The sequence below is a fragment of the Streptomyces rugosispiralis genome, from assembly GCF_024505145.1.
In the GTDB taxonomy this organism is placed as follows: domain Bacteria; phylum Actinomycetota; class Actinomycetes; order Streptomycetales; family Streptomycetaceae; genus Streptomyces; species Streptomyces rugosispiralis.
The window spans coordinates 57,672-114,305 of sequence record NZ_JANIAA010000020.1 but is presented as its reverse complement, the minus strand read 5'-3'; the positions used below and the strand labels follow the sequence as shown (position 1 = coordinate 114,305).

Annotated in this window: 52 protein-coding genes and 2 pseudogenes; 30 read left to right on the top strand and 24 right to left on the bottom strand. The window is 72.0% G+C overall.

The window, feature by feature from the left end; genetic code table 11:
* Positions 1-57: 57 nt before the first annotated feature.
* Positions 58-603 (bottom strand): TetR/AcrR family transcriptional regulator, encoded by a 546-nt coding sequence (locus NP777_RS26820; protein WP_256652749.1) that lies wholly within the window; start codon positions 601-603, stop codon positions 58-60.
* A gap of 123 nt (positions 604-726) precedes the next feature.
* Between NP777_RS26820 and NP777_RS26815 the strand changes: the two genes are divergently transcribed.
* On the top strand, positions 727-1,740 hold the full coding sequence (locus NP777_RS26815; RefSeq protein ID WP_256652748.1) for an NADP-dependent oxidoreductase: 1,014 nt from the start codon (positions 727-729) through the stop codon (positions 1,738-1,740).
* 143 nt (positions 1,741-1,883) lie between these two features.
* Here NP777_RS26815 and NP777_RS26810 read toward each other — a convergent pair whose 3' ends face one another.
* Positions 1,884-3,203, bottom strand: coding sequence for a cytochrome P450 (locus tag NP777_RS26810; RefSeq protein WP_256652747.1), 1,320 nt, complete (start codon positions 3,201-3,203; stop codon positions 1,884-1,886).
* A gap of 78 nt (positions 3,204-3,281) precedes the next feature.
* Positions 3,282-3,410 (bottom strand): cittilin family RiPP precursor, encoded by a 129-nt coding sequence (locus NP777_RS26805; protein ID WP_256652746.1) that lies wholly within the window; start codon positions 3,408-3,410, stop codon positions 3,282-3,284.
* 166 nt (positions 3,411-3,576) lie between these two features.
* Between NP777_RS26805 and NP777_RS26800 the strand changes: the two genes are divergently transcribed.
* Positions 3,577-4,359: a GNAT family N-acetyltransferase gene (locus NP777_RS26800; RefSeq protein WP_256652745.1), complete on the top strand. Its 783-nt coding sequence runs from the start codon at positions 3,577-3,579 to the stop codon at positions 4,357-4,359.
* 80 nt (positions 4,360-4,439) lie between these two features.
* Here the strand turns inward: NP777_RS26800 and NP777_RS26795 are convergent, their stop codons facing one another.
* The 5 genes from NP777_RS26795 to NP777_RS26775 form a co-directional block, all read right to left on the bottom strand.
* Complete coding sequence (locus tag NP777_RS26795) at positions 4,440-5,570, bottom strand: ABC transporter ATP-binding protein (RefSeq protein WP_256652744.1); 1,131 nt, start codon at positions 5,568-5,570, stop codon at positions 4,440-4,442.
* Positions 5,571-5,596: 26 nt separating this feature from the next.
* A complete protein-coding gene (locus NP777_RS26790) occupies positions 5,597-6,667 on the bottom strand; it encodes an ABC transporter ATP-binding protein (protein ID WP_256652743.1) in 1,071 nt (356 codons plus the stop codon).
* Positions 6,668-6,687: 20 nt separating this feature from the next.
* Positions 6,688-7,665 (bottom strand): ABC transporter permease, encoded by a 978-nt coding sequence (locus tag NP777_RS26785; protein WP_256652742.1) that lies wholly within the window; start codon positions 7,663-7,665, stop codon positions 6,688-6,690.
* Between the two features lie 108 nt (positions 7,666-7,773).
* Positions 7,774-9,576 (bottom strand): ABC transporter substrate-binding protein, encoded by a 1,803-nt coding sequence (locus tag NP777_RS26780; protein ID WP_256652741.1) that lies wholly within the window; start codon positions 9,574-9,576, stop codon positions 7,774-7,776.
* 70 nt (positions 9,577-9,646) lie between these two features.
* Positions 9,647-10,654, bottom strand: a complete 1,008-nt coding sequence (locus tag NP777_RS26775) for an ABC transporter permease (protein ID WP_256652740.1) — start codon at positions 10,652-10,654, stop codon at positions 9,647-9,649.
* Between the two features lie 523 nt (positions 10,655-11,177).
* Here NP777_RS26775 and NP777_RS26770 point away from each other — a divergent pair.
* A complete protein-coding gene (locus NP777_RS26770; protein WP_256652739.1) occupies positions 11,178-12,449 on the top strand; it encodes a hypothetical protein in 1,272 nt (423 codons plus the stop codon).
* Positions 12,450-12,590: 141 nt separating this feature from the next.
* Here the strand turns inward: NP777_RS26770 and NP777_RS26765 are convergent, their stop codons facing one another.
* Positions 12,591-14,753, bottom strand: coding sequence for a S9 family peptidase (locus tag NP777_RS26765; protein WP_256652738.1), 2,163 nt, complete (start codon positions 14,751-14,753; stop codon positions 12,591-12,593).
* Between the two features lie 319 nt (positions 14,754-15,072).
* Here NP777_RS26765 and NP777_RS26760 point away from each other — a divergent pair, with 319 nt between their 5' ends.
* The 8 genes from NP777_RS26760 (at position 15,073) to NP777_RS26725 (ending at position 22,987) form a co-directional block, all read left to right on the top strand.
* The gene (locus NP777_RS26760) at positions 15,073-15,267 is read left to right on the top strand and encodes a hypothetical protein (RefSeq protein WP_069864354.1); all 195 of its coding nucleotides are present in this window, start codon (positions 15,073-15,075) and stop codon (positions 15,265-15,267) included.
* 62 nt (positions 15,268-15,329) lie between these two features.
* Positions 15,330-16,214: an N-acetyl-1-D-myo-inositol-2-amino-2-deoxy-alpha-D-glucopyranoside deacetylase gene (gene mshB, locus NP777_RS26755; protein ID WP_256652737.1), complete on the top strand. Its 885-nt coding sequence runs from the start codon at positions 15,330-15,332 to the stop codon at positions 16,212-16,214.
* The gene (locus NP777_RS26750; RefSeq protein ID WP_164429900.1) at positions 16,211-16,579 is read left to right on the top strand and encodes a DUF6113 family protein; all 369 of its coding nucleotides are present in this window, start codon (positions 16,211-16,213) and stop codon (positions 16,577-16,579) included. The genes mshB and NP777_RS26750 overlap by 4 nt, the downstream gene beginning before the upstream one ends.
* 196 nt (positions 16,580-16,775) lie before the next feature.
* Positions 16,776-19,007 carry a hypothetical protein gene (locus NP777_RS26745; protein WP_256652736.1) on the top strand — a complete coding sequence of 744 codons (2,232 nt, stop codon included), beginning with the start codon at positions 16,776-16,778 and terminating at the stop codon, positions 19,005-19,007.
* A 178-nt stretch (positions 19,008-19,185) separates the two neighbouring features.
* Positions 19,186-20,151, top strand: a complete 966-nt coding sequence (locus NP777_RS26740) for an ABC transporter ATP-binding protein (RefSeq protein WP_256652735.1) — start codon at positions 19,186-19,188, stop codon at positions 20,149-20,151.
* The gene (locus NP777_RS26735) at positions 20,148-20,891 is read left to right on the top strand and encodes an ABC transporter permease (RefSeq protein ID WP_256652734.1); all 744 of its coding nucleotides are present in this window, start codon (positions 20,148-20,150) and stop codon (positions 20,889-20,891) included. The genes NP777_RS26740 and NP777_RS26735 overlap by 4 nt, the downstream gene beginning before the upstream one ends.
* A 150-nt stretch (positions 20,892-21,041) precedes the next feature.
* Positions 21,042-22,313, top strand: coding sequence for a sensor histidine kinase (locus NP777_RS26730; RefSeq protein ID WP_256652733.1), 1,272 nt, complete (start codon positions 21,042-21,044; stop codon positions 22,311-22,313).
* A 101-nt stretch (positions 22,314-22,414) separates the two neighbouring features.
* The gene (locus NP777_RS26725; protein ID WP_391858585.1) at positions 22,415-22,987 is read left to right on the top strand and encodes a response regulator; all 573 of its coding nucleotides are present in this window, start codon (positions 22,415-22,417) and stop codon (positions 22,985-22,987) included.
* A gap of 46 nt (positions 22,988-23,033) precedes the next feature.
* Here the strand turns inward: NP777_RS26725 and NP777_RS26720 are convergent, their stop codons facing one another.
* A complete protein-coding gene (locus tag NP777_RS26720) occupies positions 23,034-23,870 on the bottom strand; it encodes a transglutaminase-like domain-containing protein (protein ID WP_256652732.1) in 837 nt (278 codons plus the stop codon).
* 19 nt (positions 23,871-23,889) lie between these two features.
* The gene (locus NP777_RS26715) at positions 23,890-24,906 is read right to left on the bottom strand and encodes a GNAT family N-acetyltransferase (RefSeq protein WP_256652731.1); all 1,017 of its coding nucleotides are present in this window, start codon (positions 24,904-24,906) and stop codon (positions 23,890-23,892) included.
* A 114-nt stretch (positions 24,907-25,020) separates the two neighbouring features.
* Between NP777_RS26715 and fdxA the strand changes: the two genes are divergently transcribed.
* Both fdxA and dapC read left to right on the top strand, forming a co-directional pair.
* Entirely contained in the window at positions 25,021-25,347 is a 327-nt protein-coding gene (fdxA, locus tag NP777_RS26710) for a ferredoxin (RefSeq protein WP_014054705.1), read from the top strand.
* Between the two features lie 173 nt (positions 25,348-25,520).
* On the top strand, positions 25,521-26,618 hold the full coding sequence (gene dapC / locus NP777_RS26705; RefSeq protein ID WP_256652730.1) for a succinyldiaminopimelate transaminase: 1,098 nt from the start codon (positions 25,521-25,523) through the stop codon (positions 26,616-26,618).
* Positions 26,619-26,974: 356 nt separating this feature from the next.
* On the opposite strand, the gene NP777_RS48565 is transcribed toward dapC, so the two are convergent.
* The gene (locus NP777_RS48565) at positions 26,975-27,583 is read right to left on the bottom strand and encodes an ATP-binding protein (protein WP_391858582.1); all 609 of its coding nucleotides are present in this window, start codon (positions 27,581-27,583) and stop codon (positions 26,975-26,977) included.
* A gap of 214 nt (positions 27,584-27,797) precedes the next feature.
* Positions 27,798-28,718: a hypothetical protein gene (locus NP777_RS26695; protein WP_256652729.1), complete on the bottom strand. Its 921-nt coding sequence runs from the start codon at positions 28,716-28,718 to the stop codon at positions 27,798-27,800.
* Between the two features lie 125 nt (positions 28,719-28,843).
* Between NP777_RS26695 and dapE the strand changes: the two genes are divergently transcribed.
* Together dapE and NP777_RS26685 are read left to right on the top strand one after the other, a co-directional pair.
* Entirely contained in the window at positions 28,844-29,914 is a 1,071-nt protein-coding gene (dapE, locus tag NP777_RS26690; RefSeq protein ID WP_256652728.1) for a succinyl-diaminopimelate desuccinylase, read from the top strand.
* 549 nt (positions 29,915-30,463) lie between these two features.
* Entirely contained in the window at positions 30,464-31,213 is a 750-nt protein-coding gene (locus NP777_RS26685; RefSeq protein WP_020868627.1) for an LOG family protein, read from the top strand.
* A gap of 53 nt (positions 31,214-31,266) precedes the next feature.
* Here NP777_RS26685 and folP read toward each other — a convergent pair whose 3' ends face one another.
* Positions 31,267-32,127: a dihydropteroate synthase gene (gene folP, locus NP777_RS26680; RefSeq protein WP_256652727.1), complete on the bottom strand. Its 861-nt coding sequence runs from the start codon at positions 32,125-32,127 to the stop codon at positions 31,267-31,269.
* 137 nt (positions 32,128-32,264) lie between these two features.
* On the opposite strand from folP, the pseudogene NP777_RS26675 reads away from it, so the two are divergent.
* Both NP777_RS26675 and NP777_RS26670 read left to right on the top strand, forming a co-directional pair.
* Positions 32,265-32,678 (top strand): annotated as a pseudogene (locus NP777_RS26675) (DivIVA domain-containing protein); the annotation flags it as partial.
* Positions 32,679-32,773: 95 nt separating this feature from the next.
* The gene (locus NP777_RS26670; protein WP_305890157.1) at positions 32,774-33,370 is read left to right on the top strand and encodes a DNA-3-methyladenine glycosylase I; all 597 of its coding nucleotides are present in this window, start codon (positions 32,774-32,776) and stop codon (positions 33,368-33,370) included.
* 53 nt (positions 33,371-33,423) lie between these two features.
* Here the strand turns inward: NP777_RS26670 and chcB are convergent, their stop codons facing one another.
* A complete protein-coding gene (gene chcB, locus NP777_RS26665) occupies positions 33,424-34,230 on the bottom strand; it encodes a 2-cyclohexenylcarbonyl CoA isomerase (RefSeq protein ID WP_256652725.1) in 807 nt (268 codons plus the stop codon).
* A 347-nt stretch (positions 34,231-34,577) separates the two neighbouring features.
* On the opposite strand from chcB, the gene NP777_RS26660 reads away from it, so the two are divergent.
* Positions 34,578-34,745, top strand: a complete 168-nt coding sequence (locus NP777_RS26660) for a DUF3117 domain-containing protein (RefSeq protein ID WP_003966491.1) — start codon at positions 34,578-34,580, stop codon at positions 34,743-34,745.
* 283 nt (positions 34,746-35,028) lie between these two features.
* Here the strand turns inward: NP777_RS26660 and NP777_RS26655 are convergent, their stop codons facing one another.
* Positions 35,029-35,694: an O-methyltransferase gene (locus NP777_RS26655; protein WP_137979415.1), complete on the bottom strand. Its 666-nt coding sequence runs from the start codon at positions 35,692-35,694 to the stop codon at positions 35,029-35,031.
* Between the two features lie 130 nt (positions 35,695-35,824).
* Between NP777_RS26655 and sigE the strand changes: the two genes are divergently transcribed.
* The 5 genes from sigE (at position 35,825) to NP777_RS26630 (ending at position 40,859) form a co-directional block, all read left to right on the top strand.
* Positions 35,825-36,640 carry an RNA polymerase sigma factor SigE gene (sigE, locus tag NP777_RS26650; RefSeq protein WP_256652724.1) on the top strand — a complete coding sequence of 272 codons (816 nt, stop codon included), beginning with the start codon at positions 35,825-35,827 and terminating at the stop codon, positions 36,638-36,640.
* Positions 36,637-37,560: an anti-sigma factor family protein gene (locus tag NP777_RS26645; RefSeq protein WP_256652723.1), complete on the top strand. Its 924-nt coding sequence runs from the start codon at positions 36,637-36,639 to the stop codon at positions 37,558-37,560. The genes sigE and NP777_RS26645 overlap by 4 nt, the downstream gene beginning before the upstream one ends.
* A gap of 213 nt (positions 37,561-37,773) precedes the next feature.
* Entirely contained in the window at positions 37,774-39,501 is a 1,728-nt protein-coding gene (locus tag NP777_RS26640; RefSeq protein ID WP_256652722.1) for a S1C family serine protease, read from the top strand.
* Positions 39,502-39,600: 99 nt separating this feature from the next.
* Positions 39,601-40,071 (top strand): sec-independent translocase, encoded by a 471-nt coding sequence (locus tag NP777_RS26635; RefSeq protein WP_256652721.1) that lies wholly within the window; start codon positions 39,601-39,603, stop codon positions 40,069-40,071.
* Between the two features lie 119 nt (positions 40,072-40,190).
* Positions 40,191-40,859, top strand: coding sequence for a hypothetical protein (locus NP777_RS26630; protein ID WP_256652720.1), 669 nt, complete (start codon positions 40,191-40,193; stop codon positions 40,857-40,859).
* 133 nt (positions 40,860-40,992) lie between these two features.
* Here the strand turns inward: NP777_RS26630 and NP777_RS26625 are convergent, their stop codons facing one another.
* From NP777_RS26625 to NP777_RS26615, 3 genes are read right to left on the bottom strand one after another with little or no spacing between them, the layout of a single operon-like run.
* The gene (locus NP777_RS26625; protein ID WP_256652719.1) at positions 40,993-42,147 is read right to left on the bottom strand and encodes an Mrp/NBP35 family ATP-binding protein; all 1,155 of its coding nucleotides are present in this window, start codon (positions 42,145-42,147) and stop codon (positions 40,993-40,995) included.
* A gap of 41 nt (positions 42,148-42,188) precedes the next feature.
* Positions 42,189-42,719, bottom strand: coding sequence for a DUF1003 domain-containing protein (locus tag NP777_RS26620; RefSeq protein WP_256652718.1), 531 nt, complete (start codon positions 42,717-42,719; stop codon positions 42,189-42,191).
* Positions 42,709-43,992: a magnesium transporter MgtE N-terminal domain-containing protein gene (locus NP777_RS26615; protein ID WP_256652717.1), complete on the bottom strand. Its 1,284-nt coding sequence runs from the start codon at positions 43,990-43,992 to the stop codon at positions 42,709-42,711. The genes NP777_RS26620 and NP777_RS26615 overlap by 11 nt, the downstream gene beginning before the upstream one ends.
* A gap of 200 nt (positions 43,993-44,192) precedes the next feature.
* Here NP777_RS26615 and NP777_RS26610 point away from each other — a divergent pair, with 200 nt between their 5' ends.
* Positions 44,193-44,936, top strand: a complete 744-nt coding sequence (locus NP777_RS26610; RefSeq protein ID WP_256652716.1) for a hypothetical protein — start codon at positions 44,193-44,195, stop codon at positions 44,934-44,936.
* A 110-nt stretch (positions 44,937-45,046) separates the two neighbouring features.
* Here NP777_RS26610 and NP777_RS26605 read toward each other — a convergent pair whose 3' ends face one another.
* Positions 45,047-45,592, bottom strand: a complete 546-nt coding sequence (locus tag NP777_RS26605) for a hypothetical protein (RefSeq protein ID WP_256652715.1) — start codon at positions 45,590-45,592, stop codon at positions 45,047-45,049.
* 43 nt (positions 45,593-45,635) lie between these two features.
* On the opposite strand from NP777_RS26605, the gene NP777_RS26600 reads away from it, so the two are divergent.
* A complete protein-coding gene (locus NP777_RS26600; RefSeq protein ID WP_305890155.1) occupies positions 45,636-46,637 on the top strand; it encodes a DMT family transporter in 1,002 nt (333 codons plus the stop codon).
* An 85-nt stretch (positions 46,638-46,722) separates the two neighbouring features.
* Here the strand turns inward: NP777_RS26600 and corA are convergent, their stop codons facing one another.
* Complete coding sequence (gene corA, locus NP777_RS26595; protein WP_256652713.1) at positions 46,723-47,823, bottom strand: magnesium/cobalt transporter CorA; 1,101 nt, start codon at positions 47,821-47,823, stop codon at positions 46,723-46,725.
* Positions 47,824-48,272: 449 nt separating this feature from the next.
* On the opposite strand from corA, the gene NP777_RS26590 reads away from it, so the two are divergent.
* The 4 genes from NP777_RS26590 (at position 48,273) to NP777_RS26575 (ending at position 51,421) form a co-directional block, all read left to right on the top strand.
* Positions 48,273-48,878 carry a suppressor of fused domain protein gene (locus tag NP777_RS26590; protein ID WP_256652712.1) on the top strand — a complete coding sequence of 202 codons (606 nt, stop codon included), beginning with the start codon at positions 48,273-48,275 and terminating at the stop codon, positions 48,876-48,878.
* Between the two features lie 171 nt (positions 48,879-49,049).
* The gene (locus NP777_RS26585; protein WP_256652711.1) at positions 49,050-49,691 is read left to right on the top strand and encodes a DUF6758 family protein; all 642 of its coding nucleotides are present in this window, start codon (positions 49,050-49,052) and stop codon (positions 49,689-49,691) included.
* Positions 49,692-49,860: 169 nt separating this feature from the next.
* Positions 49,861-50,715, top strand: coding sequence for a PHP domain-containing protein (locus NP777_RS26580; protein ID WP_256652710.1), 855 nt, complete (start codon positions 49,861-49,863; stop codon positions 50,713-50,715).
* A gap of 100 nt (positions 50,716-50,815) precedes the next feature.
* Complete coding sequence (locus tag NP777_RS26575; RefSeq protein ID WP_256652709.1) at positions 50,816-51,421, top strand: MarC family protein; 606 nt, start codon at positions 50,816-50,818, stop codon at positions 51,419-51,421.
* Positions 51,422-51,494: 73 nt separating this feature from the next.
* Here NP777_RS26575 and NP777_RS26570 read toward each other — a convergent pair whose 3' ends face one another.
* Entirely contained in the window at positions 51,495-51,647 is a 153-nt protein-coding gene (locus NP777_RS26570) for a hypothetical protein (protein ID WP_256652708.1), read from the bottom strand.
* A gap of 214 nt (positions 51,648-51,861) precedes the next feature.
* On the opposite strand from NP777_RS26570, the gene NP777_RS26565 reads away from it, so the two are divergent.
* Positions 51,862-52,791, top strand: coding sequence for an NYN domain-containing protein (locus NP777_RS26565; protein WP_256652707.1), 930 nt, complete (start codon positions 51,862-51,864; stop codon positions 52,789-52,791).
* A gap of 109 nt (positions 52,792-52,900) precedes the next feature.
* On the opposite strand, the gene NP777_RS26560 is transcribed toward NP777_RS26565, so the two are convergent.
* Together NP777_RS26560 and NP777_RS26555 are read right to left on the bottom strand one after the other, a co-directional pair.
* Positions 52,901-53,788, bottom strand: a complete 888-nt coding sequence (locus NP777_RS26560; RefSeq protein ID WP_256652706.1) for an alpha/beta fold hydrolase — start codon at positions 53,786-53,788, stop codon at positions 52,901-52,903.
* Between the two features lie 179 nt (positions 53,789-53,967).
* Positions 53,968-56,581: pseudogene (locus tag NP777_RS26555) on the bottom strand (DEAD/DEAH box helicase).
* Between the last annotated feature and the right edge of the window lie 53 nt (positions 56,582-56,634).

Below are 56,634 nucleotides of genomic sequence, written 5' to 3'. Positions count from 1 at the left end.
CCGGCCCTGGCCTGGGGTGACCGGCCCTGACCGTGGCGAGACCGGCCTCGGGGAACGTCATTTCGCCAGGATCGCGCTCGCGACGACGTCGAAGAGGTGATCGGCGCGCGGTGCCAGCGCGGGTTGGTCGCCGAGCCATGCGAGCGCCGCGATCAGCGCGAACAGATCGGTGCCGTCGATGTCGGTCCGTGCCGTGCCCGCGTCCTGGGCACGGGTGAGCAGCCGCGTGCCGGCCGCGCGGAGGGTGACGCACGACGCGTGGAGCGCGGATTCGGTGTCCTCGATGGCGGCCGCCATCAGCACGGTCACGCCCCGGTACTCGGTTGTCCACGCGACGCAGTCGCGCAGCCACGAGACGAGAGCGTCCTCGGGCGAGCCCGACGTCTCGAGCTCGCCCGCCCGTGCCGTCAGCTCGTCGAAGCTCGTGTGGAGCAGGGCCTCGAGCAGCGCCTCGCGGGTCGGAAAGTGGCGGAGCAGCGTCGCGAGCCCCACACCGGCCTTGCGTGCGATGTCGCGCAGCGACGCCTCGACGCCCTGTTCGGCGATGACGGTGCCCGCGACTGAGAGCAGGTGGTCACGGTTCTTCCTGGCGTCGGCCCGCATCTGTCCCTCTTGACTGTCCGGCTTGACTATCCGGATCGGTGGTCCATATATTCGGATCAGTGGTTCGGAAATGTGGACCACTGATCCGATCAGCGTATCCCGCGACGCGGGCAGGAGAAAATGATGTCGACACGCACGATGAGGGCGATCCGGCTGCACGACTTCGGCGGCCCCGAGGTGCTGCGTCATGAGGAGGTGCCGGTCCCCGAGCCGGGGCCGGGCGAGGTGCTCATCCGCGTGCACGCGGTCGGCCTCAACCCTCCCGACTGGTACGTGCGCGAGGGAATGCCCGACATACCTGCCGAGCTCAAGCCCCCGTTCGCGCTCCCCCTGATCCCGGGGACCGACGTCTCGGGCGTCGTGGCGGCCGTCGCCGCCGACGTCACCGGCTTCGCGGCGGGAGACGAGGTGATCGGCATGCTGCGCTTCCCCATCGCGCTCCAGGGCGGCGCGTACGCCGAGTACGTCACCGCGCCGGCCTCCGACCTCGCCCGCAAGCCGGCCGCCGTCGACCATGTGCACGCCGCCGGTCTGCCCATGTCGGGGCTGACGGCGTGGCAGTTCCTGATCGAACTCGGGCACGACCACCCCTCGCCGTTCCAGGCGGCCCGGCACCGCCCGGTGGCGCTCGACGACGGGACCACGGTGCTCATCAACGGCGCCGCCGGTGGCGTGGGGCACCTCGCTCTCCAGCTGGCCAAGTGGAAGGGGGCCCGCGTCATCGCCGTGGCCTCCGGCGCCCATGAGACGTTCCTGCGCGAACTCGGCGCCGACGAGTTCATCGACTACACCGAGGAGCGGCCCGAGGAGGCCGTCCGTGATGTCGATCTCGTCCTGGACACCGTCGGCGGCCCCCACAGCAGGCGCTTCCTGCGCACCCTCAAGCGCGGCGGGTCCCTCTTCCCGGTGTACTTCGGCGAGTTCGACGACGAGGAGAACGCCAGGCTGGGCGTCACGGTCACGGGCACCCAGGTCCGCTCGAGCGGTGCGCAACTCGCCGAACTGGGATCCCTGCTCGACGCGGGCACGGTTCGCGTCGCGGTGGACAGCGCGTTCCCGCTCGCGGATGCCCGAGCGGCGCACGAACGCGCGGCCCGAGGACATATCCAAGGCAAGATCGTGCTCACGGTCGCCTAGGGTCTAGACCCTAGGCACGAGCCGTTCGGACGCGCGGCGAGGCCGGGGACATCGCTCCCCGGGAGGGGCCGGGCGCGTCCCGCGGATGATGGGCCGCCCGTAGCCGAGGCGAATTCTCCGCCCGGCGTTCGGCGGTCACGCGGTCACCAGGGGCGCGGGACCACCTCGGCGCCGACCGGCTGGAGGGCGAGGGCCGGGCGGGGGTGGACCTGGTCCGGGGTGCTCAGCTCCAGCCGGAAGCGGCGCCAGATGTCGGCCACCAGGTGGACGGTCTCGGTGGTGGCCACGGCGGCTCCCACGCAGACACGGGGGCCGAGCCCGAAGGGGAAGTACGAGCCGCGCGGCACCGAGGAGGGGCCGCCGCCCAGCCAGCGCTCGGGGCGGAACGCCTCGGCCTCCTCCCAGAACCGCGGATCGCGGTGGGCCACCCACTGGCTGACGGTGACGGTGGTCCCGGCGGGGATCAGATAGCCGCCGAAGTCGAGGTCCTCCCGCGCGTCCCGGCTGGTCAGCCAGACCGGGGGGTAGAGGCGCAGCGCCTCGCGGACGACGGCGTGGGTGTAGGGCAGGGCCTCCATCCGGGAGAGCCCGGCGGGGGTGGTGGCGAAGGCGGCGTCGGCCTCGGCCCGCACCCGCTCGGCGATCCGGGGGTGCCGGGCCAGCAGGACGCTCGTCCAGACCACCGCGTCATTGGTGGTCTCGAAACCCGCCATGATCAAGGTGGCCAGCTCGTCCCGGAGTTCCTCCGGTGTGGGGGCGGGGGTGCCGTGGACGAGGGCGTGCAGCACGGGGGCGCGCTCCGGGTCGTTCGCGGCGGGGGAGGCGGCCAGGGCGCGCAGGGTGCGGTCGATCCGGGCCATCGAGCGGCGGATGCGCAGCTTGCGCGGGGTCGGCACCCACTCGGGCAGCAGGACCGGCGAGGTCGACAGGTCCATGATGGGCGCCACCAGCCGGGCCACCTCGGCGGTGTCCCGGTCGCTGAACTCGTCCCCGAACATCAGCTGGGTGACCAGCCGCAGGGTCACCACGGCGATGTCGTCCTGGAGCGTACGGGCCTGGCCGGGCCGCCAGGTGCGCAGCAGCTTCTCGCCCTGGGCGTCCACGATTTCGGCCGCCCTGGTGGACAGCGACCGCCCGAACGCCGGTTGCAGCCGGTGCCGTTTGGCCTTCCACCGGTCGCCGTCGCTGTTCATGGTGGAGTGCGGAAAGCCCTGCCGCCGCGAGCCGCGCCGGGTGTCCGCGCTGGCCTTGGAGAACAGGGAGTCCCGGTCGACCAGCATCTTCTCCACGTCGCCGGGGTCGGTCAGCAGCACGTTGTTCTCGCCGAGCCGGACCACGTCGCCGTAGCGGCGCGAACAGTCGGTCAGAAAGCCCAGTGGGTCGGAGGAGAAGGCGTGCAGATTGCCGAGGTACTTGTCCCCGGAGGGGCCCGGCAGGTCGGTGCGGTACGGAGCGGCGGTCATGGACGTCCCCTCGGATCGTGGCCGACGGCGGTGGCCGCGGCATCGCGCCGTGGCCACCGCCCGCTCATCCGCGCCGGTTTAGTAGTACGAGTACGGCAGCGTGAGACGGTCCTTACGAGTGAGCCGGGCGAAGAGCGCTCCGGTGAGGATCAGCTTGCGCATGGCGAACACCTCCCTCTCGTTGGGGGCCGGAGGCAGTGGGGTCACTGTTCCGACATGCGCTAGACAGTAAATATCTGACGCAGAACTATCAAGAGTTGACAATTTTCATCAGAAGGTAGTGGATCGCTTAATTCCTTTTACTCGGTGGGTTATCCACGTTTACCAGTAATCGAAAGGTCCTTCATTGTGTGAGTTCGCTTATGATCGCGACGTGTCACAGAACGACCTTCAGCGCATCATCGACTTCCGGATCTCCTTCGCCCGTCGGCAGGCCGGTGAAGTGCGGGAGGTGCCGGGCGGTTTTCTGGTGCTGCACCGGGAGTACGAACGCTCCCATGAGCACAATCAGCTCCACATCACCGGGCCCGCCGACCCCGAGGGGCTGCCCGAACTCGCCGACGAGGTCATGGCCTTCCTGCCGCACCGCCGGATCACGGTCCATGACGAGGCCCTGGGGCTGCTCTCCGTGCCCGCGCTCGAACGGGCCGGGTACACCCATGTCACCGAGGTGCTGCTGGCCCACACCGGGCCGGTGCCGGGGGCCGGGGCGGCCGATGTGGTCGAGCGGGAGCTGGGTCCTGAGCCGCACGGGCTGCTGCGGCGGGCGGTGACGGCGCAGCAGTGGCGGTGGATGCCGGACGCGGACGAGAAGACCGTGCACGACCTCGTGGAGCGGCGCACCGCCCGGCGGGCCGGGGCCGAGGAGGTGCTCTTCCTCGCCGCCCACGACGACACCGGTGAGATCGCCTCCTGGGCCGATCTGTATCTGGAGCCCGCCGCCGGGGTCGCCCAGATCGAGGAGGTGGCGACCGGCGAGCCGTATCTGCGCCGCGGCTACGGCGACGCCGTCCTGGCCGGCGCGCTGCGCCGCGCGGCCGCCGCGGGGTGTGCGCTGCGGTTCCTCGTCGCCGACCAGGACGACTGGCCGCTGAGCTGGTACGGCCGCCGCGGGTTCACCGCCGTCGGGCGGACGCATTCCTTCTCGCGGTTCTGATACCGAACCGTCGGTCCGGCACGGCTCCTTGTGCGGTACGGCCGGTCCGGCACGGCTCCTTGTGCGGTACGGCCGGTCCGTCACGGCTCCTTGTGCGGCACGGCCTCCGACTCCGCCGCGAGCAGCGCCGGGTCCAGCACCACGTCCTCCTCGCGGGCCTCGAGCGTCGGGTCCTCCGGGAAGTGGCAGGCGGACAGGTGGCCCTCGCGGTTGCCGTCCAGGCGGATGAGCGGCGGTTCCTCCCGCGCGCACTTGTCCTGGGCCTTCCAGCAGCGGGTGCGGAAGCGGCAGCCGGAGGGCGGGTTGATGGGGGAGGGGACGTCCCCGGCGAGCCGGATGCGCTCGCGGCGGGCGGTCCCCACGGCGTCCGGGCCGTCCGCCGCCTCCTCGGCCATCACCACCGCCGCGTCCGGCACCGCGGACAGCAGCGCGTGGGTGTACGGGTGACGGGGGCGGTGGTAGATGGAGTCGCGGTCGCCCACCTCGACCACCTTGCCCAGGTACATCACGGCGACGCGCTGCGAGAAGTGGCGTACGACGGCGAGGTCATGGGCGATGAACAGGAAGGCGATGCCCAGCTCCCGCTGGAGCTTCTGGAGCAGATTGACGACCTGCGCCTGGATGGAGACGTCCAGCGCCGAGACCGGCTCGTCGGCGACGATCAGCTTGGGCTCCAGGGCGAGCGCGCGGGCCACCCCGATGCGCTGGCGCTGGCCGCCGGAGAACTCGTGCGGGAAGCGGTTGTAGTGCTCGGGGTTGAGGCCCACGATCTCCAGCAGTTCGCGCACCCGGGCCTCGCGGCCGCCCGTCGGCTCGATGCCGTTGATCTCCATGGGGCCGGAGATGATGGTGCCGACGGTCTGCCGGGGGTTCAGCGAGGAGTACGGATCCTGGAAGATCATCTGGATCTCGGAGCGGATCGGGGCGAGCTCCTTACGGCCCGCGTGGGTGATGTCCCGGCCCCGGTAGGTGATCCTGCCGCTGGTGGGTTCCAGCAGCCGGGTCAGCAGCCGGCCCGTGGTGGACTTGCCGCAGCCGGACTCGCCGACCAGCCCGAAGCTCTCCCCGGCGTGCACGGTCAGATCGACCCCGTCCACCGCCTGCACGGCCCCGACCTTCCGCTTGAACGGAAAGCCGCCCATGATCGGGAAGTGTTTGGTCAGCCGCTCGGTGACCAGGAGGGGTTCGGGTGTCCCCGACTCGATGCTCATGCGTCAGCGCTCCTAAGCCCTGGTCCCTAGCCCAGCCGGGGCTTGATCTGCTCGGTGAAGAGGGTCTGTTTCCGCTCGGCGCCCAGATGGCAGGCGGCGCCGCGGCCGTCCGGCAGCGCCGGCCGCTCGGTGGCGCAGCGATCGCCCGCCACCTGGTCGGTGTAGCGGCACCGCGGGTGGAACGGGCAGCCCGGCGGGGGGCTGAGCAGGCTCGGCGGGGAGCCGGGTATGGGGCTCAGCGGCTCGTCCACGGCGGAGGTCAGCCGCGGCATGGAGCCCAGCAGCCCCCAGGTGTACGGGTGCTGGGGCGCCCGCAGCACCTCGCGGACCGTACCGCGCTCCACGGCCCGGCCCGCGTACATCACCAGCAGGTCGTCGGCGGTGTTGGCCACCACGCCCAGGTCATGGGTGATGAGGATGATCGCGGAGCCGAACTCCTGCTGGAGGTCCTTCAGCAGATCCAGGATCTGGGCCTGGACGGTGACGTCGAGGGCGGTGGTCGGCTCGTCGGCGATCAGCAGATCGGGGTCGCAGACCAGCGACATCGCGATCATCGCGCGCTGCCGCATCCCGCCGGAGAACTGGTGCGGATAGTCGTCCACCCGCAGCCGCGGATTGGGGATGCCGACCTTCTCCAGCATCTGGATCGCCCGGGAGCGGGCCTCGCTCTTGGAGGCGCCGGTGTGCTTGCGGTACGGCTCGGCTATCTGGCGGCCCACCGTGTAGTACGGCGACAGGGCGGTCAGCGGGTCCTGGAAGATCATCGCCATGGTGTTGCCGCGCAGCCGCTCCAGGGTGCGCTCGGGCGCGCCGGTCAGCTCCTGCCCGTCCAGCAGGATCTCGCCGCTGACGGTGGTGGTGCGCGGATCGTGCAGGCCCAGCACGGTGAGGTTGGTGACGGACTTGCCGGAGCCGGACTCGCCCACGATGCCGAGCGTCCGGCCGCGTTCGAGGTCGAAGGAGAGGCCGTCCACGGCCTTGACGATCCCGTCCTCGGTGGAGAACCGGACGTACAGGTCGCGTACGGACAGGAAGGCGCCGCCGCCGGGGGCCGGTGGCGGGGTCGCGCCGTCGTCGGGCTTGGTGAGTGTGGTCATCTCGGCAGCTCCGGGTCTCATCAGGCGAGGCGCACGCGCGGGTCGATGAAGGCGTAGGCGGCGTCGACCAGGATGTTGAACACCACGATGGCCGCGGAGCTGACCAGCATCACGCCCATCAGCATCGGCAGATCGGTGAGCTGGACGGACTCCACCGCCAGCCGTCCGATGCCGTGCAGGGTGAAGGTGTACTCGGTGACCATGGCCCCGCCGAGGAGCGATCCGAGGTCGATGCCGAAGATGGTGATGATGGGGGCGATGGCGCCGCGCCAGGCGTAGCGGAAGAAGACCGTACGGCTGGAGAGCCCCTTGGCCCTCGCCGTGCGGACATGGTCCTCCTGTAGCTGTTCGACCATCTGGGAGCGGGTCATCCGGCTGTAGTTGGCCATGAAGATCAGCGAGAGCACCACCCAGGGCAGCAGCATTCCGCTGAACCACTTCGCCGGATTATCGGTGAAGGGGTAGTAGGCGGGCTGGTCCATGATTCCAAGACCGCTGACGAACCAGGCCAGGGCGAGCACCCCGACGAAGTAGATCTGCATCGAGGCGCCGAGCAGCGACAGCGAGCTGAAGAACTTGTCGATCCAGGTGCCGCGCCGCCAGGCCGCGATCATGCCGATGCCGATTCCGCAGACCAGGAAGACGGCGGCGCCGCCGAGGGCGAGCGAGAGGGTGGTCGGGAAGCGGTCGACGATGGTGCTCCAGACCGGCTCCTGGCTGACGAAGGAGTAGCCGAAGCAGGGCGCGGCGCAGTGCCCCACGGCGAAGTCCCGCCCGGCGACGATCCCCACCATGAACTTCCAGTACTGGACCGGCACCGGCTGGTCCAGGCCCAGATTCTTGTTGATCATGGCGAGCGAGGTGGGATCGCAGTTCTTGCCGCAGGCGAGCCGGGCCGGTTCGGCGGGCAGGGCGAAGAAGAGGAAGAACGTGATCGCGCTGATCAGGATCAGGATCACGATCGCGCCGAGGGACCGGCGGGCGAGGAATCTCAACATGACGTCGGTGATCTTCCGCTAGGGGCGGGTCCCGGCCGCGTCCGCCGGGGCGGACGCGGCCGGGTTCTGCGCTGCCTGGGTGCGGCCGCGGCTGCGTGGAGAGGGCGGCTACTTGATGAAGACGGCCGTCGGGTCCACGGCGCCGTAGACCGAGTTGAACTTCACTCCGCCGATACCCGAGCCCCAGAGGGTGAACAGCCGGTTGTAGAAGGTCGGGACGGCGGGGACCTCATCGGTGAGGATCTTCTCGCTGAGCTTGATCCACTCCGAGGTGGCCCGGCTCAGATCGCTGACCTTGGCCACCTTGCCGATCTCGTCGTTGACCGACGGGACGTTGAGGTGCGAGTAGTTCGCGGAGTCGTCGTAGACGTTCTTGCCGTCGTACAGCGGCGGCACCACGGTCGAGGCGGACGGCCAGTCGGCACCCCACGAGGACCGGTACAGGTCGAACTTGTTCTTGACCTTTCCGATCTGGGTGTAATAGGTCGACTGGTCGATCTCCTTCTTCTGCACCTTGAACCCGGCCCGCTCCAGGGCCTGCTGGACGACCACCGAGGCGTCCTGGTGGGTGTCGCCGTTGCCGTAGGCGTAGACGAGCTCGTAGTTCTCCTTGCCCGCCTCCTTCAGCAGCTCCCTGGCCTTCTTGGCGTTGCCGCCGGGGTACTTCTTCTTCTGGAACGGGTCGAACTCGGGGTCGTAGCCCTTGAGCGTGGGGCCGACCAGCCCGCCGCCGATCTCACCGGCCTTCGGACCGCCGAACTGCTGGAGGTACTGACCGCTGGGGAAGGCCCAGGCGATCGCCTCGCGCACCTTCTTGTCCTTGATCCGATCGGTGTTGATCGAAACGACATCCACATAGGGCTGCGTTTCGGTCAGCGACCGGGACATCGCCTCCTTGTCCTTGAGGACCGTGGAGATCTGCGACGGGTCGACCGCGTTGGTCCACGTCATCCCGTTCCGGTCGGCGCCCTTGTCCGCCTGGAGCCGGCGGGTGGAGTCCACCCACTGGTGGCCGAAGGAGACGTCGAACTTGTCGACGTACTGATGGCGTATCGAGTCGGTCTCGGGGTCCCACTTGTCGTTCTTGACGAACTGGATGCCCTTGCCCGGCTTGAAGTTCTGGATCTTGTACGGACCGGAGGCCAGCGGGGCCTTGTCGTACTTCTCCTTGGTGTCCTTGCCCGGCGGCACCGCGCCGATGTTGGGCATCGCGACCGCGAACGGCACCTCGGCGCGCGGCTGGTCGAAGTGGAAGACGACGGTCTTGTCGTCCGGGGTGTCCAGCACCGACTTGGGCAGGTGCTTGCCCTTGTAGGGGCCGTCCGGCAGCGCCTTGCGGTACTTCTGGCCCTCCCCGGAGAGCCACTGCTGGAGATAGGTCGGCCCGTTGGTCTGATACGGCGCGTAGAGCCGCTCGACGGCCTGGCGGACGTCCTTGGAGGTGATGGGCGAGCCGTCCTCGAACTTCAGCCCGTCCTTGAGGGTGTACGTCCAGGTGCGGCCGCCGTCGGAGGACTTGCCGGTGTCGGTGGCGAGGTCGCCGACCAGCTTGGCCTTGCCCGTCTTGTCGTCGAACTGGTAGTTCGTCAGCGTCCGGTTGTAGAGCGTCTGCATGATCAGCTCATCGCTGACATAGATCTGCCCCGGGTCCAGATGCTCGAAGGCGTCCCGCTGCAGCACCGTGACGGTGCCGCCCTTCTTCGCGCCCGGCAGGTCCTTGGCCGGTCCGGTGGAGTCGGCGGCGGTGCCGAGGCTGATGTCCTGGGACTCCATCCTGGGCTCGTTCGAATCCTTCGGATTCGAGCCGCCGCCTCCGCTGCTGCACCCCGCGAGCGCCAGGGCCCCCGCGGCCAGGGCGACGGCGTAGGTACGGGCTCTGCGACTCTTCTTCGCCTGTTCTTCGATGTTCACGTTGCCACTGCACCTGCCTCATCGGACGGAAGACTTGCCGTTCACTGCCTTGGGCCCGCCGGCCCCCCGGTCACCGCGTGGTCTTCGGGTCCATCGCGTCCCGGACCGAGTCCCCGAGCAGGTTGAAGGCGACCACGAAGACCACCATGGCGATGCCGGGGAAGAACATGTAGGTGATGTCGCCCTCGTAGAAGTTCGCGCCCTTGGCGAACATCCGGCCCCAGTCGGGGGTCGGCTCCACCACGCCGACGCCGAGGAAGGACAGCGCCGCCTCCGCCGTCACGAAGTTCGGCAGCATCAGCGTGGACTGCACCAGGATGGGCGTGACGAGGTTGGGCAGCAGCTCCTTGCGGACGATCCGCCAGGGCGAGGCGCCGGTCACCCTGGCCGCCTCGACGAACTCACGCTCCCTCAGAGAGAGCACCTGGCCGCGCAGCAGCCGGGCCAGCTGCATCCAGCCCAGCAGCCACAACACCAGCACCAGGGCCGTCACCCGGAAATAGGTGGGCGTCTCCTTCTGCGGGCTGACGAAGATCGCGGTGACCACCGGCATGAACGCGACGAAGAAGAGCTGCTGCGGAAAGGACAGCAGCAGATCGATGAGGCGGCCGAGGAAGTAGTCGGTGCGGCCGCCCATATAGCCCGCCACCACGCCGATCACGATGCCGGTGAGCGTGGACAGCACGGTCGCGGCCAGCCCGATCAGCAGCGAGGTGCGGATGCCGTAGACGAGCTGGGTCAGCACATCGCGGCCCAGCTTGGGCTCGATGCCGAACCAGAACTCGCCGTCGATGCCGCCGTTGGGCTTCATCGGATAGCCGGTGAGGGGGTCCAGCAGCTCGGGCCGGTCCAGCCCGTAGGTGGTGTACGGATCCTTGCCGTACAGCCAGGCGATCACCGGCGCCAGTACGGCGACGGCGAAGAAGAAGACCACCACGCACGCGGAGATCACACCGGTGCGGTCGCGTCTGAAGCGCCGCCACATCAGCTGGCGGGGCGCCAGACCGGCCGGCGCCTCGCTCTCCGTGCCGCCCGGCGCGCTCTTCTCGGCCACGCCGGTCTGGGATGGACTCGTCATCGCCTAGCGTCCCCCCGCACTGGTGTCACACCGTCAACTCGCGTTGTCTATGCGCGTCATGCCGCCGCCCGCTCGCCAGGGTGGTGCATGCGTGTCGGGTTGAGCGGACTTTCGCAATCGGGGAACGGCTCAGTCAAGGGTCCGGCGAGGGTGGATGTGCCGCTCATTCGAACCTTGAGCGAACATTTGGCAGATCGAGGTCCCGGCGTGCTTGACAGGGATCCCCCATGGGGGACAAAGCATGGACTATGGGCAGGAATCGCGTTAACACACAGGCAACTCAACTGTCGCAACACCGATATACGGACGCGTCAGGCTGAACTGCGTACGGCCGTGCGGGTGCCGTGGACCGGCCGGGGCGCGACATGCCGCCCCGGCCGGTCGCACCGGTTCGGGGGTATCGGCCGGCCGTGTCTCCAGGTGGTCTCCGGACGCTCACGATCCGCATTTTTCTTCCACCATCGGTATTTTTCTTCGGCCGACGACGGTTGCCCGGGGTGCGGGGCGGGGGAGACCTACGGCTATGGGGCAGGGACGGATACTCAACAGCGGAGCGCGCGTCTTCGGGGCGCTCGTCTGCGCGGTTCTCGGGCTGATCTCACTGGGATGGATCATCCACGACCTGGACAAGGCCGATGAGGTGAACCATCTGTGGTGGACCTGGGCGGGGCTGCCGTTCCGGGCCACCGGCGGGATCTTCGGCTCCTCCCTGCTCGACCTCGCGCTGCTGCTGGTCTACGCGGTCGTCGGGATGACCGCCCTGCGCTCACCGGCCGCCGCGGGCGCGCTCGGCACGGTCGCGGTGGTGACCGTCGCGGTGCGCCTGCCCAGCCTGTGGAACCTGAACTCCGACTGGCTGCAGGGCATCCCCGGCGATCTCAAGTCCCGGGCGAACGCCAGCGCCTGGGCGCAGGTGGTGCTCGCGGGGCTGCTGCTGGCCGTCGTGGCCGCCGCCCGCCGCCCCGCGGACCTCGCCGCCGCCCCCGGGCAGCCGGTCTCGCCCGCCGACCGGCCGCCGGGCCGCCCCTCGCCCGGGGCGGCGGTCGTCGGCGCGCTGTTCCTGGGCGCCATCGGGGTCGTCATCGCCGCCTGGCAGATCTACTGGGCCCAGGAGCGCGGCTGGGAGATCTACAAATACCTGCTCACCGGCAAGCACACCCTGCCCACCCTGCTCTCGGCGCCGGGTGCGTGGGTCGCGTGGGCGGCGGTGGCGCTGTGCCTGGCCGGAGCGGCCGCCGGGCTCGTGCGCGCCCCGCTGGCGCGCCCGCTGGGGATGGTGGCGGCGGCCCTGGTCATGGCCATGGGGATCAGCGAGGCGTCGCTCTACATCAAGCTGGACTATGTGGACCACCTCAGCGATCTGCCGACGGTGGGCGTGCTCACCGTGCTCACCGGTTTCTTCGAGGCGATCGCGGGGCTGATCGCCCTGCTCGTGCTGGCGCGACGGAGCGTGGAGGAGGGCGCCGGGGGCCTCGGGGGCGCCCCGGCGTACGGCGGCGGCTACGACGGCTATGGCGGCTATGGCGGGGCCTACGACGGCCAGGGGCCCGGGGGCTACGACGGCCAGGGACCCGGGGCCTACGACGCCCAGGGACCCGGGGGTTACGGGGACGGCTCCGGGGCCGGGGGCTACGGCGGCGGCTATGGCGGCGGCTATGGCAACAGCGGCTACGGCGGCGGCGGTTACGCCCCGCCGCCGCCCGCCACTCCGCCGCTGGTGCCCCCGCCGCCCGGCACCCCGCCCGCCGCGCCCCCACCGCCATCCGCGCCTCCGCCGCCGCCACCGGGCTGGTGACGGCGGTTCGTGCCCCGAAGGGGCGCGGGGCTGTGTCGATGTGCGGCTCCGCCGCGTGGGCGCGACAAGCCACGACGGCGCCGCAGACGATCGACTGCGGATCAGGGCACTCACACAGGTCAGGGCACCCCCAGCGGAGCGCTACCGCAGTCCGAGGGACCGCTTGAGGAAGTCCACCTGGAGCAGGAGCAGATTCTCCGCGACCTGCTCCTGCGGGGTCATATGGGTCACCCCGGACAGCGGCAGCACCTCATGCGGACGGCCCGCGGCCAGCAGCGCCGAGGAGAGCCGCAGGGAGTGCGCGGCCACCACGTTGTCGTCCGCCAGTCCGTGGATGATCATCATCGGCCGTACGGTGTCGGCCGCGCCGGACAGCCCCTCGTCGGTCATCAGCGCGTTGGCGGCGTAGACCTCGGGCCGCTCGTCCGGATGGCCCAGATACCGCTCGGTGTAGTGGGTGTCGTACAGCCGCCAGTCCGTCACCGGGGCGCCCACCACGCCCGCGTGGAAGACATCGGGGCGGCGCAGCACCGCCAGCGCGGCCAGATAGCCGCCGTAGGACCAGCCGCGGATGGCCACCCGGCCGAGGTCCAGCGGATAGCGCCCGGCGAGCGCCGTCACCGCCTCGACCTGGTCCTCCAGCGTGACCGCGGCCAGGTCGTCGCGCACCGCCTTCTCCCAGCCGGGGGAGCGGCCGGGGGTGCCGCGGCCGTCGGCGACGACCACCGCGAAGCCCTGGTCGGCGAACCACTGCGAGGTGAGATGGGCGTTGTGCGAGGCGACCACCCGCTGGCCGTGCGGCCCGCCGTAGGGGTCCATCAGGACCGGCAGCGGTCCGTCGCCCTCCTGATAGCCGCTGGGCAGCAGTACGGCACACGGGATGTCCCGCTTGCCCGCGAAGACGAGCTCGGGGCGGGCGGTGATGACGGGCTTCTCCGGATAGGCGGCGAGCCCGGCGATGCGCTCGGCCGCGCCGTGGTCGGCGGGCCGGAGGAGCTCCACGCTCACCCCGGGCCGCTCCAGCCCCGTGTACGACAGCGCGACCACCTCACCGCCGCGCACGGCGGAGTGGACCGCGGGGAAGGGCCGCTTGCCGACCGGCTCCCAGCCGCCCTGGTCGCCGCTGCCCCGGAACCAGGCGCGGTGGACGGCGATCTCGCCCGGCTGCTCGGGCAGCGGGGCACCGGCCCCGGGGGAGGCGGAGAACAGCACGTCGTCCGTGCCGATGTCGAGGACCGCGCGCACCTGCAGGGCGCCGGAGGTCAGCTTGCGGTCGCCGACCATCAGGACCCGGGCGCCCCCTTCGTCCGCGATGCGGACGAGCCGTCCGTCTTCGGTCCAGGCCGGCACCCCGGGGAAAAGATCCAGCCAAACCGCGTCCTCGTCCACATGGACCGTGCTGGTCCGGCCGGTGTCGGTGTCCACGGCCAGGTAGAGCTGGCTGCGCTGGTCCCTGGCCTGGACCAGAAGCAGCGGCGGACCGTAGGCCGACCAATGCACCCGGGCGAGGTACGGGTAGCGCTCCCGGTCCCACTCGATCTCCGTACGGGAGCCGTCCAGACCGAGCAGAACCAGCCGCACCTCCGCGTTGGCGGTGCCCGCGGCGGGATAGGCCACCTCCGCGGGCTCCCGGCCGGGGTGGGCGGGGTCGGCGATCCACCAGCGCCGTACGGGGGACTCGTCGGCGCGGGCGGCCAGCAGGGCGTCGCTCCGCGGCGACCACCAGAAGCCGCGTGCGCGGTCCATCTCCTCGGCCGCGATGAACTCCGCGAGACCGTAGGTGACGGAGTCCCCCTCCGGCTCGGCGAGCGCCCGGTCCCCCGCGCCGTCCGCGCCCGTCACCCGCAGTGCCCCGCCCGCCGCGTAGGCGATGTGGCGGCCGTCGGGCGAGGGGCGCGGGTCCACGACCGGGCCGGGGACGCGCAGCTCGCGGGTGCTGCCCGTGGGCAGCTCGGTGGTGAACAGCCGCCCCGAGAGGGCGAAGGCGGCCCGCTCGACCGCGGCGTCCACCGCGTAGCCGACCACCCCGGCCGACCCCTCGCGGCTGCGTTCGCGCCGCGCCCGCTCCTCGGGGGACAGCTCCTCGTCGGCGCCGCCGAGCAGCTCGGCCGGGTCGGCGGCGGGGTACTCGCGCCGCTCGGCGAGGTCGTACACCCACAACAGGCCGGTCCGGTCGGTGCCCGAGCGGGAGCGCAGGAAGACGACGCGTGAATCGTCGGGGGCCACGGCGAGGGACCGCGGTGTCCCGAGGGTGAAGCGTTGGGTGCGCGCGTGCTGCCGTGGGAACGAGAGCTGTCCGGTCATAGGGGGAGCGTACGGCCCAGGATCATCGCGAGGGAGGGTACGGATCAGTAGGCCGGGCGGGCGTTGCCCCCGGCACGGTTCGGCCGGGACGGCACCGGTGCCAAGCGGCCCCGGGCGATGGCGAGATGGCGCATAACCAACGAGAATTCGCCCCCGGGGCCGGGAAGTTCGTGCGATCAGGCATGCGCCCCTGTCATGCTCCCGTGCACCGAGTCGTGTGCGCACCGCCATAGTTATGATCGATTGCGCATAGTGGGTAGCCCCCCTGTGGCATCAATATGTTGTCCGTCCGAGTGCGTGTACCTGGAGGTGAGCCGCTGTGGCGCTCTCGATCTCGATGTCAGTGCTGCTGCTGATCATCGTCTTCATGCTCGTGAACAAGGCAGGACTGAAGGCGGTTCATGCGGTCGTCTGTGTCCTCCTCGGCTTCTACCTGGCCAGTTCATCGGTCGCTCCGACGATCGACGACCTCACCACCAACGTGGCGGACATGATCGGCGGCGTGAAGATCTGACCCCGAGCGGGGCCGGGGCGTGCGACCCATGGGCACGTGTGTGCGAATCGTAGGCTGTGCCCATGACCGTTCTTCCCGCCCGTCGTCTGCTGCTGGTGCACGCACATCCGGACGACGAGTCGATCAATAACGGCGCGACCATGGCGAAGTATGCCGCCGAGGGCGCACACGTCACCCTGGTGACCTGCACCCTCGGTGAGGAGGGCGAGGTCATCCCGCCTGCCCTCGCGCATCTCGCCGCCGACCGCGACGACGCGCTCGGCCCGCACCGGATCGGCGAACTCGCCGCGGCCATGGACGCCTTGGGGGTCGAGGACCACCGCTTCCTGGGTGGGCCCGGCCGCTATCGCGACTCCGGAATGATGGGCGCCCCGCAGAACGACCGGCCGGACTGTTTCTGGCGGGCCGACCTGGACGAGGCCGCCGGGCATCTGGTGGCCGTGGTCCGCGAGATCCGGCCACAGGTCCTGGTGGCGTACGACACCAATGGGGGCTACGGCCACCCCGATCACATCCAGGCGCACCGCGTGGCGATGCGCGCCGTGGAACTGGCCGCCGATCCCGGCTTCCGTCCCGACCTCGGCGAGCCGCACGACATCGCCAAGGTCTACTGGAACTGCGTACCGCGCTCGGCCGTCGAGGAGGGCTTCGCCCGGCTGCGGGCCGAGGGCCGTGACTCCCTCTTCCCCGGCGTCGCCTCGGTGGACGACGTCCCCGGGGTCGTGGACGACGCGGACGTCACCGCGTTCATCGACGGCGTCCCCTACACCGCGGCGAAGGCCGCGGCGATGCGCGCCCACATCACCCAGATCGCGGTGGACGGACCCTTCTTCGCGCTCTCCAACGAACTGGTCCAGCCGATGTTCCTCCATGAGCACTACCGGCTCGTCAAGGGCGAGGCCGGCGCGGACCGCGAGGACGACCTGTTCGCGGGGGTGGCGGCATGACGGCCCCGCGCCTGGGCGGATACGCCCTGCTCGCGGTGGCCGGGGTGCTGGTGGGCGCCGCGGGCGCGCTGGTCCAAGCCGCGTGGTTCCCCGGCGGGTTGCTGCTCGCGCTGCTCGCGGTCGCGGGCCTGTGCTACGGCGGGGTCAAGGTCATGGGTGCCCGGATGGGCGGCGGAGTGCCCGCGGGGGCCTGGACGGTGGCCGTGTTGCTGCTCACTTCCTCCCGTCCGGAAGGGGATTTCCTTTTCGGCGCCGGGCTGGGGTCGTACGCTTTCCTCCTCGGCGGGATGTTCATCGGTGTGATGTGTGCCACGCTGCCTCTGGTGCCGCAACCTCCTGGCCCGCCGGTCCGACTTGGTAAGTGACGTGACGTTTTCGGCGCGACGTCCCCGGCACTCGGAGGCCCTTCGGGTACACGGCGAAGGGTGCGCCTCGGGCGTACCGGATGCGGTGATCCGGCGGCCGTCAAGTGCGCGTCCGCACCGCCCAGTATGGTGGTGCCGCCGCCGAGCCGCCCGCGCGAGGTCTGACGGGCGGCGGAGCTAACTGGGAGAACCTGCTTTGAGCCGTGAATCTGACAGTTCGTCCTCCGGGCCCCGGGAGGGAAGCGGCGGTGCCGCCTACCCGTCGGGCACCCCGCCGTACGGATCCCGCCAGTACCCCTCGCCGAACCCCACACAGGAGGCCCCGCGGGGTGCCGCCGAGGATGGGCAGGCGCGTGCCGCGGCCAAGCCGGAGGAGCCGAAGACCGAGACCACGCTGACGACCCGGATCAAGATCAACATTCCGGGGTCGCGGCCCATCCCGCCGGTGGTCATGCGCACGCCCGTCGCGGAGGACGGCGTGCCCGCGCCGCGCTCCGGCGGGGACGACGAGGCCCCCGAGCGCACCAGCGCCCTGCCCCGGGTCGACTTCACGCCGACGCCGGAGCGCGGAGTGCCGGCCGAGCCCGGCGAGGCCACCGAGAGCCGGGAGCGGAAGAGCGGCAAGGGCGACGGCGAGCGGACCAGCGACTGGTTCTCGCCCCGTAGGCCCAGAAGCGGCTCGTCGGCCACCGGCAGCACTCCGAAGCCGCCGGTGCCCCCGGACACCACCCAGGGGTTCCCCGCACCCGACACCACCCAGGGGTTCCCCGCACCCGACACCACACAGGGATTCCCTTCCCCGGAGACCACCCAGGGATTCCCCTCGCCGGAGACCACTCAGGGTTTCCCGGCGCCCGACACCACTCAGGGTTTCCCGGTGCCGCAGCAGGGCGGCGGCCCCGTCGCCGATCTGCCGTACTTCACCGATGCCCAGGCCCCGTCCGGCCACCCCGAGCCGACCGGGCCCACCACCGGCCCGGTCACCGGCGACATGTACATGCCGCCGTCCGGCTCCGGTGCGGGCCCGCGCGACAGCGACCTGCTGGCCCCGCCGGGACCGGGCCCCGCGGGCGGCCCGTACGGCGGTGACCCGCAGACGCCTCCGGGCGGTGTGGGCCCGCTGGCCGGGGGCGGCCCGGCCGGTCAGCCGCCGACCCCGCCGGGCGGCTCGCCGCTGTCCGGCAGCCTCGGCGCCACCACCGGCGTGGGACCGCTGGCCGACCCCGCTACGGGCCCCGCCGACGGCCTCGGAGCCGATCCGGCCCCCTCGCTGTTCCGTGACCCCGAGCCCACGCCGACCGGCGGTGTGCCGCCCGAGCAGATCTCCAGCGACACGCTGGTCAGCGGGGTGCCCGTGGTGCCCTCGGCCGAGGGCCGGGCCAAGCCGCCGTCCCCGCCCGCCCCGGGCGGCCCCGGGGCCCCGGCGCCCGGCGGCGACAGCGCCCCGGCGCCGTCCGCCCCGAAGGCCGGTAAGCCCAAGAAGAAGGGCCGGTCCAAGGTCGTCCTGGCCGGGGGCCTGCTGTTCGTGATCGCGGGCGGGGCCTACGCGGCCGGTCTGGTGATGAACCACGCCGATGTGCCGAACGGCACCACCGTCCTCGGCGTCGACATCGGCGGCACCTCCAAGGAGGTCGCCGTCGACAAGCTGGACACCGCGCTGGGCAAGCGCACCACCGCCCCGCTGACGGTGTCGGTCGACGGCCAGGAGAAGGAGATCAAGCCCTCCGTCGCGGGCCTGGCGCTCGACACCGAGGCCACGGTCCGGGATGTCGCGGGCCGGGACTACAACCCGGTCACCGTGATCGGCTCGCTCTTCGGCGGCACCCATGAGGCCGACCCGGCGGTCACCGTGGACGAGGAGAAGCTGCGGGACGCCCTGGAACGGCTCGCGGGCGACTCCGGCACGGCCCGCGAGGGCGGCATCAGCTTCACCTCCGGCAAGGCCGTCCCGGTGTACGGCAAGGAGGGCAAGGGGCTGGACGTGGACAAGGCGGTCAAGGCCGTCTCGGACGGGTTCCGGCTGCGCGCCGAGACCGGCCAGAACAAGGCCATCACCCTGCCGGTCACCGTCAAGCGCCCCACGGTCAGCAAGGCCGAGGTGGACCGGAAGCTGAAGACCTTCGCCGAGCCCGCGATGTCGGGGCTGGTCACCGTGCAGACGGACGCCCAGCACTCGATCCCGTTCGGCCCGGACAAGTCGCTGCCGAAGATCCTCTCCATGCGGGTGGTCGACGGCAAGCTGGTGGAGCACTACGACCTGGCCGTCCTCAAGCAGCTCTACGGCAGCACCTTCGACGGCGTTCTGCTCGAGCGGGGCGACGGCTCCAAGAAGCCCGTCACCCCGGAGGACGTGGAGTCCGCGCTGCGCCAGGCGCTGCTCGGCAAGACGTCCAGCGAGCGCATCGGCATCGTCGGCAAGGACAACTGACCGGCCCGTCACACGCGGTCGGACGACGACGCGGCCCCCGCCCGGCACCGGGCGGGGGCCGCGGTCCGTCCGCCGGTCCGCGGGGCCGTGTCACGCCCCGGCCCATGACATCTGTCATCTCCAGGTCACGACCGCCGACACTGCCGGGCACACCCCGCCCTCGGCCAGTCTTGTGGCCATGACCGCAACGACCGCTGTTTCCGCCCCCGGCGCCGGGGCCGCCACCACGGGCGCCCCGCCCGTGGTCCGCTTCGAGAAGGTGAACAAGTCCTACGGCACCGTGCGCGCCGTGACCGATCTCGAACTCACCCTGTACCCGGGGGAGACCGTCGCCCTGCTGGGCCCCAACGGCGCCGGCAAGTCCTCCAGCCTCGATCTGCTGCTCGGCCTGCGCCAACCCGACTCGGGCAGGGTGGAGGTCTTCGGCACCACCCCGCGCCAGGCCATCGTCCGCGGCCGGGTCGGCGCGATGCTCCAGAGCGGCGCCCTGATGGAGGAGGTGACGGTCCGCGAGCTGGTGGGGCTGGCCTGCGATCTGCACCCCAAGGGCCATCCGGTGGACGAGGTGCTGGAGCGGGCGGGGATCACCGAGATCGCCTCCCGCAAGGTGAACAAGCTCTCCGGCGGTCAGGAGCAGCGGGTCCGCTTCGCGTTCGCCACCGCCGGGGCCTCCGATCTGATCGTGCTGGACGAGCCCACGACCGGTATGGACGTCTCGTCCCGGCAGACCTTCTGGGGCGCGATGCGGGAGCAGGCGAGGCAGGGCCGCGCCATCCTGTTCGCCACCCACTACCTCGAAGAGGCCGACGCCGTCGCCGACCGGGTGATCGTGCTGCACCGCGGCCGGGTGCTGGCCGACGGCTCCTCCGCCGAGATCAAGGCGATGGCCGGGGCCCGGCGGATCTCCTTCGAGCTGGACGGGCCGGTCGACGAGCCGGCGCTGCGCGCCCTGCCCGCGCTGACCGGGATCGAGATTTCGGGGCGTACCGTACGGATACGGTCCACCGACGCGGACGCGACCGTCCACGCGGTCTACGGGCTCGGGCTCTATCCGCGCGGCCTGGAGGTCACCGGCCTCGGCCTGGAGCAGGCATTTCTCGCCATCACCGACGCCGCGACGGCAGACGAGGAGTCCGCACGATGAAGACGCTGGTCAAGCTGGAGATCGTGCGGACCCTGCGCAACCGCAAGTTCATGTTCTTCACGATCGTCTATCCGTCCGCGCTCTTCCTGCTGATCGCGGGCAGCACCGACGCCCACGACCAGGTGCCCGGCACTCGGCTGTCGATGCCGCTCTACTACATGGTCGCGATGGCCTCCTTCGGGGCGCTGACCGCCGGGCTGATGGGCAACGGCGAGCGGATCGCCAAGGAGCGCGAGGGCGGCTGGACCCGGCAGCTGAGGCTCACCCCGCTGCCCGGCCGCGGCTATGTGGCGGCCAAGATCGCCGTGGGTGCGGTGGCCACCCTGCCGTCGATCGTGATCGTCTTCGTGGTGGCCGCCGTCGCCAAGGGCGTACGGCTGGACGCCCTCTGGGAGTGGCCCGCGCTGACCGCCGCGATCTGGGCGGGCTCCCTGGTCTTCGCCGCGCTCGGGGTGGCCATCGGGTATCTGGCGAGCGGCGACGCGGTACGGCCGCTGACGATGATCATCTACTTCGGTCTGTCGATCCTCGGCGGGCTGTGGATGCCCACCACGTCCTATCCGGACTGGCTGCGGAACATCGGCGACTATCTGCCCACCCACGCCTACACCGCGCTCGGCCAGGCGATCGAGCTGGGCGGCGCCCCGCACGCCAAGGACGTGGCGCTGCTCATCGGCTACCTCGCGGTCTTCGCGGGCGGCGCGGCATGGCTGTACCGCAAGGACACCCGTAAGGCTTGATGGACGCCGTAAGGCGGGCGGGAAACCCGTAAGGCGGGCGGGAAACCCGGGAAACCGGTAAGGCGCCCGGGAGACCCGTAAGGCGTGAGGCGCACCCGCAAGGCGTGAAAGAGGGCGTGGCCCGAGGCGTGATCCGAGGAGAGAAGAACCATGGCTGACCGGGCCGAGTGGACCGACGGCGATCCGGAGTGCCGCTCCGGCGGGCGCCGCCGGCTGACCTGGTGGGCCGACGCGATGGCGTACGACGACGAGAGCGACCGGCTGGTCTCCATCGGGCAGCCCCCCGAGAACCGCAGACAGGCGCTGGTCAAGCTGATGTGGATCGGGATCTGGATGGCCTATATGGGCGCGCCGGTGAGCGATCTGACCAACGGCGACCACACCGTCCCGGCCACCGTGTGCGGCGCGCTCGGCCTGCTGGTCTTCGTGGTCGTCTATCTGATGCTGATCTTCCGGAACACCGGGCGGGCGCTGAGCCCGGTCACGGTCCTGGGGGCGCTGGGCCTGATCTGCGTGCTCGCCGCCGTGCTCACCTTCACCATGGGCGACGACTGGCTGGTGCTCTCGGTCTATGTGTCCGTCGCCTTCGGCGCGGTGCTGCCGCTGCGGCTCTCGGGCTGGGCGATCCCGCTGAACACGGCGTTCATGGTGGCCGTCGGGGTGCTGGTGCGCGGCTCGCACGGGCTGGTGTCCGCCCTGGTGATCCCCTCGCTGCTCGGCGGCTTCGCGATGAGCGGGGTACGGCAGATGGTCCGCACCACCCGGGCGCTGCGCGCCGCCCGCGCCACCGTGGCCCAGCTCGCCGCAAACGAGGAACGGCTGCGGCTCGCCCGCGATCTGCACGATCTGCTGGGCCACTCGCTCTCCCTGATCACGCTCAAGAGCGAGCTGGCGGGGCGGATGCTGCCCGACAAGCCCGAGCAGGCGGCGCGGCAGGTGGCCGATATCGAGCGGGTCAGCCGGCAGGCGCTGGTGGACGTCCGGGAAGCGGTCAGCGGCTTTCGACGCCCCACCCTGGAGGCCGAGGTCGCCGGGGCCCGTACCGCACTCGCCGCCGCGGGCGTCGCCGCCGATCTGAGCCGGGTCGGCATCCACCACCCCGACCTTCCGGCCGACCAGGAGGGGGCGCTGGCCTGGGCGCTGCGCGAGGCGGTCACCAATGTGGTGCGGCACAGCGGGGCCCGGCGCTGTGCGGTGACGCTCGACGAGACGGGCGACGAGCTGCGCCTGACCGTCAGCGACGACGGCCGTGGCGCGACCGGCCCGCACGGCAACGGGCTCACCGGGCTGGCCGAGCGGCTACAGCTCGCGGACGGCCGCCTGGAGACCGGCCCCGGCGAGCGCGGCGGCTTCACCCTCCGCGCCCTGGTCCCGCTCTCCCGCGGCGCCCGCGTGGAGCTGCCCTCGCAGGCGGCGCCGTAGAGGGCGGGCGGTCCAGCAGCCGGTGTGCGCCGTAAGGACCGGACGGATGAGCGGTTACGCTGCCGGACGTGATCCGGGTACTGCTGGCCGAGGACCAGTCCATGGTGCGGGAGGCGCTGGCCGCGCTCCTCGGGCTCGACGACGAGATCGAGGTCGTGGCGCAGGCGGCCCGCGGCGACGAGGTCGTGGACGCCGCCCGGACCCACCGCCCCGATGTGGCGCTGCTGGACATCGAGATGCCCGGTATGAGCGGGATCGAGGCCGCCGCCGAGCTACACCGGGCCGAGCCCGGGATCCGGATCGTGATCCTGACCACGTTCGGCCGCCCCGGCTATCTGCGCCGTGCCATGGAGTCCGGCGCCGACGCCTTCCTGGTCAAGGACGCCCCGGCGGCGCAGCTCGCCGACGCGATACGGCGGGTGCTGGCCGGGGAGCGGGTGATCGATCCCACACTGGCCGCCGCCGCGCTCGCGGACGGGGCCAGCCCGCTGACCGCGCGGGAGCGCGAGGTGCTGCGCGCCTCGGCGGACGGCTCGACCAACGCGGAGCTGGCCCGTGCGCTGAACCTGTCGCCGGGCACGGTCCGCAACTACCTCTCCACGGCCATCCAGAAGACCGCCGCCCGCAACCGCGCCGACGCCGTCCGCATCGCCCGCGACAAGGGCTGGCTGTAGCGACCGCTGAAGGGGCGCGCGGGTCAGGGCGGGTCCTGCGGAGCGCTCAGTTCAGCATCGCGCGGGCGGCACGGGCCTGGCGGCGTATCGTCTCGGCGGCGTCGGGCTCCACCGCCGCCACGACCTCCGCGTAGTCCTCCAGCTCCTTGGCGCCGGTCAGGAACTCGCCCCGCTCCACCAGGAGTTTCGCCCGCTCGTAGCGGAGTTCGGCCGGGTGGCTGGGCAGCAGCAGGGACAGCTCAAGCGCCCAGAGCCGGACATCGGTGCGCTCGGGGCGGGCGGCCGCCCAGGCGCGGATGTTGTTGAGGATCCGCAGCACGATGTCCAGCGGCCCGGCCGGGGTCAGCATCGACGGCGAGAGCGGGGTGCCCGTGGCCCCCGACACCAGCGCCGCCGCGTCCTCGGCGGACAGCGGCCGCCCGCCGTCGAACGGATCGGCCAGCACATGGCCGCCGTAAGGATCGCCGAAGCCGACCACGAAGTGTCCCGGCAGCCCCACCCCGTACACCGGCGCGCCCGCCCGCCGCGCGACCTCCATCCACACGACGGACAGCAGGATCGGCAGCCCGCGGCGGCGCCGCAGCACCTGGTGGAGGAGCGAGGACTCCAGCCGCCGGTAGTCGGCCGGGCCGCCCCGGAAGCCATGGCGCTCGCCGAGGAGGCGGGCCAGCGCGGCGGCCCAGTCCTCGGGGCCGCCGGGCGAGAAGGGGAGCTGACCGGCCAGCCGGTCCAGCTCGATCTGCGCTTCGTCGATTCCGGTCTCGTCCAGGCCGGGGTCGGCCTCCATGCCCACCAGCAGGCACAGCAGCGCCAGATCGGGGCGCTCTTCGCGGGCCGCGGTGGCGAACCAGCGGCGGCGGGAGACGTCGTTCATCCGTGGCATAGCCGCCTCGTACCCATGCTCAGCGCGGATCCTCCCCGGACGCGCGCCAGTGATGGTAGCTGTGGTGGACGGTGAAGCCCATGCCCGCGTAGAGGGCGTGCGCGCCGCCATTGTCCGCCTCCACCTGGAGATACGCGGCCGATGCGCCCTCGTCGAGCGCCTTGCGGGCCAGCGCCGTCATCACGGCCTTGGCCAGGCCCTGGCGCCGCCGCTCCGGGGCGACCTCCACCGCGGTGAACCCGGCCCAGCGGCCGTCCACCACACAGCGCCCGATCGCGGCCGGGGCGCCGCCCCCTTCCGCCGCTATGGTCGCGAACCACACCGCCGGGCCGCCCGACAGCACCGTCCGCGCCTCGGGCGAGGGCTCGCCGGACGACCGCTGGTAGCGGGTCAGCCAGGCGTCGTCGAGTTGGCGGGAGAGCGTCACCGCCGAGGTGTCGGCGTCCAGGTCCCCGATGGGGGCGAGGGCCGCGATCTCCAGCCGCGAGGAGACCTCCGGTATCCAGCCGCGGCTCTCCAGCTCCGCCGCGAGCAGCTCCTGGGTGCCCTCGGCGCCCGTGCTGACCTGGATGTACGCGGGCAGCTCCCGAACCGCGTACCATTCGATCACCCGGCGCAGCGCCTCGTCGAGCCCCATCCCGGGGTCGCCGAGGGGCAGTACCGAATTGGCGCGCCGGGTGAATCCGCCCGAGGCGCGCAGCGTCCACTCGCCCAGCGGCTCGCTGGTCACCGGCGGCCAGGCCCGGGCGGCGACCCGGTCCAGCTCCGGCGCGCTCGCGGCGGGGCCGCGGCGGCGGGCCGGAGCGGCGGGCACCACCTTTCCCGCCACCAGGGACGCCTCGGCGACCCGTACCGGCTCACCGGTACGCCGGGTGATCGAGAGCGTGCCCTCGGTCCACGATGTGAGAACCCCGACCACGTCGGTGAAGGTGGCGCCGGGCACACGATCTTCGGTCAAAAGCCTGACCGAGACGCGTTTCCCCACGTCATCCGGGGTGATCCGGACTTCGAGACGTCCGCCAGTGGTGAAATCCACAGCTCTGTCAGCCCCTCATGTGCGCTCGGTGCCCAAGAACGGAGATACTAGGTGCGGGCATCGACGACGCCGCGCTCCCGCGCGATAGCAGCCCTAACGAGGAGGAACGACAGCGTGACCTACGTCATCGCGCAGCCTTGTGTCGACCTGAAGGACAAGGCGTGCATCGAGGAGTGCCCCGTCGACTGTATCTACGAGGGCCAGCGGTCCTTGTACATCCACCCGGACGAATGCGTCGACTGCGGGGCCTGTGAGCCGGTCTGCCCGGTCGAGGCGATCTTCTACGAGGATGACACTCCCGAGGAGTGGAAGGACTACTACAAGGCGAACGTCGAGTTCTTCGACGAGCTCGGTTCGCCCGGTGGTGCGAGCAAGCTCGGCCTGATCGAGCGGGACCACCCCTTCATCGCCGCGCTTCCGCCGCAGGAGCACGACGAGTAACCCCTGCCCCGGCGCCAGCGCCCGGAAGCAGTCGGCGGTCCCGTATGGCCTGTGGCCTGCGGGACCGGGCTGTTTCCCGGGCCTCGCCGGGCGCTCCCGCGGTTTCCCCGGCGCTCCCGCGGGTTTCCCCGGGCCCCTCGGTCCGGGCAGTTCCGAAGAAAGCGAGCCACCCCGTGCCACCCGTCTCCGCCCGCCTCCCGGTCTTCCCCTGGGACCGGCTCGAACCGTACAAGGCGACCGCCGCGGCCCACCCCGACGGCATCGTCGACCTCTCGGTGGGCACCCCCGTCGACCCGGTCCCCGAGCTGATTCGCGCGGCGCTCGCCGACGCCTCGGACAGCCCCGGCTATCCGACCGTCTGGGGCACGGCCGCGCTGCGCGACGCGCTCACCGGCTGGGTGGAGCGGCGGCTGGGCGCGGCCGGGGTGACCCACACCCAGGTGCTGCCGGTGGTCGGCTCCAAGGAACTGGTGGCCTCGCTGCCGACGCAGCTTGGCCTGGGCCCCGGCGACCGGGTCGCCTTCCCGCGGCTCGCCTACCCGACGTACGAGGTGGGCGCGCGGCTGGCGGGCGCCGAGCCGGTGCCGTACGACGAGCCTACGGAGCTCGACCCGGCCGGGCTGAAGCTGCTGTGGCTCAACTCCCCGTCCAACCCCACCGGCCGGGTGCTGTCCAGGGACGAGCTGCGCACCGCGGTCGCCTGGGCCCGTGCCCACGGGGTGCTGGTGGTCAGCGACGAGTGCTATCTGGAGCTGGGCTGGGAGGCGGACCCGGTCTCGGTGCTCCACCCGGAGATCTCCGGCGGCTCCTTCGAGGGTCTGGTGGCGGTCCACTCGCTCTCCAAGCGGTCCAATCTGGCGGGCTACCGGGCGGCCTTCCTCGCCGGTGACGAGGCGGTGCTGGGCGAGCTGCTGAAGATCCGCAAGCACGGCGGGATGATGGTCCCCGCACCGGTGCAGGCGGCCACGGTCGCGGCGCTCGGTGACGACAAGCATGTGACGGAGCAGCGCGAGCGCTACGAGCGGCGCCGGGCCGCGCTGCGGTCGGCGCTGACGGGCCACGGCTTCCGCATCGAGCACAGCGAGGCGTCGCTGTACCTGTGGGCGACGCGGGACGAGCCGTGCTGGGAGACCGTGGCCGCCCTCGCCGAGCTGGGCATCCTGGTGGCCCCGGGCGAGTTCTACGGCGCCGCGGGGGAGCGGCACGTCCGGGTCGCGTTCACGGTGACCGACGAGCGCGTGGAAGCGGCGGTCCGCCGGCTGGCGGGCTGAGCGGCGGGAAGCCGAGGGGGCGCCCGGCGGGCCGGTGCCGCCTGTGGCGGGCTGCTCCCCTACCCGCCCCTTCCCTCAACTGGGGCTCCGCCCCAGACCCCGCTCCTCAAACGCCGGAGGGGCTGATTTCAGCCCGTCAGGGGGCACCTCCCAGCGGTAGCTGGGGGAGATTGAGGACACGCCCGAAGGGCGTCCGGGGTCCAGGGGCGAAGCCCCTGGTACGGGAAGGGGCGGGTAGGGGAACAGCCCGCCGCAGGCGGCAAGGCCCGGCGGACACCCCATGAGCGGCTGATGGACCCGCAGGGGCCCGGGGGGTACGAGTACTCCCCAGGCCCCTGCTCACGCCCGGCGGACGATCAGCCGAGCAGCGGCAGACCCTTGATCGGCAGGCCCTTGACCGGGAGGTCCGGGCCCTGCGGGGCGCTGGGCGCGGGGGCCTGCGGGGCGGCGGCCGGGGCTGCCGGGGCGGCTGGGGCTGCCGGGGCGGGGGCCGCCTTGCCCTTGCCCTTGGCGTGGGCGCCGCCCTTGCCCTTTCCGCTGCCCTTCCCGTGCCCGAGGGCCCGGCTCTCGCTCTTGCCGGCGGCCTTGGCGTGGGCGGCCCTGGCCGGGGTGCTCTTGGCGGCCTTGTGGGACTTGGCGGCCTTCATGCCCTTGGCGGGCTTGGCGGGCTTGGCGGGCTTGGCCGGGGCCACGTCCGCCGGGGCGGCCCTGCCCGGCAGGATCCCCTTGACGGTCCCGCCGGCCTTGCCGCTGACGTCACCCGCCGTGCTTCCGACCTGCTGCGAGGCGACGTCGGCGACCTCACCGACCGAGGCGGGGTCCAACGAGGACAGCCCCAGGTTGGAGGCCTGCGGCTGGGCCGGCTCCGCCGCACTCGCGGCGCCGGCGGCGCCGACGACGGGAGCCGCGCTCGCCGCGACCAGTAGCGCCGCGCGGGCGATCCGACGGGTGAGAGGGAGGGACATGGTGCTCCTTTGACGAGGGGACAATTGGCGTCTGTGTCCGGCGATTCGGACGCTGTGAATACCGCGTGAACCTCGCGAAGGTTGCGGTGCCCCAAGGCAAAGAGTTGGCAATGCGTCGCATTATCCGTTTCTGCGCGTAATACGCCCGGACCATTCCGCCGCACATGCCGCGTAATCCACCGTCAGCCGCTCTGAACTGCGGTGATTCCATGCGCTATCGCATGGTGTCGATCCGTACTTCCGCCCCGGAAATCCCCTTGGCCGAACGCCAGCCCGCCCCGGAATTCCGCGCGTTCCATTCGTGGCCGCCGTAAGAGACACGTTCGATGCGCAACTCGTCCGAGTGGGCCACCGCCCAGTGCGCGATCTCCCAGCCGCGCTGCCCGGCCCGCCCCGGGGCCGCCGCCTTGGGCACCGGAACCAGCACCGTGTGCGGCGAGGGGGCGGCCTGCTGACCGCCGCCGTGCCCGGCCAGGGCCGGCCGTGCCTCAGTCTCGGCGCCGAACTCCCGCTTCAGCGTGGTCCGTACGCGCATCGGATCGCCCGCCTCGCCGTCGTCCGGCGGCCCCGGACAGCTGAGGGCCGCCCCGGAGCGCCCGGTGAGCGCGCCGGTCAGCACCACCGCTTCGGTCTCGTGCTTCGCGTACGCCTGCGGGAAGCCGCTGCGCTGCACCCGCTGCGCCGCCACCGTCAGCGGCAGCCGCGAGTAGCCGGGCATCCGCACCAGGTCGTCGTAGAACTGCCCGGCGGCGTAGACCGGGTCGCGGATCTGCCGCACGCTTCCCCAGCCCTGGGAGGGGCGTTGCTGGAACAGCCCCTGCGAATCCCGGTCGCCATGGCGGATGTTGCGCAGCCCCGACTCCTGGAGGGCGGTGGCCAGCGCGATGGTGACGGCCCGCTCGGGCAGCCCGCGGGAGGCGGCCACGGCCTCGATCGTGGCGGCGTTCACGGTCTGTTCGGGGGAGAGCCGCACCTGGACGCCGCCCGCCCGTACGACACAGCGCGGCGGTCCCACGCCACCCGTCACCAGCTGCGCCGCCAGATATCCGGCCAGGCCCAGCAGTACGGCACAGGCGACCGCCGCCCGCAGCAGCCGGGCGCGGTGGGAGAAGACGGACAGGGGCACGGGCCACACGGTACTGGAGCCTCGGGCGGCCTGTTTCCGGTTCCCGGGTGCGGGGTGGGGAACGCCACGTTGGCCGGGGGCGGCCGGTGGCCGGGGCGGCCGGGCGCGCGGGCCGACCGGCTAGGGTCGCGGGTATGGCACACCCAGCACTCGACCTGTCCCTGGACGCGGCCCGGCTCACCGCCCGGCTCGTCGACTTCCCCTCGGTCAGCGGTGAGGAGAAGCCGCTCGCCGACGCCGTGGAGCAGGCCCTGCGGGCCCTGCCGCACCTGACGGTCGACCGGGACGGGGACGCCGTCGTGGCCCGCACCAACCTGGGCCGGGACGAGCGGGTCGTGCTGGCGGGCCATCTGGACACCGTGCCGATCGCCGACAACGTGCCCTCGCGCCTCGACGACGACGGCGTGCTGTGGGGCTGCGGCACCTCCGACATGAAGTCCGGCGTCGCCGTACAGCTGCGCATGGCCGCCACCGTGCCCGCGCCCAACCGCGACCTGACCTTCGTCTTCTACGACCACGAGGAGGTCGCCGCCGAGCTCAACGGGCTGGGGCGGCTGGCCAGGAACCACCCCGAGTGGCTGGCCGGGGACTTCGCCGTACTGCTGGAGCCCACCGACGGCAAGGTCGAGGGCGGCTGCCAGGGCACGCTGCGGGTACGCGTGAGCACCCAGGGCCGGCGCGCCCACTCCGCGCGCAGCTGGCTCGGCGAGAACGCCATCCACAAGGCCGCGCCGATCCTGGACCGGCTGGCCGGTTACGTGCCCCGGCGGGCGGAGATCGACGGGCTCACCTACCGCGAGGGCCTCAACGCCGTGACGATCGAGGGCGGCCACGCGACCAATGTCATCCCCGACTTCTGCACGGTGACGGTGAACTTCCGCTTCGCCCCGGACCGCTCCGAGGAGGAGGCGCTCGCCCACGTCCGCGAGGTCTTCACCGGCTTCGAGGTCGAGCTCACCGACAGCGCGCCCGGCGCCCTGCCCGGTCTCGCCCACCCGTCGGCCGCCGCCCTCGTGGCGACGCTCGGGGTGGAGGTGGCCCCCAAGGACGCCTGGACCGATGTGGCCCGCTTCTCGGCACTCGGCGTGCCCGCCGTGAACTACGGCCCCGGCGATCCGAAGCTGGCCCACACCCGCGAGGAGCACGTTCCGGTCGCCGCCGTCCTGGAGGCCGAAGAACGACTGCGGACCTGGCTGACCCACTAGCGACTACCCGACGAACCGCAACGCCCACAGCGGGCTGTTCCCCTCCCCGACAGCATCGATATACGGCTCCATACGGCTCCGCCACGCGGGGGCTCTGCCCCAGCCCCCGGTCCGCGGTTCTGCCCCAGCCCCCGGTCCGGGGCTCTGCTCAAGGCCCCGGTCCGGGGCTCCGCCCCAGACCCGGTCCGGGGTTCCGCTCCAGGCCCCTGGGCTGGGGGGACCCGGTCCGGGGCTCCGCTCCAGGCCCCTGAGCCGGGGCTCCGCCCCTCCCCGTGGCGTCGGTATGGCGGCTGTGCCGCGGGCGCCGGGGGGCCAGGGGCGGAGCCCCCCACGCGGCGGAGCCGCATATCGTCAGGTGCCGGGAAGGGGCGGGGAGGGGAGAGAGACCCCCACCGGGCACCCCGTAGCGGCGCCGGCGGACCGTGCACCTGTGTGATCAGCGGTTCGGTGGGTGACCGTGGCCCGGATTTCGGCTGTTTGCCGTCCAAGGGGCCTACCCTGAAGCACAGATCTTTGACCAGATCTTGGTCTTGGCGAAGGGAGCACTCAGTGGGCAACGCCGAAGAAGAGCGAGCGCTGCGGGAGCAGCGTCTGGGCCCGGTCGTGCGCCGCCGCCATCAGATGCGACCCGAGACGACCGACCAGCGGCTCCTGGACACCCAGGGGGCCACCCACTGGGTGCATGAGGACCCGTTCCGGGTGATGCGCATCCAGTCGGAGTTCGTCGAGGGCTTCGGCACCCTGGCGGAGCTGGGCCGGGCGATCAGCGTGTTCGGTTCCGCCCGTACGCCCGAGGGGTCCCCGGAGTACGAGGCGGGGGTGCGGATCGGCCGGGCCCTCGCGGAGGCGGGCTTCGGGGTGATCACCGGCGGCGGCCCCGGCGCGATGGAGGCGGCCAACCGCGGTGCGACCGAGGCGGGCGGTGTCTCGGTCGGCCTGGGCATCGAGCTGCCGTACGAACAGGGCCTGAACCCGTACGTCGACATCGGGGTCAACTTCCGCTACTTCTTCGTGCGGAAGACGATGTTCGTGAAGTACGCCCAGGGGTTCGTGGTGCTGCCCGGCGGGCTCGGCACGCTCGACGAGTGCTTCGAGGCGCTCACCCTCGTGCAGACCAAGAAGGTCACCCGCTTCCCGATCGTCCTGTTCGGCAGCGCCTACTGGAAGGGCCTGGTCGACTGGCTCACCAACACCCTCATCGCCGAGGGCAAGGCGTCCCCGCACGACCTGGACCTGTTCCACCTCACCGATGACATCGACGAGGTGATCGACCTGGTGACCAAGGAGTCCGGCCCCTGACCGGGCCCGTCTCCCGTCTCCGTAACGGTCCACTCGGGCTCCTTACGGTCCACTCAGGCCAGTCCCCGGCGGGCGACCGCCGGGGGCCGGTGGCCCGCGATGGACGACACCATGTCCAGCACCTGACGGGTCTCCGCCACCTCGTGCACCCGGTAGATCTGGGCCCCCAGCCAGGCCGATACGGCGGTCGTCGCGAGCGTGCCGATCAGCCGCTCCTTGACCGGGCGGTCCAGGCTCTCGCCGACGAAGTCCTTGTTGGACAGCGAGACCAGGACGGGCCAGCCGGTCTCCGTCAGCTCGCTCAGCCGGCGCGTCGCCTCCAGTGAGTGGCGGGTGTTCTTACCGAAGTCATGGCCCGGGTCGATCATGATCCCGTCGCGCCGCACCCCCAGCTCGACGGCGCGCTCCGCGAGCTCCAGGGTGACCCGCAGGATGTCCTCCACCACATCGTCGTAGCCGATCCGGTGCGGCCGGGTGCGCGGCCGGGCCCCGCCCGCGTGGGTGCACACCAGCCCGGCGCCGTACCGGGCGGCGACCTCGGCCAGCTTGGGGTCGACCCCGCCCCACGCGTCGTTCAGCACATCCGCGCCCGCGGCGCAGACCGCCTCGCCGACCTCATGGCGCCAGGTGTCCACGCTGATCACCACGTCCGGATGGCGCCTGCGCACCTCGGCCACGAAGCCCACCGTGCGGCGCGCCTCCTCCTCGGCGCTCACCTCGTCGCCCGGACCGGCCTTGACACCGCCGACGTCGATGATCGCGGCGCCGTCCGCGATCGCCTGCTCCACCCGGGTCAGGGCGGGCTCGTCGCGGAAGGTCGCACCCTGGTCGTAGAAGGAATCCGGCGTCCGGTTCACGATCGCCATGATCACCCGGTCGTTCTCGCCGAACTCACGTCGTCCCAGCCGCAGCATCGAACTTCCCTCACGTCTTCTTCCAGGTTGCGGGCAGCGACGATAACTGTCGGAGGGGCATGGCACGATCGGGGCAGACAGTTATCGAGGCCGACGGACACAGACTCAACCATGCATCTGACGGGGAGACGATCACCGTGTTCTTGTTCTTGCTGATCGCGCTGGTCGTTGTGGTCGGCGGGGTCACGCTCGCCGTCGTCGGCGGCGGTGACGGCCCGCTCGCCGAGGCGCCCCCGGACCGGCTGGACGATCCGCTGCCCGCGGACCGGCCGCTGGCGCGTGCCGATGTGGAGTCGCTGCGGCTCCCCATGACGCTGCGTGGCTACCGGATGGCGGACGTGGACGATGTGCTGGGCCGCCTCGGCGCCGAGCTCGCCGAGCGCGACGCCCGGATCGCCGAGCTGGAGGCGGCGCTCGCCGGTCCGCGCCCGAAGCCCTTGTCGCCCTCCGGGCCCGGCCCCGATCCGCTGTCGGCCCCGGAGAGCGACCATGGCTTCGGACCGGCCGGCCTCGAGGACCCCGGCCCCGAGCGGCGCGGCCTCGAGGACGGCGGCTTCGAGGGCAGGGGCTTCGAGGGCAGGGGCTTCGACGGGATCGGTTTCGACGGAAACGGCTTCGAGGGCCGCGGTTACGAAGGGCATGGCGCATGAGCGAGCAGGGTGTCGTCGAGGGGCCGGACGGTCTGCCGCGCTGTCCATGGGGTCTGGAGAGCGAGACCATGGCCGACTACCGCGTCTACCACGACACGGAGTGGGGCCGCCCGGTCCACGGCGACGACGCGCTCTATGAGCGGGTCTCCCTGGAGGCGTTCCAGTCCGGGCTGTCCTGGCTGACGATCCTGCGCCGCCGGGAGGGGTTCCGGGCCGCCTTCGCCGACTTCTCGATCAAGAAGGTCGCGGAGTTCACCGAGGCCGACGAGGAGCGGCTGCTCGCCGACCCCGGAATCATCCGCAACCGGGCCAAGATCGCCGCCACGATCGCCAACGCCCGTGCCGCGGCGGCGCTGGAGCCCGGTGAGCTGAGCGAGCTGATCTGGTCCCACGCCCCGGCGCCCGACGGCCGCCCGGTCCCGCGGACCTTCGCCGACGTCCCCGCGATCACCCCGGAGTCCACGGCCCTCAGCCGCGACCTCAAGAAGCACGGCTTCCGCTTCGTCGGCCCCACCACGGCGTACGCGCTGATGCAGGCGTGCGGCCTGGTCAACGACCATCTGGCCGACTGCCATGTCCGCGACGCGGTCTGAGCGCCCCGGCCGCCGGTGGCCGGGGTCGGGGCCGGGGTCGGGGCGGGGTCCCGTCAGCGGCCGGTGAACCTCGGCTTCTCCTTGTTCACGAACGCGTTCACCGCGATCGCGTGGTCGTCCGAGGCCCCCGCGCGGCGCTGCAGCTCGTCCTCCATGGCCAGGGCCTCGGTGAGGGTGTGGCCCGCGGCGAAGGCCAGGGACTCCTTGATCGCGGCATAGGCCGCGGTGGGGCCCTCGGCCAGCCGCCGGGCGACCGCCGCCGCCCGGGAGGCCAGTTCCTCCGCCGGGACCACCTGGTGGGCGATGCCCAGGCCGAGCGCCTCCTGGGCGTCGATGGTGCGCGGGAAGAGCAGCAGATCCGCCGCCCGGCCGTAGCCGATCAGCCGCTGAAGGGTCCAGGAGACGCCCGAGTCGGCGGTCAGCGCGACCCCGGCGAAGGAGGTGTTGAAGGAGGCCGTGTCGGCGACGATCCGGTAGTCGGCGGCGAAGGCGAAGCCCGCCCCGGCGCCCGCCGCGACGCCGTTCACCGCGGCGACCACCGGCTTCGGCATCCCGGCGATCGCGGTGACGATCGGGTTGTAGTGCAGCGCCACCGTGTTCATGGTCGAGCCCTCGCCGCTGCCGTCGCGGTCGGCGGCCAGCAGGCCGATGTGCTCCTTGAGGTCCTGGCCGACGCAGAAGGCGCGCGGCCCGGAGCCGGTGAGCAGCACGGCCCGTACCGCCGGGCTCTCGGCGGCCTCCAGCAGCGCGTCGCGCAGCGCCTCCTTGGTGTCGATGTTCAGGGCGTTCATCGCGTCGGGACGATTCAGCGTGATCGTCGCGAGACCCTCGGTGAGGTCGTAGAGCACGGTGTCGGCCATGGCGGTCCTCCGGGGGTGGGGCGGGCGGCTCGGGCTGTGGCCGCATCGGCGGGCCCGGAAGGGGGCCTGCCGCGGCGGTCAGCGCACAGCATGCCGGAGATCATGACCGACCGACATGTGACCTGCGTCAAAGAACCGACCCTTCGTTCGGTGACGGCGGGCGTACGCTACCGCGATCCCCTCCCCGAATTGAGTGGTTTTGGGGGAACGCCTCGCACAGGCGTTGCCGACCGATGTTGGTCATCGGGTCGTGCCATGCGGGATAATGAAGGGGAAGCAACGTGTTCGATGCCGGTGACACCTGGGTTGTCGGCTGCGATGAGCTGGTTTCAGGAAGGGGAACGAGCATGGCGGCCATGAAGCCGCGGACGGGCGACGGCCCGCTCGAGGTGACCAAGGAGGGGCGGGGCATCGTCATGCGCGTTCCGCTCGAAGGCGGCGGTCGGCTCGTCGTCGAGCTGACACCGGACGAGGCCGACGCCCTCGGCGACGCCCTGAAGAAGGTTGTCGGCTGACGGCTTGCGGCCCACCATCACCCGCGCGCTGCCCCGGCGGCCGGTACGTCAGGTACCGACCGCCGGGGCAGCGCTCGTAGGGGGTTCCGCCGGAGTCGTCGGACGGCCGCTCCCGGCCGTTCGGACCGGTCCGGTCGGCCCCCCCCCGGTTCCGGTCGTGAGGATTCAGCCCCGTCCGGCCGTGAGGATTCAGCCCGCCCCACCATGAGGATTCGGCCCCGTCCGGCCGTGAGGATTCAGCCCCGCCCCACCATGAGGATTCGGCCCCGCCCGGCCGGGGGATTCAGCCCCGCTTGACCGCGCAGAGCAGGCCGTCGCCGACCGGCAGCAGGGACGACTGGAGCACGGTGGACTCCCGTACGGTCCGCAGCAGCTCGCGCACCCGCAGCACCTCCGTGGGCTGGGCCGCGGAGTCCACGGTCCGCCCGTTGGTGAAGACCCCCTCGAAGCAGACCAGCCCGCCCGGCCGCAGCAGCCGCAACGATTCGGCGAGGTAGTCCAGGCACTCCAGCCGGTCGCCGTCGCAGAAGACCAGGTCGTATCCGCCGTCGGCCAGCCGGGGCAGCACGTCGAGGGCGCGGCCGGGGATGAAGCGTGCCCGGTTCCCGGTGAACCCGGCCGCGCGGAACGCCTGCCGGGCGAACTGCTGCATCTCCGGTTCGGTGTCCACGGTGGTCAGCACGCCGTCGGGGCGCATTCCGCGTAGCAGATGGATCCCGGAGACGCCCGTCCCGGTGCCGATCTCGGCGACGACCTTGGCGTCGGCGGTGGCAGCGAGCAGCCGCAGCGCGGCGCCGGTGCCCGCGGACACCGAGCGCAGCCCTGCTTCCCGGGCCCGGTCACGGGCCCAGTGAAGGGCTTCGTCCTCGGCGACGAACGCGTCGGCGAACGCCCAGCTCGTCTGCCGGTTGCCGGTAATGACCCTCTCCTGTCCCCGTAGTTGGCGCAACGGTGACTGTATCCGCTGCGCACGGGAACCCGCAGATGGGACCAGGCGTTGTAGAAGCCGGGGGGACCGTATGGATCACGACCAAATGCAGGTCAAAAATGCTTATCCGGAGCTAACGGGCGAGGTGGATATGGTAGGGGCTCTACTGGACACCACCAGAGCCGACAGGGGAGGTGCGGCTGCGGCCGGTGACCGGAGAGTGCTGAAGCGCTTTCGCAGGTCAGTGGGCGAGCCGAAATCCGTGACCAACACCGCTGATCGTTCTCACCCCCGTAACCCGAAGGGCACGGGAGGTGCGCCGGCCGCCGAGTCCGCCACCACCGCGACCTTCGCCACGGATGCGGACGCGGCATGGACGCCTCCCACCTGGGAGGAGATCGTCAGCACGCACAGCGCACGGGTCTACCGCCTCGCCTATCGGCTCACCGGTAACCAGCACGATGCCGAGGATCTCACCCAGGAAGTGTTCGTCCGCGTCTTCCGCTCGCTGTCGACGTACACCCCGGGCACCTTCGAGGGCTGGCTGCACCGCATCACCACCAATCTCTTCCTCGACATGGTCCGCCGTCGGCAGCGCATCCGCTTCGACGCGCTCGGCGAGGACGCGGCGGAGCGGCTCCCCAGCCGCGAGCCCTCTCCCCAGCAGCACTTCAACGACACCCACTTCGACGCGGATGTGCAGCAGGCGCTGGACACCCTCGCCCCGGAGTTCCGCGCCGCCGTGGTGCTCTGTGACATCGAGGGGCTGTCGTACGAGGAGATCGCGGCCACCCTGGGCGTCAAGCTGGGCACCGTGCGCAGCCGCATCCACCGCGGCCGCTCGCATCTGCGCAAGGCGCTGCAGCACCGTGCCCCCGCGGCGCGGACCGGACAGCAGCAAGAGGTCGCCGCGGTGGCGCCGCGTGTCACGGCCCCCCGGCTGAGCGGGGAGGTCGGAATCGCGTGACCCGATCAGGCGGTCCGTCCCCCGCCGAGCAGCATCTCGGCGACCGCCTTGCGGCTCTGGTCGACGGTGAGCTGGGGCATGACGCGCGCGAGCGCGTCCTCGCCCATCTCGCCACCTGCTGCAAGTGCAAGGCGGAGGCCGATGCTCAGCGTCGGCTGAAAAACGTGTTCGCCCAGACGGCGCCCCCGGCACCGTCGGAGGGCTTTCTGGCCCGTCTCCAGGGCCTGCCGGCCGCGGGCGGCGATGACGGTATGGGTGGCTCCCCCTTCGGGGGCTCGGGCGTCTTCGGCCCGCGCGACCTGCGCGTCGGGTCGCGGGACGTGCGCGAGGTGCACGATGTGCGGGAGCCGGAGGAGAGACGGGAGCGGGCGTTCGCCTTCGTGCCCACGATGCCCCCGGGCACCGCGATCGCGCCGGCGGCGTCGGCCCGTGCCTCACGTCAGCGCGGCTTCCGGATCCATGAGGTCGAGCGCCCCGCCCCGCGCCGCAGGTTCGCCTTCGCGGCGGCCGGAGCGGTCTCCCTGGCGGCCTTCGCGCTCGGCGCGGCCCTGCCGCTGGACGCGGCGGTCGGCCCCCCGGGCAATTCGGCCGACGGCGCCGACGCCCCGGTCTCCCCGGTGGGCACCGACACCGCCGTGAACGCGGGCGTTCGGGAGCGCACCCGCCAGGAGGTGGGCCTGCTGGCCACCACGGACACCAGCACGGGCGCCTCGTCCCCGACGGCCACCCCGTACCCGCCGTCCCTGCGCCAGCCCGTGGCGGCGCTGAATCCGCTGATACAGCCGATTCTCTCGGTCACGGAGCTGCTGCGGACGTCGAACTCCACGCCCCCGGCCCCCCGGCCCACCCAGCTGGAGATCCCGTCCGGGCCCGCCTCGGGCGCCTCGCCGTACCTCGGGGTCAGCGCTCCCCCGAAGTAGCGCGGAAGCGGTACGACGGCGGTACGACGGCGATCACGGCGGCCCGTCTCCGGCCGCCTGTGTCTTTGCCGATCATGACAAGGTCTTTTCGTCCGCCCTGCGCAAGCGCCGACGGACCTGATTGAATCGCCTCCGGGCAGCGCGACCCGGAGGCGGCGATGTATGCCCCGGACGGGTGCGGTCCCTGCCTGTCTGCGGGAACTTGGGGAGATCATGGACGAGCCGACGGCCCCTGGGCCCAAGCCGAAGCCGAAGTGGTGGAGCCGCCCGGCCGCCGCGCGACCCGGCGACCGGCCGAACGAGGCGGCGGAGGGCGCCGAGGAGCGTACGGAGGCGGCCGCCGCGCCGATGGCGCCGGAGCCGGTGGACGCCCCCGTGGAGGGCCCGGCGCCCGAGGCGCCCGAGGAGCCGGCGCCCCGGCCGTTGCACGAGCCCGACCCGTACAGCACCCCGCCCTACGGCGGCCCGGGGCCGTGGGCCCCGGCCCCGCCCGTTCAGCACCCGGTGGCCACCCCCGCGCAGGGCACCCACCTCCCGCCCGGAATGGCCCAGGCGCCGCCCCAGGCGCCCGGGATGACCCCGCCCCACGGCACCACCGTGCCGCCTGCCGCGGGGCCCGTACCGGGCCAGGGCGCGCCTCCGCCCATCCCACAGCACCCCGGGATGACCCCGCCGCACGGCACACCGCCGCCTCCGGGCCCCGGAGAGCCCCACCAGAGCCACCAGGGCGCCCCCATGGCCCCGCCCGCCCAGGGCGTCCAGTGGGGCGGCTACGACCCCTGGACCGTGGTTCCGCCGCCGGCCGGGCGGGAGCGCGAGCGGAAGACCGTCTCCCGCCGCGGCGCCTGGGTCGCCGTGCTGCTGATCGCCCTGGTCGCGGGGTGCCTCGGCGGCGGTATCGGCGCCTACGCGGAGCGGGACCGGGCCTCCGGGGGCGTCGACGTGAAGCTGCCGCAGGCCCCGGTCGAGAAGGAGGCCAGGTCCCCGGGCAGCGTCGCCGGGATCGCCGCCAGGTCGCTGCCCGGCGTGGTGACCATCCATGTGCGCGGCAGCGCGGAGGAGGGCACCGGCACCGGCTTCGTCCTCGACAAGCAGGGCCACATCCTCACCAACAACCACGTCGTCCAGCCCGCCGGCACGGACGGCGACATATCGGTGACCTTCAACAGCGGCCAGGACGCCAAGGCCGAGGTGATCGGCCGCGACACCGGCTACGACCTCGCGGTGATCAAGGTCGACCGCGTCTCCGGGCTCACCCCGCTGCCGCTGGGCAACTCCGACTCCGTGCGCGTCGGCGACCCCGTCGTGGCCATCGGCGCCCCCTTCGACCTGGCGGGCACGGTCACCTCCGGGATCATCAGCGCCAAGGAGCGCCCCATCACCGCGGGCGGCGAGAAGGAGGACGGCAGCGACGTCAGCTATGTCGACGCGCTGCAGACCGACGCCCCGATCAACCCGGGCAACTCCGGCGGCCCCCTGGTCGACCGCAAGGCGCGGGTCATCGGGATCAACAGCGCGATCCGGGCGGCCGACGACGGCTCGGGCCTCGGCGGCGGCCAGGGCGGCAGCATCGGCCTGGGCTTCGCCATCCCGATCAACCAGGGCAAGCGGGTCGCCGAGGAGCTGATCAACACCGGGAAGGCCACCCATCCGGTCATCGGCGTCACCCTCGACATGGGCTACACGGGCGACGGCGCCCGGGTGAACACCAAGGGCGCCGGCGGTGGCGCGCCGGTCACCGCGGGCGGCCCCGGCGACAAGGCGGGGATCGAGCCCGGTGACGTGATCACGGAGGTGGACGGCGTACGGGTGCACAGCGGCCAGGAGTTGATCGTGAAGATCCGCAGCCACCGCCCCGGGGACCGGCTCGGCCTCACCATCAGGCGCGACGGCAAGGAGCGCGCCGCGGAGCTGACCCTGGGCTCGGCGAGCAGCGGCTGACGCCCGTTGTTGGCCCGGCCGTCTCCCGCGCCGACCCCACCGCCAGGTACGGTATTGAGTGGCCCAGGCCGGGGCCCAGACGTCTTGAGGAGCTGCAAGGTGTTGGACATAGGACCTCTCGAGCTTGTCGCGCTCGTTGTCCTTGCGGTGCTCATCTTCGGCCCGGACAAGCTCCCGAAGGTGATTCGGGACGTGACGCAGTTCATCCGGAAGATCCGGGAGTTCTCCGACAGTGCCAAGGAGGACATCCGCTCGGAGCTGGGGCCGGAGTTCAAGGACTTCGAGTTCGAGGACCTCAACCCCAAGACGTTCGTGCGCAAGCACGTGCTGGACTCCGATGAGCTGGGCCTGAAGGAGATCCGTAACGGCTTCGACCTCCGCAAGGAGATGGCGGAGGTCGCCGACGCGGTGCACGGCCGGGAGAGTGACCCGCCGCAGGGCTCTTCAGGGGCTTCCGGCACCGCCCCGCTGTCGCTGTCCAAGGACGACTCCAGCACGCCTGACCTGCTGCGCAAGCGTGAGGAGCCGAAGCGCGATGAGCGTCCGCCTTTCGACTCCGACGCCACTTGATCCCCCCGTATGCCCGGCCTGGTTGACCCGTATGGCTATCCTCCCTTTGTCCGGGGTGAGGGTCGCCCGAGGGGGGCGGGCCGCCCACGACGCAGGGCACACGAGGAGGCCGCGCGCACATGGAGACCACGGGTCGGCTAGGGGAACGAGGGGTGGCAGCGGCCGCGCAGGGGATGCCCGCCGACGCCCGGCGGAGCGTCGACGGCTATCTGATGGCCGCCTTCCCCTGGTACGGGCTTGACGAGGCGTTCACCGGTCCCCGCTGGCTGCTGCAGGTGGGTGCGGCCGCGGACGGCATCGTCGAGTACGGCTCGACCGGCCATGGCGAGGAGCCGTCCCTGAAGGTCGAGACCGATATGGACCAGCAGCACTTCACGGTCGTCGTCACCGTCGCCAGCCGCCCGGGGCGGGACAGCGCCGACGGCACCGGCAAGCTGGAGGCCACCACGGTCTCCTCGGCCGCCTGGCTGGCCGGCTCCGGCCTGTTGTCGTGCACCTGGCCGACCCGGATGGAGCGGGCGCTGCGCCAGGACTGGCTGGACCAGCAGACCGCGATCGCCTGGGAGCTGGCGGACGACCTGGAGGGCGAGAGCTGGTCGCAGCTGTCGCTCCCGGTGGACGGGGTGCCGACCGACTTCCACTACCGCGAGTCGGAGTACGGCTGGGTGCTGGCCGGTACGGCCAACGAGGACGTGCACATCGGGGCGTACGGGCGCGGGATGAGCGCCTACGGCCTGGGCTTCGCCGTCGTGAAGGACATCGCCCGCTACGACGGGCAGGACGGGTAGGGCCGCACAGGGCTGAGGGGCGGTTTCCCCGGGAAACCGCCCCTCAGCCCTGTGTCACGAGCGCGTCGGCCGTGGCCTTACGAGCGCGTCAGCCGCAGACCGCGTCCGCGGTCGTGTCCGCGACCGCGTCCGCTCAGAACTTGTTGCGCGGGGTGACGCCCAGCGACATGCCCGCGAGGCCGCGCTGACGGCCGCCGATCTTGCCCGCGATCGCCTTGAGCGCGCTGCCCGCGGGGGAGTCGGGGTCGGTGAGCACGACCGGCTTGCCCTCGTCGCCGCCCTCGCGCAGCCGTACGTCGATCGGGATGGCGCCGAGGACCGGCACCGTCGTGCCGGTGGTCCGGCTGAGCCCGTCGGCGACCATCTGGCCACCGCCGGTGCCGAAGACGTCGACCATCTCGTCGCAGTGCGGGCAGGGCAGCCCGGACATGTTCTCCACCACGCCGACGATCTTCTGATGGGTCTGGACGGCGATGGCGCCGGCCCGCTCGGCGACCTCGGCCGCGGCCTGCTGCGGCGTGGTCACCACCAGGATCTCGGCGTTGGGCACCAGCTGCGCGACGGAGATCGCGATGTCGCCGGTGCCCGGGGGGAGGTCGAGCAGCAGCACGTCGAGGTCGCCCCAGTAGACATCGGCCAGGAACTGCTGGAGCGCGCGGTGCAGCATCGGCCCGCGCCAGACCACCGGGGCGTTCCCGGGGGTGAACATCCCGATCGAGATCACCTTCACGCCGTTCGCCGACGGCGGCATGATCATGTTCTCCACCTGGGTGGGCCGTCCGTCGGCGCCCAGCATGCGGGGCACCGAGTGGCCGTAGATGTCGGCGTCCACCACGCCGACCTTGAGCCCGTCCGCGGCCAGCGCGGCGGCCAGGTTGACCGTCACCGAGGACTTGCCGACGCCGCCCTTACCGGAGGCCACCGCGTACACCCGGGTCAGCGAGCCGGGCTTGGCGAACGGCACCTCGCGTTCGGCCTGGCCGCCGCGCAGCGAGGCGGCCAGCTCACGCCGCTGCTCGTCGCTCATCACCTCGAGGTCGACCGTGACTCCGGTCACACCCTCGACCCCGGCGACCGCCGTCCGCACGTTGCTGGTGATCGTGTCCCGCATCGGACAGCCGGAGACCGTGAGGTAGACCACCACGGCGACCGAGCCATCCGCCGCGATCTCGACGGATTTGACCATGCCGAGTTCGGTGATCGGCTTGTGGATCTCCGGGTCGTTGACCGTCGCGAGCGCGGCGCGTACCGCGTCTTCGCTCGGCGCTGGGAGGGTGTCGGTAGCCATACGGAGATGGTACGGCGCCGTGGGCGGGGCGCGGGCTGCCGTCAGCGGTCGGGTTCCTCACTCGACCGGGGTTCGCCGTGGCCGCCCGGCCGCGGGGCGCTCCGGCCGCCGTCCGGCCCCTGGCGCAGGTCCGCCAGCTGGTCGCGGAGCCAGTCGCGGGTGGCCACCTCGCCCAGGCCGGTCCGCAGCGCCGCGATCTCCCGGGTGAGGAACTCGGTGTCGGCGATGGACCGTTCGTTCTGCTTGCGGTCCTGTTCCAGATTGACCCGGTCGCGGTCGGCCTGCCGGTACTGGGCCAGCAGGATCAGCGGGGCCGAGTACGACGCCTGGAGCGAGAGCATCAGCGTCAGGAAGATGAACGGGAACGGGTCGAACCGCAGCCGCGGCGGCGCCAGGATGTTCCAGAGCAGCCATAAGGTCACGAAGGCCGTCATCCAGGCGATGAACCGCCCGGTGCCCAGGAAGCGCGCGATCCGCTCCGACGCCTTGCCGAACGCCTCGGGGTCCCAGCGCGGCAGCGGGCTGCGGCGCCGCGCCTTGGGCCGGTCCAGACGGCCGCCGTCACTGTCCATCGGCGGCCTCCGGCAGGGCCATCCCGCCGTGCAGTTCGCGCTCCCGCCAGTCGGACGGCAGCAGATGGTCCAGGACGTCGTCGACCGTGACCGCGCCGAGCAGCGAGCCGGTCTCGTCCACGACGGGCGCCGCGAGCAGGTTGTACGTGGCCAGATGGCCGGCGACGACGGGCAGCGGAGTGTCCGGCGGCAGCGTCGGCAGATCGGAGTCGACGGCCGCGCCGACGAGAGTGAACGGCGGGTCGCGCAGCAGCCGTTGGAAGTGGATGATGCCCAGATAGCGCCCGGTGGGCGTCTGGTCGGGCGGGCGGCAGACATAGACCTGGGCGGCGAGCGCGGGGGTCAGGTCCTGGTCGCGCACCCGGGCGAGCGCGTCCGCGACGGTGGCGTCCGGGCGCAGCACGATCGGCTCGGTCGTCATCAGACCGCCCGCCGACCCCTCCTCGTACGACATCAGCCGCCGCATGTCCGCGGCGTCCCGGGGGCGCATCAGGTCCAGCAGCCGCTCCTTCTCGGGCTCGGGGAGTTCGGAGAGCAGATCGGCCGCGTCATCGGGGTCCATGGCCTCCAGGACGTCGGCCGCGCGCTCCTCCTTGAGCTTGCCGAGGATCTCCACCTGGTCGTCGTCGGGCAGCTCCTCCAGGACGTCCGCGAGCCGCTCGTCGTCCAGGGCGGCCGCCACCTCGCCCCGGCGCTTGGCGGACAGATGGTGCAGCACATTGGCCAGGTCGGCGGGGCGCAGCTGCTCGAAGGTGGCCAGCAGGTTCTCCGCGCCCTGCCCCTGCTCCTCCAGTGAGAAGCCGGTGACCGACGACCAGTCCACGGTCAGCGCCTCGCCGCGGCGGCCCAGCGCGCGGGTCCTGCCGCGGCGGACGTAGACCTTGTCGACCTCCCACTCCCGGCGCGCGGGCAGCTGGCTCATCGACACGTCCAGGACCGTCACCGTCTCACCGGTCTCGACCAGCCGCACGGTGCGGTCGAGCAGTTCGCCGAGGACGAGGGTCTCGGTGGGGCGCTGTTCGAAGCGGCGCATGTTGAGCACACCGGTGGTGATGACCTGGCCGGACTCCACACCGGTCACCCGGGTCATGGGCAGGAAGATCCGGCGGCGGCCGATCACCTCGACCACCAGACCGAGCACCCGCGGCGGGCGGCCGGCCAGCCGCAGCATCGCCACGAGATCGCGCACCCGCCCCACCTGGTCGCCGTTCGGATCGAAGACGGCGACGCCCGCGAGATGCGAGACGAAGACCCGGGGGGTGCCTGCCGGCATGCCCTGCCTCCCCTCGTCCATGGGGCTCTCTTGTCAGGTTTCGCGGTCATTCAAGGCGATGATCCGCTCTTCACCGGTTTCAGGCTAACGTGCCCGCACCTGCCCTGCCGCCGGGCGAAGGCACCGCGGCACCCTGCGGACACCGCGGGACGGCACCGGTACGCTGCCCTACTGCACCGGCATCAGGAGGCAGAGCGGACGTGCGCACCCGGAACAGGGCTGTCGTTGCGGCGATGTGCGCGGGGTTGGCCGCCACGCTCGCCGCGTGTGGCGGCGGCGGGGAGAAGGATCCCGACGCGGGGACGAACGGCGTGGGAAAGCTCCCCGCCACGAAGATCGAGAGCAAGGCCCGTCAGGCGGCCGGTAGCGCGAGTTCGGTGCGCCTCTCCGGCAACCTCGTCACCAGCGGAGCCACCTACAAGCTGGACATGCGGCTCAACGCCGACGGCGGCACGGGCCAGGTCTCCTCCAAGGGCTCCAGCTTCGAACTGCTGCGCGTCGGCAAGGAGCTCTATCTCAAGGCCGACGCGGGCTTCTGGTCGCACGACGGCGAGAGTGGCGGCGGCGGAGTGGGCGACGCGGCCGGCAAGCTGGACAACAAGTATGTGAAGGTCCCCTCCGGCGATCCCTCCTACCAGCGGCTCAGCGGTTTCACCGATATGAAGCTGCTGCTCGACGGGTTGCTCGGACTGCACGGAAAGATCGCCACGGGCGACCACGGGCAGGTGGACGGCGTGCGGACGATCACCATCAGCGGCGGTAAGGCCGGTGAGGGCGGTTCGCTCGACGTCTCGCTGGAGGGAAGGCCGTATCCGCTACGGCTGCAGCGGGCGGGCGGCGCGGGGGTGATCCGGCTCGCGGACTGGAACAAGGGCTTCGAGCTCACCGCCCCGGAGAAGGGCCATGTGCTCGACTACGGGCAGCAGATCCCGGAGACGCCGTAGCCGATCCCGACGCCCCGCACGGGACGCGTCCTCACGGGTCGTCGGACAGCCTGGACGCGTCCTTACGGTCGTCGGCCCGCTGGGGTGCGTCCTTACCGGGCGTCAGCTCGCTACGACGCGTCCTTACGGGCGTCACGGGCCCGCTTCTTGCGGCGGGCCAGCAGCTTGGGGAGCGCCGCCGGGATCGGGCGGCGGGTGATCGCGGGGGACGGCAGCGGGGTGGCCGCCAGGGAGCCGGTGGGGTGCTCGGCGAGCGCCCCGGGCGTGGGCTCCAGCCGCAGCACCCGGCATTCACGGGCCCAGCGCTCCGCGATGTGGTCGGCGTCCGCCGCGTTCAGCCGCTTGCCCTTGAGCTCGTCGACCGCCGCGGTCCACGCCTCGCCGCCCGGGGCCAGTTCGGCCACTCGCGCGGGCCAGCTCACCAGGCGCCCGCCCTTGTCCTTGCTGCGCACGGTCACGGTGGCGCCGCCGCCGTCGGCGAGCCCGAGGCCCTTGAGGGGCTGCTCGTCGGGCCCGTCCCCGACGAGACAGACCGCGCCCTCGTGCCAGACGTGCCACAGGGCGCGCGGGGCACCCTCGGTGCCCTGGACCCAGATGAGGGCGGACTTCTTGGCCGCCTCCTCGACAAGGGCGCGGTCCATCGGCGTCTGCGTCATGCCGACAGCCTAGGCCAGTCCCGTACCCGTCCCAGCCCGTGAAATGACAGTTCCGTCTCATGGTCACGCGCCTTACCCTGGCGCCGTGCCGACCGCCCGTGCCGCCCGTGCCTCAGCCCCCACCGCCACGCCCACCGCACCCGGTGACGGTGGCCGCTTCCGCAGCGGTCCTGTGGATGTCGTGCTCCTTACGGTCGCCATCGCCGGGGTCTCGCTCTCCGCGCCGCTGGCCGCCGCGACGGTGGCGCCCGCGCTCGCCATCGCCTTCTGGCGCAACGCCATGGCGGTGGGCGCGCTCACCCCGTTCGCCCTCTGGCGCCACCGGGGCGAGCTGCGCGCGATGGGCCGCCGGACGGTGCTGCTGTCGGCCGGGGCGGGGGCGCTGCTCGCGGTGCACTTCGGGGCCTGGCTGCCGAGCCTGCACATGACCTCCGTGGCCTCCTCGACCGCGCTGGTGACCACGACCCCCATCTGGACGGCGCTGCTGCTGCGGCTGCGCGGCCACCGCCCGCCCACGCTCGCCTGGCTCGGCATGGGGCTGGCGATCCTCGGTGTGGTGATCCTCACCGGGGTCGACCTGTCCGCCTCCCCGCGCGCCCTGCTGGGCGACGGGCTCGCGCTGCTGGGCGGGGTCGCGGCGGCCGGGTACGTGCTGCTCGGGGCGGAGGTGCGCCGTTCGGTGAGCACCACCGCGTACGCCTACGTCTGCTACACCACCACCAGCGTGCTCCTGCTGCTGACCTGCCTGGTGGCGGGCGCGGAGCTGGGCGGCTACAGCGGCACCACCTGGCTGCGGCTGGCCGCGCTGACGGTCACCGCGCAACTGCTGGGGCACACCCTCATCAACCGGGTGGTCAAGGGCCTCGGCCCGTCCGTCACCTCGACCGCGATCCTGCTGGAGACGCCGGGGGCGGCCCTGATCGCGGCCCTGTGGCTGGGCCAGATGCCGCCCGTGGCCGCCTACCCGGCGCTCGCGGTGATCCTCGCCGGTCTCGCGCTGGTCATCATGGCGGACGGGAAGGGCACGGCAGACGAGCCCGGCTGATGCCGGACGAACCTGGCTGAGGTCGGACGAACACCGGCTGATGCCGGACGACCCCGCCTGACGATGGCCCGTCCGCCGTCCGGCCCTACAGCCAGCCGTTGCGCTTGAAGCCCCGGTGGATCGCGAAGCAGATGCCCACCGTCACCACGAGCACGGTCGGGTAGCCGAACTTCCAGCGCAGCTCCGGCATGTAGTCGAAGTTCATGCCGTAGATCCCCGCGATCATCGTCGGCACGGCGAAGATCGCCGCCCAGGACGTGATCTTCCGCATGTCCTCGTTCTGCGCCACCGTGGCCTGCGCCAGATTGGCCTGGAGGATCGAGTTCAGCAGGTCGTCGAAGGCCAGCACCTGCTCGCTGACCCGCGCCAGATGGTCCGCGACATCGCGGAAGTACTTCTGGATGTCCGGGTCCACCAGCCGCATCGGACGCTCGCTCAGCAGCTGCATCGGCCGCAGCAGCGGCGACACGGCCCGCTTGAACTCCAGGACCTCGCGCTTGAGCTGGTAGATCCGGCCCGCGTCGCCGCCCCGCCGGGAGGTCGCGGCGGAGAAGACGTCGATCTCGACCTCGTCGATATCGTCCTGGACCGCGTCGGCCACCGCGAGATAGCCGTCGACCACCTGGTCGGCGATGGCGTGCAGCACCGCCGAGGGGCCCTTGGCGAGCAGCTCGGGGTCCTGCTGGAGCCGGTGGCGCAGGGCGCGCAGCGAGCCCTGGCCGCCGTGCCGCACGGTCACGATGAAGTTCCGGCCGGTGAAGCACATCACCTCGCCGGTCTCCACGACCTCGCTGGTCGAGGTGAGTTCGACGTGCTCCACGTAGTGGATGGTCTTGAAGACGGTGAAGAGGGTGTCGTCGTACCGCTCCAGCTTGGGCCGCTGGTGCGCCTGCACCGCGTCCTCGACCGCCAGCGGGTGCAGCCCGAACTCCTGGGCGATCCCCGCGAACTCGCGCTCGGTCGGCTCGTGCAGTCCGATCCAGGCGAACCCGCCCTCCTCGCGAACCCGCTCCATGGCCTTCGCCGGGCTCACGTGTTCGCTGACCCGCTTGCCGTCGCGGTAGACCCCGCAGTCGACCACGGCGCTGGTGACCGACGGGTCACGCGTCGCGTCGTAGTCACTGGCGGTACGGGAACGGCGCAGGGCGGGGCGAACGGCTGCGCGCAGGTCACGGATCATCGACATGACGGGCTCCTTCACGGGCCGGCCGTCAGCGGCGGGCGCGCGGCGCAGCGCGGCGCCCGGAAGGTGGACGTACGACATCCCGTGCCCGTACGTCCGCAAAGCGGGCGGCGCTCCGTGCGATGGCGCTGACGGAAGGTTCTTCGGAACTGAACAAAGCGGTACGAAGGCGCTCTACCGTCAGATGCCCTGGATGCGAGTGGGCTTCGCGTGTTTCACCGCCCAGCGGCGGGGTACGGAAGGCTCAGATCATGAAGTCGCATACCAAGGGGAAACGACGGGAGAACTGTCGGTACTGCACGGTCGACTAGGATCCACCGCAGCCCCACCTCCTCCGGCCGGTCCCTCGTGAGGGACGATCTGTAACTCCCTGGGCAAGGATTAAGGCTATCAGTCGGCAGAACCGTTACGTCGCCGCTTTGCCTGTTCGATACGCGATCTATGCTCACCGCATGTCAGACGTTCTTCAGCTGGTCGAGGCCCGGTTGATCACCGCGCTGGGCGAGCCGGACGCCCGCGCCGCCGTCACTTTCGTCGGTACGGACCGCATCGAGGTGCTGCGATTCCGCGATGAGAGCGATGTGATCCGCTACGCCACGCTCGGCATGTCGGACCATCCGATGACCAGCCCGACCGCCGCCGTCGCCGACCCGCTGCGCGGGCCGCGCGCCGAGTTGGTGCTGACCGTAAGGACGGGCGGTTCCGGCCCCGACTCCTCCGTCCTCGACGAGGTGCTCCGCCCGCTCGCCGTGCTGGCCGCCTCGCCCCAGGTCGAGGGGGTCGTGGTGACTCCCGGCGCGTCGCTGGACCTCGGCGGGCCGCTGTGGCCCGGGGCACCCTTCAGCTCCGTCCTGGTCGCCGAACCGGGTGGCCTGGTCGAGGACTTGGAGCTGCTGGAGCCCATGGAGCCGGTGCGCTTCCTGCCGATGCTGCCGATGACCACGAACGAGGCGGCCTGGAAGCGGGTGCACGGCGCCGGCGCCCTCCAGGACCGCTGGCTGCGGCACGGCACGGATCTGCGCGACCCGGCGCGGTCCGGGGTGCCGTTGTCGGGCTGACGCTCTTACGGTCTGATTCCCGGGTGCGGGGTCGTACGGGAACCACGGCGGGGTCGTACGAGAACCGCGGCGGGGTCGTACGGGGGCCGTACGGGAACTGGTGCGGGAAGTGACCTCCGGACGGGTGATCGTCCTTGACGCGGCGACGACCGGGGAGGACCGTGGGGCCCTATGAGGGGCGAACCCAGTTGCCCGAAGTGCGGTGGCCGGGTGCGAGCGCCCGGTCTCTTCGCCGACTCCTGGCAGTGCGGCGTGCACGGCACGGTGCACCCCCTCCAGCCGGTCGTCCCGCCGAGCGTCGAAGCACTCGTGGTCGTCACCAACCGCGCCCGGGTGCCCGTATGGATGCCGTGGCCGCTGCCCGTGGGCTGGCTGTTCACCGGTGTGGCCTGCGCCGGGGACGACCGCAGCGGCGGCCGCGCCACCACCGTGGCCTGCTCGGGCCCCGGGCCGCTGGGCGGCCCGGGTGAGCTGCTGCTGATCGCCGAGGAACTGGGCGTCGGCCTCGGCGCGCGTTTCGCGGGCCTCCCGGGGCCCGACCCGGGGCCGGGGATGCGGGTGGACAAACCGCCGCACGTCAAGGTGCTGGCCGCCGGACGGCCCACCCCGCTGTGGCATGTCGAGGGCACCCCGGACGACCGCGCGGTCTTCGCGGGCGAGGCGTGCGGGCTGTGGCTGTGGGCGGTCGTCTGGCCCGAGCAGACCGGGCTGCTGATGTACGACGAGATGGTGCTCACCGATCTGCGGGACGCCGGGGCCGAGGTGGACCTGGTGCCCTGCGGGGCGCTCTCCCCGAGGCTGCTCTCGCCCTGAGCCCCTCCGCTCCTGGCCCTCGCCGTACCGGTAGGTCATGCCGCTCCTGGCCCTCGCCGTACCGGTAGGTCATGCACAGGTCAGGCCCCGGGCCGACCCGGCAGGTGCCGGCGTGGTTATGCTGGGGCGTCCCCTCGATCCATCCCGAACGCAGCTTGGAGCCCGTGCCGTGCGCATCGATCTGCACACCCACTCCACTGCGTCGGACGGTACGGACACCCCCGCCGAGCTGGTACGGAACGCCGCCGCCCAGGGTCTGGACGTCGTCGCGCTCACCGATCACGACACCGTCGGCGGCTATGAGGAGGCGACGAAGGCGCTGCCCTCCGGGCTGACCCTGGTCACCGGCGCCGAGCTGTCCTGCCGCCTCAACGGGGTCAGCCTGCACATGCTGGCGTACCTCTTCGACCCGGCGGAACCCGAGCTGGCGCGCGAGCGCGAGCTGGTGCGCGACGACCGGGTGCCGCGGGCCCGTGCGATGGTCGCGAAGCTGCGCGAGCTGGACGTGCCGATCACCTGGGACCGGGTGGCGGAGATCGCCGGGGACGGGGCCGTCGGACGGCCGCACGTCGCCACCGCGCTGGTCGAGCTGGGCGTCGTGGCGAGCGTCTCGGACGCCTTCACCCAGGACTGGCTGGCCGACGGCGGCCGGGCGCATGTGGAGAAGCACGAGCTGGACCCCTTCGACGCGATCCGGCTGATCAAGGGCGCCGGCGGGGTCGCGGTCTTCGCGCATCCGCTGGCCGTCAAGCGCGGCCAGTGCGTCCCGGAGAGCGCGATCGGCGAGCTGGCGGCGGCGGGCCTCGACGGTATCGAAGTCGACCATATGGACCACACCGAGGACATCCGCGCCCGGCTGCGCGGTCTCGCCGCCGAGCTCGGCCTGCTCACCACCGGCTCCAGCGACTATCACGGCAGCCGTAAGACCTGTCGGCTCGGCGAGTACACGACCGATCCCGAGATCTACGGGGAGATCGTGCGCCGGGCGACCGGGGCCTTCCCGGTGCCGGGCGCGGGCGGCTGAGCCCCCGCCTTCACGCTGCTCCGCGTTCACTCCGTCTTCCCGCCGATTCCCTTACCGTCTCAGCACCGCACCGCTGCTCGTTCCCGCAAGGCCATTCACCGTGTTCGACGTCGCCGTCTTCGGCTCCCTCTTCCTCACCCTGTTCGTGATCATGGACCCGCCGGGCATCACGCCCATCTTCCTCGCCCTGACCTCGGGCCGCCCCGCCAAGGTCCAGCGCAAGATGGCGGGCCAGGCGGCGGCCGTCGCCTTCAGCGTCATCGCCGTCTTCGGCATCGGGGGTCAGCAGATCCTCGACTATCTGCATGTCTCGGTCCCCGCGCTGATGATCGCGGGCGGGCTGCTGCTCCTGCTGATCGCGCTCGATCTGCTCACCGGTAAGAACGACGAGCCGACCCAGACCAAGGACGTCAACGTCGCGCTCGTGCCGCTCGGCATGCCGCTGCTGGCCGGGCCGGGCGCGATCGTCTCGGTGATCCTCGCCGTCCAGCACGCGCGCGGGATCGGCGATCAGGTGGCGGTGTGGACCGCGATCGCGGCCATGCACGTCGTGCTGTGGGTCACCATGCGCTATTCGCTGCTGATCATCCGCGTGATCAAGGAAGGGGGAGTGGTGCTGGTCACCCGGCTGTCCGGCATGATGCTCTCCGCCATCGCGGTCCAGCAGATCATCAACGGCGTCATCCAGGTGGCCCACACCGCCTGACACGCACGAGCGCCCCCGTACCGTCTGTACGGGGGCGCTCGACTCTCTGTGCTGCTGGGAGGGCCTTACGGCACTACCGGGCGGCGGTGTCGGCTGGACGGATGTAGATGCGCTGGCCGATTGCGGCGGCCTGCTGCACGATCCGGTTGACGGAGGCGGCGTCCACGACGGTGCTTTCGATGGCGGTGCCATCGACGTCGTCCAGGCGCATGATCTCGAAGCGCAAGGCTTCTCCCTTCGTCTGATCCTCCTGAAGGAGAACTGATGTGTACGGAGTCGCGCAGCGTCGCTGCCGCGCCCTCCTGTACGTGTTCAACCAGAGGGTCCCCCGAAAACATTCCCTACGCTAATAAAAATTTTTCGCAGCCTAAGTATCCGCTGGTAGCCGGGGCAGGGTCCGGTTGTGCCCCTCACGGAGCCGCCCGGAGAATGAACCGCGTATGAGTGAAACCATGCCTCCGGGCCAACAAGATCTCGCCTCGATCGTCGCGGGCATCGAGCGCACGAACGAGCTGCTCCAGCGCGTACTCGCCGAGGTCGCGACCACGCCCTCGACTCACGCGATCTTCGTGGACGCGGGGTATGTCTACGCGGCCGCCGGGCGGCTGGTCGCGGGCACGGAGGACCGCCGGGCGTTCGAGCTGGACGCCGAAGGGATCATCGAGGCGTTCATCGACAAGGCGCGCACGATCTTCCCGGACAGCAGGCTGCTGCGCGTCTACTGGTTCGACGGCGCCCGGCGCCGGATCCACACCGCGGAGCAGCAGAGCATCGCCGAGCTGCCCGACGTCAAGGTCCGGCTCGGCAACCTCAACGCCAACAACCAGCAGAAGGGCGTCGACTCGCTCATCCGCTCCGACCTGGAGTCCCTCGCCCGCCACCGCGCCATCGGCGACGCGGTGCTGATCGGCGGCGACGAGGACCTGGTCTCCGCCGTCGAGGCGGCCCAGGGCTACGGGGCGCGCGTCCACCTCTGGGGCATCGAGGCCCTCGACGGGCGCAACCAGGCCGAGCCGCTGCTGTGGGAGGTCGACAGCCAGCGCACCTTCGACCTCGACTTCTGCAAGCCGTACGTCACCCGGCGGGCCACCGGCTACGAGCCGAACGGCGACGCGCCCCTGTGCGGGCCCGCCCCGACCCGGGACGAGGTGCGGTTCGTCGGGGCGCAGATCGCCGCCCAGTGGCTGTCCTCACGCGGCCGTGAGACCCTCGCCGAGCTGCTGCCGGGCCATCCGTATCTGCCCGGCTCCGTGGACCAGGAGCTGCTGATCGACGCGGAGGGGCTGCTGCGGCTCTCGCTGCGCGCCCACGCCGATCTGCGGCGGGCCCTGCGGGACGGCTTCTGGGAGCATCTGCAGGCGCAGTACTGAGCCCGCGGGATTTCTGGGCGGGCCTTGGGCTCAGCCGACGTCTTCGTACCTGGTAGCCGATGTCTTCGGTCTCAGCCGACGCCTTCGTGCCCAGCCGACGTCTTCGTGTTCAGGCCGATGTCTTCGTGTTCAGGCCGATGTCGCGCCAGAAGGAGATCAGGGCATCGGCGGTGGGATGGGGCCGCTCGGCGTTGGGGGAGTGCCCGGAGCCCTCGATCACGGTCCGGCGGGCGGCCAGCCGTCCGGCCATCTCGTCCATCAGCGGCACCGGCCAGGCGTAGTCCGCCTCGCCCGACAGCACATGGACGCGCAGCCGCTGCGCCGCCAGCTCATCGACCCGGTCCGGCTCGTCGGAGAGCTGCCGCCCGGTGACGATCAGCTGCTCCGGTACGGTCCCGAGCCAGCGCTGGTGCAGGAACTCCGCCACCCCGGGCGGTGTCGACTCATCGGCCGCCTCGGGCGGATCCAGCTCGCGCATCGCCTGCCATACGGACTCCATGTCCATCACCGTCAGCGCATCGATCAGCAGCTTGATCCGGGCGCGCTGCGGGGCGGAGATGGCCGCCGGGCCGGAACTCATGATCGTCAGCGAGGCGAACGCCCCCGGGTCGCGCAGCGCGGCGGTCCGCGCGATCAGCCCGCCGAGCGAATGCCCGAGCACATGCACGGGGTCCTCGGTCGCCGCGCTCAGGGCGGTGACCTGCGCGAGCAGATCCTGCGCCAGCTCGGCCTGGGCGTACGCGGCCTCCTTACGGGGGCCAGGGCTCTCGTGCTGCCCCCGGCCGTCGACGGCGACGGCCCGGAAACCGGCGGCGGCGAGCGGCTCCAGCAGCGCGATGAAGTCCTCCTTGCTCCCGGTGAACCCCGGGACCAGCAGGACGGTCCCGCGCGCCGCCGAAGCGGGCCGCGCGTCATGGACGGCGAACTCGCCGCGCGCGGTCCGGAGGCGGTACGCGCGGGCGCTCGCGGGCAGTGTGAGAAAGGGCGGCCTGCTCATGGGACGAGGCTATACAGCCCGCGGGAAACGGCACATGAACGCCCAAGGGCCCGTACCGCGGTGTCGCGGAACGGGCCCTGGGCGTGTCGCTGTTGGTGCGGCACCGTTGTGCCTTGTGCCTTGTGCCTTGTGCCTTGTGCCTTGCGCCTTGTGTCTTGCGCCTTGGCCGTTGTGCCGGGTCAGCCCTCGACCGTGGCCTCGACGGCCTCGGCCGCCTTGGCACGCGTACGGCGCCGGGGCTTGGCGGGCGCGGCCTCGGCCTCGTCCGCCGCCGGTGCCGCCGTGGCGGCCTTGGCGCGCGTGCGGCGCCGCGGCTTGGCGGCCTCGTCGCCGTCGGCGGCCTCGGTCGTGCCTTCGGCGGTCGCGACGGCGGCTTCCGCGGCCTTCGTCGCCTTGGCGCGGGTGCGCCGCGGCTTGGCGGGAGCCTCGGCGGCCTCCGCCTCCGCCTCCGGCTGCGCGTCGACGGGGTCGGCCTTGGCGGCGGCGCGAGTGCGACGCCGGGGCTTGGCCTCCTCCGCCGTGCCTTCGGCCGTCTCGGCGGCGGCTTCTGCCGTCTCGGTGGCCTTGCGGGTGCGTCGGCGGGGCTTGGTCGCCTCCGTCGTGCCTTCGGCCGTCTCGACGGCGGCTTCCGCTGCTTCGGTGGCCTTACGGGTGCGACGGCGGGGCTTGGTCGCCTCCGTGATGCCCTCGGCGGTCTCGGCGGCGGCTTCTGCCGTCTCGGTGGCCTTGCGGGTGCGTCGGCGGGGCTTGGTCGCCTCCGTCGTGCCTTCGGCCGTCTCGACGGCGGCTTCGGCGGCTTCCGCCGCTTCGGCGGCCTTGGCGCGGGTGCGGCGGCGCGGCTTCGCGGGGGCCTCCACGGCCTCCTGAGCCTCCGCCGTCGTCACCGCCGCTTCGTCGGCGGCGTGCGCGGGCTCCTCCGTGGCGCCCTCGGCGCCCTCAGCCGTCTCGACAGCCGCCGTGGCGGCCTCGGCGGCCCTCGCGCCCCGCGTGCGGCGGCGGCGCGGCTTGGCGGCGGCCTCGGCGGCCTCGGCGGGCTCCGCCTCCGGCAGGGCCGCCTCCGGCAGGGCCGCCTCCGGCTGGACCGCCTCCGCCGTCTCGACGGCGGCAGCGGCCGCTTCGGAGCCGGTCGTCGCCATGCCGGAGCGGGTGCGGCGGCGCCGGCGGGGCCGACGGGGCTCGGTGGCGCCCTCGGCGGTGTCGGCGGCGGACTCGGCCGCCCCCGCGTTCTCCGGGGCGCCCGCGCCGTCCAGGGTCTGACCGCCACGGGTGCGGCGCCGGACCCGGCGGTTGCGCGCGGGGCGCTCCTCCGCGGCCGGGGCGGCGGCCCGGCGGCCGCGACCGGCCCGGCCGCCGGTCTCGCCCAGGTCCTCGACCTCCTCGGCGGCGAGCCCGGCCCGGGTGCGCTCGGCACGCGGGAGCACACCGGTGGTGCCCTGCGGGATGCTCAGCAGCTCATAGAGGTGCTCGGAGGTGGAGTACGTCTCCTCCGGCTCGTTGAACGGCAGGTCCAGCGCCTTGTTGATCAGCTGCCAGCGCGGGATGTCGTCCCAGTCGACGAGCGTGATCGCGATGCCCGAGGCGCCCGCGCGACCCGTACGGCCGATGCGGTGCAGATAGGTCTTCTCGTCCTCGGGGGACTGGTAGTTGATCACATGCGTGACGCCCTCGACGTCGATGCCGCGCGCGGCGACGTCGGTGCACACCAGCACGTCGACCTTGCCGTTACGGAAGGCGCGCAGCGCCTGCTCGCGCGCTCCCTGGCCGAGGTCGCCGTGGACCGCGCCGGAGGCGAAGCCACGGCGCGCGAGCTGATCGGCGATGTCGGCGGCGGTGCGCTTCGTGCGGCAGAAGATCATCGCGAGGCCGCGGCCGTCCGCCTGCAGCACCCGCGCCACGACCTCCGGCTTGTCCATGGAGTGGGCGCGGAAGACATGCTGGGTGATGTTGGCCACGGTCGCGCCCTCGTCGTCCGGCGCGGTGGCACGGATGTGCGTGGGCTGCGACATGTAGCGCCGGGCCAGCGAGATGACCTGGCCCGGCATGGTGGCCGAGAAGAGCATCGTCTGGCGTTTGGCGGGCAGCAGCTGGATGATCTTCTCGACGTCGGGCAGGAAGCCCAGGTCGAGCATTTCATCGGCCTCGTCCAGGACGAGCGCCTTGACGGAGGAGAGCCGCAGCTTCTTCTGGCCCGCCAGGTCCAGCAGCCGGCCCGGGGTGCCGACGACCACGTCGACGCCCTTCTTCAGGGCCTCGACCTGCGGTTCGTAGGCGCGGCCGCCGTAGATCGACAGGACGCGGACGGCGCGGACCTTACCGGCGGTCAGCAGGTCGTTGGTCACCTGCTGGCACAGCTCGCGGGTGGGGACGACCACGAGCGCCTGTGGGGCGTCGGTCAGCTGCTCGGGCTTGGCCCGGCCGGCCTCGACGTCCGCGGGGACGATGACGCGCTCCAGCAGGGGGAGGCCGAAGCCCAGCGTCTTGCCGGTGCCGGTCTTGGCCTGTCCGATGACGTCGGTGCCGGAGAGGGCGACCGGAAGCGTCATCTCCTGGATGGGGAACGGGGACGTGATGCCGACGGCTTCCAGGGCCTCGGCAGTCTCGGGGAGGATCCCGAGTTCTCGGAAGGTGGTCAGGATGCTTGCCTCTTCTGTGAGCGCGGCGGGAGGCGGCGAAGGGGGTCGCACGGCGCCCGGGTGCACCGGCCTTGGGGAGGACCGGTTCGGCGCGGGACCACGGCCTTCGCTCGAGCGCACACGCCGCGAGCGGGTCCCTCCTGCCATGCGCACAGGTGATGCGCGCCGCGCGGAGGGCGGTCGGGTTTGGAGCCGATCGGGCCACCGACCGGG

Bases quoted from the DNA above. Each gene is read 5' to 3' on its own strand.
- NP777_RS26820 (WP_256652749.1), bottom strand. From the start codon at position 603: ATGCGGGCCGACGCCAGGAAGAACCGTGACCACCTGCTCTCAGTCGCG.
- NP777_RS26815 (WP_256652748.1), top strand. From the start codon at position 727: ATGTCGACACGCACGATGAGGGCGATCCGGCTGCACGACTTCGGCGGC.
- NP777_RS26810 (WP_256652747.1), bottom strand. From the start codon at position 3,203: ATGACCGCCGCTCCGTACCGCACCGACCTGCCGGGCCCCTCCGGGGAC.
- NP777_RS26795 (WP_256652744.1), bottom strand. From the start codon at position 5,570: ATGAGCATCGAGTCGGGGACACCCGAACCCCTCCTGGTCACCGAGCGG.
- NP777_RS26790 (WP_256652743.1), bottom strand. From the start codon at position 6,667: ATGACCACACTCACCAAGCCCGACGACGGCGCGACCCCGCCACCGGCC.
- NP777_RS26785 (WP_256652742.1), bottom strand. From the start codon at position 7,665: ATGTTGAGATTCCTCGCCCGCCGGTCCCTCGGCGCGATCGTGATCCTG.
- NP777_RS26775 (WP_256652740.1), bottom strand. From the start codon at position 10,654: ATGACGAGTCCATCCCAGACCGGCGTGGCCGAGAAGAGCGCGCCGGGC.
- NP777_RS26770 (WP_256652739.1), top strand. From the start codon at position 11,178: ATGGGGCAGGGACGGATACTCAACAGCGGAGCGCGCGTCTTCGGGGCG.
- NP777_RS26765 (WP_256652738.1), bottom strand. From the start codon at position 14,753: ATGACCGGACAGCTCTCGTTCCCACGGCAGCACGCGCGCACCCAACGC.
- mshB (WP_256652737.1), top strand. From the start codon at position 15,330: ATGACCGTTCTTCCCGCCCGTCGTCTGCTGCTGGTGCACGCACATCCG.
- NP777_RS26750 (WP_164429900.1), top strand. From the start codon at position 16,211: ATGACGGCCCCGCGCCTGGGCGGATACGCCCTGCTCGCGGTGGCCGGG.
- NP777_RS26740 (WP_256652735.1), top strand. From the start codon at position 19,186: ATGACCGCAACGACCGCTGTTTCCGCCCCCGGCGCCGGGGCCGCCACC.
- NP777_RS26735 (WP_256652734.1), top strand. From the start codon at position 20,148: ATGAAGACGCTGGTCAAGCTGGAGATCGTGCGGACCCTGCGCAACCGC.
- NP777_RS26730 (WP_256652733.1), top strand. From the start codon at position 21,042: ATGGCTGACCGGGCCGAGTGGACCGACGGCGATCCGGAGTGCCGCTCC.
- NP777_RS26725 (WP_391858585.1), top strand. From the start codon at position 22,415: ATGGTGCGGGAGGCGCTGGCCGCGCTCCTCGGGCTCGACGACGAGATC.
- NP777_RS26720 (WP_256652732.1), bottom strand. From the start codon at position 23,870: ATGCCACGGATGAACGACGTCTCCCGCCGCCGCTGGTTCGCCACCGCG.
- NP777_RS48565 (WP_391858582.1), bottom strand. From the start codon at position 27,583: ATGTCCCTCCCTCTCACCCGTCGGATCGCCCGCGCGGCGCTACTGGTC.
- dapE (WP_256652728.1), top strand. From the start codon at position 28,844: ATGGCACACCCAGCACTCGACCTGTCCCTGGACGCGGCCCGGCTCACC.
- folP (WP_256652727.1), bottom strand. From the start codon at position 32,127: ATGCTGCGGCTGGGACGACGTGAGTTCGGCGAGAACGACCGGGTGATC.
- NP777_RS26670 (WP_305890157.1), top strand. From the start codon at position 32,774: ATGAGCGAGCAGGGTGTCGTCGAGGGGCCGGACGGTCTGCCGCGCTGT.
- chcB (WP_256652725.1), bottom strand. From the start codon at position 34,230: ATGGCCGACACCGTGCTCTACGACCTCACCGAGGGTCTCGCGACGATC.
- NP777_RS26660 (WP_003966491.1), top strand. From the start codon at position 34,578: ATGGCGGCCATGAAGCCGCGGACGGGCGACGGCCCGCTCGAGGTGACC.
- sigE (WP_256652724.1), top strand. From the start codon at position 35,825: ATGGTAGGGGCTCTACTGGACACCACCAGAGCCGACAGGGGAGGTGCG.
- NP777_RS26640 (WP_256652722.1), top strand. From the start codon at position 37,774: ATGGACGAGCCGACGGCCCCTGGGCCCAAGCCGAAGCCGAAGTGGTGG.
- NP777_RS26630 (WP_256652720.1), top strand. From the start codon at position 40,191: ATGGAGACCACGGGTCGGCTAGGGGAACGAGGGGTGGCAGCGGCCGCG.
- NP777_RS26625 (WP_256652719.1), bottom strand. From the start codon at position 42,147: ATGGCTACCGACACCCTCCCAGCGCCGAGCGAAGACGCGGTACGCGCC.
- NP777_RS26620 (WP_256652718.1), bottom strand. From the start codon at position 42,719: ATGGACAGTGACGGCGGCCGTCTGGACCGGCCCAAGGCGCGGCGCCGC.
- NP777_RS26615 (WP_256652717.1), bottom strand. From the start codon at position 43,992: ATGCCGGCAGGCACCCCCCGGGTCTTCGTCTCGCATCTCGCGGGCGTC.
- NP777_RS26605 (WP_256652715.1), bottom strand. From the start codon at position 45,592: ATGACGCAGACGCCGATGGACCGCGCCCTTGTCGAGGAGGCGGCCAAG.
- NP777_RS26600 (WP_305890155.1), top strand. From the start codon at position 45,636: ATGACAGTTCCGTCTCATGGTCACGCGCCTTACCCTGGCGCCGTGCCG.
- corA (WP_256652713.1), bottom strand. From the start codon at position 47,823: ATGTCGATGATCCGTGACCTGCGCGCAGCCGTTCGCCCCGCCCTGCGC.
- NP777_RS26590 (WP_256652712.1), top strand. From the start codon at position 48,273: ATGTCAGACGTTCTTCAGCTGGTCGAGGCCCGGTTGATCACCGCGCTG.
- NP777_RS26585 (WP_256652711.1), top strand. From the start codon at position 49,050: ATGAGGGGCGAACCCAGTTGCCCGAAGTGCGGTGGCCGGGTGCGAGCG.
- NP777_RS26565 (WP_256652707.1), top strand. From the start codon at position 51,862: ATGAGTGAAACCATGCCTCCGGGCCAACAAGATCTCGCCTCGATCGTC.
- NP777_RS26560 (WP_256652706.1), bottom strand. From the start codon at position 53,788: ATGAGCAGGCCGCCCTTTCTCACACTGCCCGCGAGCGCCCGCGCGTAC.